This is a genomic window from Fusobacterium perfoetens, assembly GCF_021531595.1.
In the GTDB taxonomy this organism is placed as follows: domain Bacteria; phylum Fusobacteriota; class Fusobacteriia; order Fusobacteriales; family Fusobacteriaceae; genus Fusobacterium_B.
This window is the reverse complement of sequence record NZ_JADYUD010000009.1, coordinates 1-56,717: the sequence shown is the minus strand read 5'-3', so window position 1 is coordinate 56,717 and position 56,717 is coordinate 1. Positions and strand designations below refer to the sequence as shown.

59 protein-coding genes and 17 tRNA genes (1 of these 76 running past the window's edge) are annotated in these 56,717 nt (G+C 30.0%); 15 read left to right on the top strand and 61 right to left on the bottom strand.

Annotation, left to right across the window (positions count from 1 at the left end):
* Positions 1-563, bottom strand: partial view of a 30S ribosomal protein S2 gene (rpsB, locus tag I6E17_RS06735; RefSeq protein ID WP_176829369.1) — the 5' portion only. 193 nt of this gene lie to the left of the window's left edge; only the first 563 of its 756 coding nucleotides appear in the window; the start codon lies at positions 561-563; its stop codon lies beyond the left edge, outside the window.
* Between the two features lie 231 nt (positions 564-794).
* On the opposite strand from rpsB, the gene pncA reads away from it, so the two are divergent.
* From pncA to I6E17_RS06720, 3 genes are all read left to right on the top strand, one after another.
* Positions 795-1,412, top strand: coding sequence for a bifunctional nicotinamidase/pyrazinamidase (pncA, locus tag I6E17_RS06730; RefSeq protein ID WP_176829370.1), 618 nt, complete (start codon positions 795-797; stop codon positions 1,410-1,412).
* 13 nt (positions 1,413-1,425) lie between these two features.
* Positions 1,426-2,613, top strand: coding sequence for a [FeFe] hydrogenase H-cluster maturation GTPase HydF (gene hydF / locus I6E17_RS06725; RefSeq protein WP_235236303.1), 1,188 nt, complete (start codon positions 1,426-1,428; stop codon positions 2,611-2,613).
* Positions 2,614-2,709: 96 nt separating this feature from the next.
* Complete coding sequence (locus I6E17_RS06720; RefSeq protein ID WP_176829372.1) at positions 2,710-3,486, top strand: EFR1 family ferrodoxin; 777 nt, start codon at positions 2,710-2,712, stop codon at positions 3,484-3,486.
* Positions 3,487-3,584: 98 nt separating this feature from the next.
* On the opposite strand, the gene I6E17_RS06715 is transcribed toward I6E17_RS06720, so the two are convergent.
* The 16 genes from I6E17_RS06715 to I6E17_RS06640 all read right to left on the bottom strand — a co-directional run bounded on the left by I6E17_RS06715 (position 3,585) and on the right by I6E17_RS06640 (position 16,710).
* The gene (locus tag I6E17_RS06715; protein ID WP_235236301.1) at positions 3,585-4,148 is read right to left on the bottom strand and encodes an HD domain-containing protein; all 564 of its coding nucleotides are present in this window, start codon (positions 4,146-4,148) and stop codon (positions 3,585-3,587) included.
* 16 nt (positions 4,149-4,164) lie between these two features.
* The gene (locus I6E17_RS06710) at positions 4,165-5,748 is read right to left on the bottom strand and encodes an NAD(P)/FAD-dependent oxidoreductase (RefSeq protein ID WP_235236299.1); all 1,584 of its coding nucleotides are present in this window, start codon (positions 5,746-5,748) and stop codon (positions 4,165-4,167) included.
* 102 nt (positions 5,749-5,850) lie between these two features.
* Positions 5,851-6,201, bottom strand: coding sequence for a 50S ribosomal protein L17 (gene rplQ, locus I6E17_RS06705; protein WP_176829375.1), 351 nt, complete (start codon positions 6,199-6,201; stop codon positions 5,851-5,853).
* Between the two features lie 24 nt (positions 6,202-6,225).
* Positions 6,226-7,203: a DNA-directed RNA polymerase subunit alpha gene (locus I6E17_RS06700; RefSeq protein ID WP_235236297.1), complete on the bottom strand. Its 978-nt coding sequence runs from the start codon at positions 7,201-7,203 to the stop codon at positions 6,226-6,228.
* 31 nt (positions 7,204-7,234) lie between these two features.
* Positions 7,235-7,822: a 30S ribosomal protein S4 gene (gene rpsD / locus I6E17_RS06695; protein WP_176829377.1), complete on the bottom strand. Its 588-nt coding sequence runs from the start codon at positions 7,820-7,822 to the stop codon at positions 7,235-7,237.
* A 67-nt stretch (positions 7,823-7,889) separates the two neighbouring features.
* Positions 7,890-8,279 carry a 30S ribosomal protein S11 gene (gene rpsK, locus I6E17_RS06690; protein WP_176829378.1) on the bottom strand — a complete coding sequence of 130 codons (390 nt, stop codon included), beginning with the start codon at positions 8,277-8,279 and terminating at the stop codon, positions 7,890-7,892.
* 87 nt (positions 8,280-8,366) lie between these two features.
* On the bottom strand, positions 8,367-8,723 hold the full coding sequence (gene rpsM, locus I6E17_RS06685) for a 30S ribosomal protein S13 (RefSeq protein ID WP_176829379.1): 357 nt from the start codon (positions 8,721-8,723) through the stop codon (positions 8,367-8,369).
* A 168-nt stretch (positions 8,724-8,891) separates the two neighbouring features.
* Complete coding sequence (rpmJ, locus tag I6E17_RS06680) at positions 8,892-9,005, bottom strand: 50S ribosomal protein L36 (RefSeq protein ID WP_027128732.1); 114 nt, start codon at positions 9,003-9,005, stop codon at positions 8,892-8,894.
* Positions 9,006-9,038: 33 nt separating this feature from the next.
* A complete protein-coding gene (infA, locus tag I6E17_RS06675) occupies positions 9,039-9,257 on the bottom strand; it encodes a translation initiation factor IF-1 (protein WP_176829380.1) in 219 nt (72 codons plus the stop codon).
* 88 nt (positions 9,258-9,345) lie between these two features.
* Positions 9,346-10,116 carry a type I methionyl aminopeptidase gene (gene map, locus I6E17_RS06670; RefSeq protein WP_235236295.1) on the bottom strand — a complete coding sequence of 257 codons (771 nt, stop codon included), beginning with the start codon at positions 10,114-10,116 and terminating at the stop codon, positions 9,346-9,348.
* A 115-nt stretch (positions 10,117-10,231) separates the two neighbouring features.
* The gene (locus tag I6E17_RS06665) at positions 10,232-10,873 is read right to left on the bottom strand and encodes an adenylate kinase (RefSeq protein WP_235236293.1); all 642 of its coding nucleotides are present in this window, start codon (positions 10,871-10,873) and stop codon (positions 10,232-10,234) included.
* Between the two features lie 43 nt (positions 10,874-10,916).
* Positions 10,917-13,526, bottom strand: coding sequence for a leucine--tRNA ligase (gene leuS / locus I6E17_RS06660; RefSeq protein WP_235236292.1), 2,610 nt, complete (start codon positions 13,524-13,526; stop codon positions 10,917-10,919).
* Positions 13,527-13,556: 30 nt separating this feature from the next.
* Entirely contained in the window at positions 13,557-14,129 is a 573-nt protein-coding gene (locus I6E17_RS06655; protein WP_235236290.1) for a sigma-70 family RNA polymerase sigma factor, read from the bottom strand.
* A 21-nt stretch (positions 14,130-14,150) separates the two neighbouring features.
* Positions 14,151-14,861, bottom strand: a complete 711-nt coding sequence (gene rlmB, locus I6E17_RS06650; protein WP_176829385.1) for a 23S rRNA (guanosine(2251)-2'-O)-methyltransferase RlmB — start codon at positions 14,859-14,861, stop codon at positions 14,151-14,153.
* A gap of 8 nt (positions 14,862-14,869) precedes the next feature.
* Positions 14,870-16,150, bottom strand: coding sequence for a UDP-N-acetylglucosamine 1-carboxyvinyltransferase (gene murA / locus I6E17_RS06645; protein WP_235236288.1), 1,281 nt, complete (start codon positions 16,148-16,150; stop codon positions 14,870-14,872).
* Complete coding sequence (locus tag I6E17_RS06640) at positions 16,150-16,710, bottom strand: DUF1694 domain-containing protein (protein WP_176829387.1); 561 nt, start codon at positions 16,708-16,710, stop codon at positions 16,150-16,152. The genes murA and I6E17_RS06640 overlap by 1 nt, the downstream gene beginning before the upstream one ends.
* A gap of 174 nt (positions 16,711-16,884) precedes the next feature.
* Here I6E17_RS06640 and I6E17_RS06635 point away from each other — a divergent pair, with 174 nt between their 5' ends.
* Positions 16,885-17,940, top strand: coding sequence for a carboxypeptidase-like regulatory domain-containing protein (locus tag I6E17_RS06635; protein ID WP_176829388.1), 1,056 nt, complete (start codon positions 16,885-16,887; stop codon positions 17,938-17,940).
* A gap of 111 nt (positions 17,941-18,051) precedes the next feature.
* Here the strand turns inward: I6E17_RS06635 and I6E17_RS06630 are convergent.
* The 6 genes from I6E17_RS06630 to I6E17_RS06605 form a co-directional block, all read right to left on the bottom strand.
* Positions 18,052-18,135 (bottom strand) — tRNA-Leu (locus I6E17_RS06630).
* A gap of 8 nt (positions 18,136-18,143) precedes the next feature.
* A tRNA-Lys gene (locus I6E17_RS06625) sits at positions 18,144-18,219 on the bottom strand.
* Between the two features lie 9 nt (positions 18,220-18,228).
* A tRNA-His gene (locus tag I6E17_RS06620) sits at positions 18,229-18,304 on the bottom strand.
* Positions 18,305-18,317: 13 nt separating this feature from the next.
* Positions 18,318-18,394 (bottom strand) — tRNA-Arg (locus tag I6E17_RS06615).
* Between the two features lie 5 nt (positions 18,395-18,399).
* A tRNA-Gly gene (locus tag I6E17_RS06610) sits at positions 18,400-18,475 on the bottom strand.
* A 3-nt stretch (positions 18,476-18,478) separates the two neighbouring features.
* Positions 18,479-18,555 (bottom strand) — tRNA-Pro (locus tag I6E17_RS06605).
* A 238-nt stretch (positions 18,556-18,793) separates the two neighbouring features.
* Between I6E17_RS06605 and I6E17_RS06600 the strand changes: the two genes are divergently transcribed.
* The gene (locus I6E17_RS06600) at positions 18,794-19,438 is read left to right on the top strand and encodes an OmpA family protein (protein WP_176829389.1); all 645 of its coding nucleotides are present in this window, start codon (positions 18,794-18,796) and stop codon (positions 19,436-19,438) included.
* A 42-nt stretch (positions 19,439-19,480) separates the two neighbouring features.
* Here I6E17_RS06600 and I6E17_RS06595 read toward each other — a convergent pair whose 3' ends face one another.
* From I6E17_RS06595 to I6E17_RS06570, 6 genes are all read right to left on the bottom strand, one after another.
* The gene (locus I6E17_RS06595; protein ID WP_235236286.1) at positions 19,481-20,167 is read right to left on the bottom strand and encodes a YjjG family noncanonical pyrimidine nucleotidase; all 687 of its coding nucleotides are present in this window, start codon (positions 20,165-20,167) and stop codon (positions 19,481-19,483) included.
* Between the two features lie 234 nt (positions 20,168-20,401).
* Positions 20,402-21,091 carry a DNA alkylation repair protein gene (locus tag I6E17_RS06590; RefSeq protein ID WP_235236284.1) on the bottom strand — a complete coding sequence of 230 codons (690 nt, stop codon included), beginning with the start codon at positions 21,089-21,091 and terminating at the stop codon, positions 20,402-20,404.
* 77 nt (positions 21,092-21,168) lie between these two features.
* Positions 21,169-22,179, bottom strand: a complete 1,011-nt coding sequence (locus tag I6E17_RS06585; RefSeq protein WP_235236282.1) for an electron transfer flavoprotein subunit alpha/FixB family protein — start codon at positions 22,177-22,179, stop codon at positions 21,169-21,171.
* 38 nt (positions 22,180-22,217) lie between these two features.
* Positions 22,218-23,003 (bottom strand): electron transfer flavoprotein subunit beta/FixA family protein, encoded by a 786-nt coding sequence (locus I6E17_RS06580; protein WP_176829392.1) that lies wholly within the window; start codon positions 23,001-23,003, stop codon positions 22,218-22,220.
* Positions 23,004-23,053: 50 nt separating this feature from the next.
* On the bottom strand, positions 23,054-24,199 hold the full coding sequence (locus I6E17_RS06575; protein ID WP_176829393.1) for an acyl-CoA dehydrogenase: 1,146 nt from the start codon (positions 24,197-24,199) through the stop codon (positions 23,054-23,056).
* Between the two features lie 161 nt (positions 24,200-24,360).
* Positions 24,361-25,566, bottom strand: coding sequence for an acetyl-CoA C-acetyltransferase (locus I6E17_RS06570; RefSeq protein WP_176829394.1), 1,206 nt, complete (start codon positions 25,564-25,566; stop codon positions 24,361-24,363).
* 948 nt (positions 25,567-26,514) lie between these two features.
* On the opposite strand from I6E17_RS06570, the gene I6E17_RS06565 reads away from it, so the two are divergent.
* From I6E17_RS06565 to I6E17_RS06540, 6 genes are all read left to right on the top strand, one after another.
* Positions 26,515-27,864 (top strand): MATE family efflux transporter, encoded by a 1,350-nt coding sequence (locus tag I6E17_RS06565; RefSeq protein ID WP_235236280.1) that lies wholly within the window; start codon positions 26,515-26,517, stop codon positions 27,862-27,864.
* Positions 27,865-28,100: 236 nt separating this feature from the next.
* Complete coding sequence (locus I6E17_RS06560) at positions 28,101-29,342, top strand: TolC family protein (RefSeq protein ID WP_235236278.1); 1,242 nt, start codon at positions 28,101-28,103, stop codon at positions 29,340-29,342.
* 1 nt (position 29,343) lies between these two features.
* Complete coding sequence (locus tag I6E17_RS06555; RefSeq protein ID WP_235236277.1) at positions 29,344-30,435, top strand: efflux RND transporter periplasmic adaptor subunit; 1,092 nt, start codon at positions 29,344-29,346, stop codon at positions 30,433-30,435.
* A complete protein-coding gene (locus I6E17_RS06550) occupies positions 30,410-31,087 on the top strand; it encodes an ABC transporter ATP-binding protein (RefSeq protein WP_235236276.1) in 678 nt (225 codons plus the stop codon). Before I6E17_RS06555 ends, I6E17_RS06550 begins: the two co-directional genes overlap by 26 nt.
* Positions 31,084-32,307, top strand: a complete 1,224-nt coding sequence (locus tag I6E17_RS06545) for an ABC transporter permease (RefSeq protein ID WP_235236275.1) — start codon at positions 31,084-31,086, stop codon at positions 32,305-32,307. The genes I6E17_RS06550 and I6E17_RS06545 overlap by 4 nt, the downstream gene beginning before the upstream one ends.
* A gap of 308 nt (positions 32,308-32,615) precedes the next feature.
* A complete protein-coding gene (locus tag I6E17_RS06540) occupies positions 32,616-32,813 on the top strand; it encodes a cold-shock protein (protein WP_235236274.1) in 198 nt (65 codons plus the stop codon).
* Positions 32,814-32,927: 114 nt separating this feature from the next.
* On the opposite strand, the gene I6E17_RS06535 is transcribed toward I6E17_RS06540, so the two are convergent.
* The 14 genes from I6E17_RS06535 to I6E17_RS06470 form a co-directional block, all read right to left on the bottom strand.
* Positions 32,928-33,317 carry a desulfoferrodoxin family protein gene (locus I6E17_RS06535; RefSeq protein ID WP_235236273.1) on the bottom strand — a complete coding sequence of 130 codons (390 nt, stop codon included), beginning with the start codon at positions 33,315-33,317 and terminating at the stop codon, positions 32,928-32,930.
* Positions 33,318-33,359: 42 nt separating this feature from the next.
* Entirely contained in the window at positions 33,360-33,788 is a 429-nt protein-coding gene (locus I6E17_RS06530) for a Fur family transcriptional regulator (RefSeq protein ID WP_235236271.1), read from the bottom strand.
* A gap of 104 nt (positions 33,789-33,892) precedes the next feature.
* A complete protein-coding gene (locus tag I6E17_RS06525) occupies positions 33,893-34,339 on the bottom strand; it encodes a GNAT family N-acetyltransferase (RefSeq protein ID WP_235236269.1) in 447 nt (148 codons plus the stop codon).
* Between the two features lie 9 nt (positions 34,340-34,348).
* Complete coding sequence (truA, locus tag I6E17_RS06520) at positions 34,349-35,086, bottom strand: tRNA pseudouridine(38-40) synthase TruA (RefSeq protein WP_235236267.1); 738 nt, start codon at positions 35,084-35,086, stop codon at positions 34,349-34,351.
* Between the two features lie 125 nt (positions 35,087-35,211).
* Positions 35,212-35,940: a lysophospholipid acyltransferase family protein gene (locus I6E17_RS06515; protein ID WP_235236265.1), complete on the bottom strand. Its 729-nt coding sequence runs from the start codon at positions 35,938-35,940 to the stop codon at positions 35,212-35,214.
* Between the two features lie 11 nt (positions 35,941-35,951).
* Positions 35,952-36,497 (bottom strand): regulatory protein RecX, encoded by a 546-nt coding sequence (locus I6E17_RS06510; protein WP_235236264.1) that lies wholly within the window; start codon positions 36,495-36,497, stop codon positions 35,952-35,954.
* The gene (gene recA, locus I6E17_RS06505) at positions 36,469-37,545 is read right to left on the bottom strand and encodes a recombinase RecA (RefSeq protein ID WP_235236262.1); all 1,077 of its coding nucleotides are present in this window, start codon (positions 37,543-37,545) and stop codon (positions 36,469-36,471) included. Before recA ends, I6E17_RS06510 begins: the two co-directional genes overlap by 29 nt.
* Positions 37,546-37,565: 20 nt before the next feature.
* On the bottom strand, positions 37,566-38,573 hold the full coding sequence (locus tag I6E17_RS06500; RefSeq protein ID WP_235236260.1) for a glycosyltransferase family 9 protein: 1,008 nt from the start codon (positions 38,571-38,573) through the stop codon (positions 37,566-37,568).
* A gap of 10 nt (positions 38,574-38,583) precedes the next feature.
* Positions 38,584-39,276 (bottom strand): lipopolysaccharide core heptose(II) kinase RfaY, encoded by a 693-nt coding sequence (locus I6E17_RS06495; protein WP_235236259.1) that lies wholly within the window; start codon positions 39,274-39,276, stop codon positions 38,584-38,586.
* Entirely contained in the window at positions 39,269-40,288 is a 1,020-nt protein-coding gene (locus tag I6E17_RS06490) for a glycosyltransferase family 9 protein (RefSeq protein ID WP_235236258.1), read from the bottom strand. Before I6E17_RS06490 ends, I6E17_RS06495 begins: the two co-directional genes overlap by 8 nt.
* A gap of 11 nt (positions 40,289-40,299) precedes the next feature.
* Complete coding sequence (locus tag I6E17_RS06485; RefSeq protein ID WP_419180980.1) at positions 40,300-41,328, bottom strand: glycosyltransferase family 9 protein; 1,029 nt, start codon at positions 41,326-41,328, stop codon at positions 40,300-40,302.
* A complete protein-coding gene (locus I6E17_RS06480; RefSeq protein ID WP_235236256.1) occupies positions 41,300-42,082 on the bottom strand; it encodes a glycosyltransferase family 2 protein in 783 nt (260 codons plus the stop codon). Before I6E17_RS06480 ends, I6E17_RS06485 begins: the two co-directional genes overlap by 29 nt.
* 21 nt (positions 42,083-42,103) lie before the next feature.
* A complete protein-coding gene (locus I6E17_RS06475) occupies positions 42,104-43,183 on the bottom strand; it encodes a polysaccharide deacetylase family protein (RefSeq protein WP_235236255.1) in 1,080 nt (359 codons plus the stop codon).
* A gap of 153 nt (positions 43,184-43,336) precedes the next feature.
* On the bottom strand, positions 43,337-44,170 hold the full coding sequence (locus I6E17_RS06470) for a WYL domain-containing protein (RefSeq protein ID WP_235236254.1): 834 nt from the start codon (positions 44,168-44,170) through the stop codon (positions 43,337-43,339).
* A 260-nt stretch (positions 44,171-44,430) separates the two neighbouring features.
* Here I6E17_RS06470 and I6E17_RS06465 point away from each other — a divergent pair, with 260 nt between their 5' ends.
* Positions 44,431-45,672, top strand: a complete 1,242-nt coding sequence (locus I6E17_RS06465; RefSeq protein WP_235236253.1) for a dicarboxylate/amino acid:cation symporter — start codon at positions 44,431-44,433, stop codon at positions 45,670-45,672.
* A 131-nt stretch (positions 45,673-45,803) separates the two neighbouring features.
* Here the strand turns inward: I6E17_RS06465 and I6E17_RS06460 are convergent, their stop codons facing one another.
* Positions 45,804-46,169, bottom strand: a complete 366-nt coding sequence (locus I6E17_RS06460) for a hypothetical protein (protein ID WP_235236252.1) — start codon at positions 46,167-46,169, stop codon at positions 45,804-45,806.
* Positions 46,170-46,312: 143 nt separating this feature from the next.
* Between I6E17_RS06460 and I6E17_RS06455 the strand changes: the two genes are divergently transcribed.
* Positions 46,313-47,689 (top strand): SLC13 family permease, encoded by a 1,377-nt coding sequence (locus tag I6E17_RS06455; RefSeq protein ID WP_235236251.1) that lies wholly within the window; start codon positions 46,313-46,315, stop codon positions 47,687-47,689.
* A gap of 80 nt (positions 47,690-47,769) precedes the next feature.
* On the opposite strand, the gene I6E17_RS06450 is transcribed toward I6E17_RS06455, so the two are convergent.
* Entirely contained in the window at positions 47,770-49,050 is a 1,281-nt protein-coding gene (locus I6E17_RS06450) for a serine dehydratase subunit alpha family protein (protein ID WP_235236250.1), read from the bottom strand.
* Between the two features lie 319 nt (positions 49,051-49,369).
* Between I6E17_RS06450 and I6E17_RS06445 the strand changes: the two genes are divergently transcribed.
* A complete protein-coding gene (locus tag I6E17_RS06445; RefSeq protein ID WP_235236249.1) occupies positions 49,370-49,795 on the top strand; it encodes a GNAT family N-acetyltransferase in 426 nt (141 codons plus the stop codon).
* Positions 49,796-49,835: 40 nt separating this feature from the next.
* On the opposite strand, the gene I6E17_RS06440 is transcribed toward I6E17_RS06445, so the two are convergent.
* The 12 genes from I6E17_RS06440 to I6E17_RS06385 form a co-directional block, all read right to left on the bottom strand.
* Positions 49,836-49,912: transfer RNA gene (locus tag I6E17_RS06440), tRNA-Asp, on the bottom strand.
* Between the two features lie 4 nt (positions 49,913-49,916).
* Positions 49,917-49,992: transfer RNA gene (locus I6E17_RS06435), tRNA-Val, on the bottom strand.
* 17 nt (positions 49,993-50,009) lie between these two features.
* Positions 50,010-50,085: transfer RNA gene (locus I6E17_RS06430), tRNA-Phe, on the bottom strand.
* Positions 50,086-50,103: 18 nt separating this feature from the next.
* Positions 50,104-50,187: transfer RNA gene (locus I6E17_RS06425), tRNA-Ser, on the bottom strand.
* A 20-nt stretch (positions 50,188-50,207) separates the two neighbouring features.
* Positions 50,208-50,282: transfer RNA gene (locus I6E17_RS06420), tRNA-Glu, on the bottom strand.
* Positions 50,283-50,289: 7 nt separating this feature from the next.
* Positions 50,290-50,366, bottom strand: a tRNA-Ile gene (locus tag I6E17_RS06415).
* A 15-nt stretch (positions 50,367-50,381) separates the two neighbouring features.
* Positions 50,382-50,458, bottom strand: a tRNA-Arg gene (locus I6E17_RS06410).
* A 5-nt stretch (positions 50,459-50,463) separates the two neighbouring features.
* Positions 50,464-50,539: transfer RNA gene (locus I6E17_RS06405), tRNA-Lys, on the bottom strand.
* Positions 50,540-50,544: 5 nt separating this feature from the next.
* Positions 50,545-50,620: transfer RNA gene (locus I6E17_RS06400), tRNA-Gly, on the bottom strand.
* 38 nt (positions 50,621-50,658) lie between these two features.
* Positions 50,659-50,734 (bottom strand) — tRNA-Met (locus I6E17_RS06395).
* 3 nt (positions 50,735-50,737) lie between these two features.
* Positions 50,738-50,825: transfer RNA gene (locus I6E17_RS06390), tRNA-Leu, on the bottom strand.
* 198 nt (positions 50,826-51,023) lie between these two features.
* Positions 51,024-51,305 (bottom strand): GIY-YIG nuclease family protein, encoded by a 282-nt coding sequence (locus I6E17_RS06385; RefSeq protein WP_235236248.1) that lies wholly within the window; start codon positions 51,303-51,305, stop codon positions 51,024-51,026.
* Between the two features lie 131 nt (positions 51,306-51,436).
* Here I6E17_RS06385 and I6E17_RS06380 point away from each other — a divergent pair, with 131 nt between their 5' ends.
* Positions 51,437-52,765, top strand: coding sequence for a DUF1576 domain-containing protein (locus tag I6E17_RS06380; RefSeq protein WP_235236246.1), 1,329 nt, complete (start codon positions 51,437-51,439; stop codon positions 52,763-52,765).
* 24 nt (positions 52,766-52,789) lie between these two features.
* On the opposite strand, the gene tsaD is transcribed toward I6E17_RS06380, so the two are convergent.
* The 4 genes from tsaD to I6E17_RS06360 all read right to left on the bottom strand — a co-directional run bounded on the left by tsaD (position 52,790) and on the right by I6E17_RS06360 (position 56,491).
* The gene (gene tsaD, locus I6E17_RS06375; protein ID WP_235236244.1) at positions 52,790-53,803 is read right to left on the bottom strand and encodes a tRNA (adenosine(37)-N6)-threonylcarbamoyltransferase complex transferase subunit TsaD; all 1,014 of its coding nucleotides are present in this window, start codon (positions 53,801-53,803) and stop codon (positions 52,790-52,792) included.
* Between the two features lie 101 nt (positions 53,804-53,904).
* Entirely contained in the window at positions 53,905-54,720 is an 816-nt protein-coding gene (locus tag I6E17_RS06370; RefSeq protein WP_235236242.1) for a histidinol-phosphatase HisJ family protein, read from the bottom strand.
* Between the two features lie 112 nt (positions 54,721-54,832).
* Positions 54,833-56,191, bottom strand: coding sequence for a PFL family protein (locus tag I6E17_RS06365; RefSeq protein ID WP_235236240.1), 1,359 nt, complete (start codon positions 56,189-56,191; stop codon positions 54,833-54,835).
* 30 nt (positions 56,192-56,221) lie between these two features.
* A complete protein-coding gene (locus I6E17_RS06360; protein WP_235236238.1) occupies positions 56,222-56,491 on the bottom strand; it encodes an ACT domain-containing protein in 270 nt (89 codons plus the stop codon).
* Positions 56,492-56,717: the final 226 nt, after the last annotated feature.

Genomic DNA, 56,717 nt, shown 5'->3' with positions numbered 1-56,717 from the left:
ATCATAGCGATTACTGGAATTCCTAAGTGGTCAGCTTCTGCTACTGCTAAAGCTTCTTTCTTAACATCAACTACGAATAAAGCATCTGGGATTCTTGGCATATCTTGAATTCCTGATAAGTTTTTAGATAATTTTTCTAACTCTTTTCTTAAGTTAGCAGCTTCTTTTTTAGTGTAAGCTGTATCTAAAGTTCCATCTTTATCCATTCTGTCTAATTCTTTTAATCTTGCTATTCTTCCTTTGATAGTTTCAAAGTTAGTTAACATTCCTCCAAGCCATCTGTTGTTTACATAGTACATTCCAGATCTTTCAGCTTGGTCTTTCATAGCTTCTTGAGCTTGTTTTTTAGTTCCTACGAAAAGAACTGTTCCACCTTGAGCAGCGATTTCTCTTACTACTTCATAAGCTTCCTCAATTTTTTTAAGTGATTTGTGTAAATCAATTACATGGATTCCGTTTCTTTCTGTGAAGATGTATTTTGCCATCTTTGGATTCCATCTTTTTGCTTGGTGTCCGAAGTGAACTCCAGACTCAAGTAATTGTTTCATAGTTACTACTGCCATTTTTGTTCCTCCTAATATTTTTGGTTTTGCCCTCCACTGACCTCAAAACTAAACAACTTTTTCAAGCACCCAGTTTAGAAATAGTCAGTGTGCATATTTTACAGCATTTCATTTTATCATCTATATATAAAAATGTCAACAAAAAACCTTTGAATTATTAGTTTTCTAAATTTTTTTGTGATATAATTTTATAAAAAAGTAAAATATTTTATAAAGGAGATTGATGATTTTATGAAAGCTCTGCTTATTATAGATGTGCAGAATGACTTCTGTGAAGGAGGAAATCTTGCTGTAAAAAATTCTCTTGAAATTATTCCTGTTGTTAATGATATGATAAAAAAATTTGAAATAAAAAATGATTTTATAATTGCCACAAAAGACTGGCATCCTGCAAATCATAAAAGTTTTGCTTCTGTTTCAAATACTAAAATAGGTGAACTTGGAATACTTAACGGACTTCCTCAAGTATGGTGGCCTGATCATTGTATAGAAAATACTAAAGGAAGTGAACTTCACAAAGAACTTTTACCTATAAAAAATATTGTCTACAAGGGAAATGATCCTGAAGTTGATTCATACAGTGGTTTTTTTGATAATAATAAAGTTCATGAAACAAATCTTAATAAAATTTTAAAAGAAAATAATATAGATACACTTTATATTTTAGGTCTTGCCACAGATTATTGTGTAAAATTTACTGTTTTAGATGCTCTTTCTTTAGGATATAAAGTTTATCTTGTTGCTGATGGATGCAGAGGAGTAAATATTAATCCTGATGATTCTGAAAAAGCTCTTCAAGAAATGAAAAATGCAGGAGCAGTTATAATAAAAAGCTGTGAAATATTTTAACCAAGGGGGAAAAATGCAGATAACACCAAACTCAAACAGAACCCATATAATTTTTTTAGGTTCAACAAATGCAGGAAAATCTTCTCTGCTTAATGCTATTACCGAGCAAGAAATTTCTATTGTCTCTGATATAAAAGGAACTACTACTGATTCTGTAAAAAAAGCTATGGAACTTATTCCTTTTGGTCCGGTACTTTTCATAGATACTGCAGGATTTAATGATAATAGTGAACTTGGAAAATTAAGAATTGAAAAAACAATAAAAGAAATTAAAAAATCTGATTTTGCTATCTATGTCATTGATGGAAATGATTTTAATAAAAAAATCTATGATGAAAATATTTCCCTTTTAAAAAAATATAATCTTCCTTTCATAACTGTTATAAATAAAGAAGAGACTATAAGCAATGAAAAGAAAGAAGAGCTAAAGAATATTCTTAAAGACTTATATTTTGTTTCTGCTAAAAACAGAAATTCAGTTCTTGATTTTAAAAAACTTCTTATTGAAAAACTAGATGTTTTAGAAGAAGAACCAAGTCTTTTAAAAGGAATTGTTGAATATGGGGATACTGTTGTTATGGTTGTTCCTATAGATTCGGAAGCTCCAAAAGGAAGACTTATTCTTCCACAAGTACAAATATTAAGAGATGCTCTTGATAACGGAGTGAAAACTATTGTAACAAGAGATACTGAACTTGCCTCAGTTCTTGAAGAAAATAAAAATATAAAACTTATAATAACAGATTCGCAGGCATTTAAAATCGTAGATAAAATAGTTGCTGACAGATATCCTCTTACAAGTTTTTCAATTCTTTTTGCAAAACAAAAAGGAGATTTAAATAAATTTATAAAAGGAATTGAAGTTATTAAAAATCTTAAAGAAGGAGCAAAAATTTTAATTGCTGAAACATGTTCACATAATACTTCCCATGAAGATATTGGGAGAGTAAAAATACCTATGCTTCTTCAAAAGAAAACAGGAAAGCATTTTAATTTTTCTTTTTCTATGGGAAAAGATTTTCCAGAAAATCTTGGAGATTTTGACCTTATCATTCATTGTGGAGGGTGTATGATTACTAGAAAAGCTATGGAAAATAGAATTGCCGAATGTAATGGAGCAGGAGTTCAAGTTACAAACTACGGAATGATTATAGCTTATCTTACAGGTATTTTAGAAAAATCTCTGCAAGCTATTTTATAAAAAATATAAAATTATAAAAAATAAATTTTAGAAGATTAAAAATATTTTCACGAAAGAAAATTTTATTTTTTATATAATTTTTTAGGAGGAATTTTAATGAATATAAAAAAAGTACATATTTTTTACTTCAGCCCAACTCATACTACAAAAACTGTTGTAGAAAATATTGGAAAAGGAATTAATCTTGAAACTTATAATTATGATTTAACTTTTTCTTGTGATAATCTAAAAGATTATAATTTTACAGAAAATGATTTAATTATTGTAGGAGTCCCTGTTTATGGGGGAAGAACTCCTGTTATTACAAGAGAAATGCTTAACAAAATAAAAGGAAATGGCGCTCTTGCTGTGCCTGTTGTGGTTTATGGGAACAGAGCCTATGAAGATTGTCTTTTAGAATTAAAAAATATTTTAAAAGAAAATGGATTTACATGCATTGCAGGGGGAGCTTTTATCGGAGAACATTCTTATACTAAAAAAGTAGGAACAAACCGTCCTGATAATCTTGATATTCAAAAAGCACAAGAATTTGGAAAATTAATAAGAGAAAAACTTGAAAATAAAACTTATTCACATGATATAGAAGTAAAAGGAAACTTTCCTTATAAAGCTGATATGCCAAAAATGGTCTTCGCACCAACACCAAATGAAAATTGCGTAGACTGTGGAAGCTGTGCCTCTGTATGCCCAACAGGAGCAATTGATATTGACAATCACAGAAAAATAATACCTGAAAAATGTATCAGATGTTATGCTTGTGTAAGAGCTTGTCGTTTTGGAGGAAGAGAACTTGCAGGAAATCCTCTTGCAAAAATTTTAAACTTCCTTGAAACAACTTGCCTTGAAAGAAAAGAACCAGAAATTTTTATTTAAATTAATTTAATATAAAAGGGACTGTTGTAACTTTATAAAATAAAATAGAAAATGCAACAGCCCCTTTTTTTATCTTTAAAATTTAAATAAATTTAATCTTATTTATTTGAAATTTTTTGAATAGTATCTTTTCTTATTTCTTCTCTTAAAATTGATAAGTATTCTGAAAAACTTACTCTATCATTTGCATAAGTTAAATTTAAATCAAATTCATTTTTTGACCATGTTGAAATATCTGAAAAATTATGTTGTATTAATGCTTCTAAGCCATCAATTGCCTTATAAATTTTAGCTTCTAATGTTTGTCTCTCATTCATTTCTTTGTATAAATTCATCATTTCAGAACAAGTTGTCTCAGGCAATGATTTAATCCAATTATTAAGAAGTTCTTCCTCTAAATTTTCATGTTCTTTCGTTTTTAAGAAAGTAGGTATATCTCCTGTAAAGCATTCACCTAAATCATGTATAATACACATTTGAATCACTTTATTAAAATCAGCTTCAGGAAATTCATTTTTCATAAAAAATGCCATTAAAGTCATCATCCAACTATGTTCAGCAACACTTTCATGTCGTCCTTTTGAAGTATAACAATGTCTTGTTGTATCTTTTAATCTTTCTGCTACAGTTAATGCTTCTAATAATTCCCTTCCATTCATCATAGTCCTCCATTTTAATTTACTCTTCTGCTTCAGTAAATGCTAAATCAATAATTTTTAATCCATCAACAGCAGCACTTACAATTCCTCCAGCATAACCTGCACCTTCCCCTATTGGATAAAGTCCTTTTGTATTTACAGATTCTCCAATTTCATTACGAGTAATTTTTACAGGAGCTGATGTCCTTGTTTCTGGAGCAATTAAATTTGCTCTTTCGGAAACAAACCCCTCATATCTTTTTCCCCAATAATTTAATGCAGCTTTCATATTTCTTGTAATTACTTCTGGGAAAAATTTATTTAAATCATAAGGTGTTTTTTTCATTTCATAACTTGTCTCTATCTCTTTTTCTGTAATTTTTCCTGCTAAAAAATCAGGAACACTTTGGTATAATGCCCCATAATTTTTTACAAGTTCAAAAGTTTTTTTCTCAAGTTCTTCCTGAAATTTCATTCCAGAAAAAAGTTCATCTCCAAATTCATTTTCTTTTATTCCTACAACTAAAGCTGAATTTGAAAACTTTCCATTTCTATCAGAATAACTCATTCCATTTACAAGAACTCCTCCTTTTTCAGAAGCAGCATTCACAATCACTCCTCCAGGACACATACAAAACGAAAAAATTCCTCTTTCTTCCTCTTTATTATTGTATGTAAGACTATAAGTTGCAGCACCTAAATTTTTATTTCCTGCATATTTCCCATATTGCATTCTGTCTATATCTTCTCTTGGGTGCTCTATTCTTGCTCCTACTGCAAAAGGTTTATTTTCCATAAAAACTTTATTTTTATGAAGCATTCTATAAGTATCCCTTGATGAATGCCCTATAGCAAGAATTATCTTCTTTACAGAAAATTTTTCTATTTCATTTTTATTATTTCTTATTACAGCTCCTTGTATTTCTCCATTTTTTAAAATTAAATCTATCAAAAGATTATTAAAATAAAATCTTCCTCCAAGTGAGATTATTTTATTTCTTAAATTTTTCACTATAACTTTAAGGACATCTGTTCCTATATGAGGTTTATAATCCCACAATATCTCTTTCTGAGCTCCACATTCTACAAATTCTGCAAAAACTTTTTCTATATATTCACTCTTTATCCTTGTATTTAATTTTCCGTCAGAATATGTTCCTGCTCCCCCTTCTCCAAACTGAATATTTGAATTTTCATTAAGTTCACCTGTTTTTATAAAATTATCAACAGTTTTATCTCTTTCATCAACTGCTTCTCCTCTTTCTATAATAATAGGCTTATATCCATATTCAGCAAGTCTCAGTGCTGCAAAAAGTCCTGCTGGTCCTGTTCCTACAACAAGTACTTCTTCTCCTGAATTTATTGGTTTTCTTTCTATTATTTTCGTTTCTTTCACTATAGAGATATTTTTTAGTTTTGATATATCTACATCATTTTTTAAAATAACTTCAACATTATATACAAACTTAATGTCACTTTTTTTTCTACTATCTATTGATCTTTTTGTCCAGATTACTTTTTCTATATTGTTTCTTTGAATCCCTCTTTTAATAATTTCTTTTTCTATTTCTTTATCCTGATTTTTTTCTATTGAAATTATTATATTATTCACATTTATTTTCAAAAACTATCACCTCAGAAAAATTATACCATATCAGAGAACTTTAGAAAATAAAAAAGAGACCCTCACATTAGAGTCTCTTTATTTATAATCAATTATTTTTTATTATACTAAAGCGATTATTGCTAATTCAGCAGAGTCACCTTTTCTAACAGAAGTTTTGATTATTCTAGTGTATCCACCGTTTCTCTCAGCATATCTTGGTGCTAAGTCGTTGAATAATTTTGCTACTGCTTCTTCATCTCTTAAGAAAGCAAAAGCTCTTCTTCTGTCTGCTAAAGATCCACCTTTACCTAAAGTAATCATTCTTTCAGCAAATTTTCTAAGTTCTTTAGCTCTAGTAACTGTAGTTTCTATTCTTTCTTCTCTTACTAATGAGATAGTTAAGTTTTTAAGCATAGCCATTCTGTGGTCAGCTCTTCTTCCTAACTTTCTATATGATTTATTGTGATTCATTAGTTAGCTTCCTCCTTGTTAATATTATTCAGAAAATTCATTCTGATTAAGATCAAATCCTAACTCTTTCATTTTTTCAAGGATTTCATCAAGAGACTTTCTTCCAAGATTTTTTATCTTTAGAAGGTCATTCAGAGTAAGTTTTGCTAATTGCCCAACTTCTTCTATTCCAGCTTTCTTTAAACAGTTGAATGAACGAACTGTTAAGTCTAACTCTTCTATCTTAGTCTCTAACATATTGTCATCTTTAGTTGTGCTTTCTACTTCCTCTTCTTCTTCTTCAATTTCTTCTCTTAAATGTTCCATTCTGTTTCCTAAATCTAGGAATGGATTTAAGTAAAGTTTTAAAAGTTCAACAGAGTAAGAGATTGCATCTCTTATAGAAACGCTTCCGTCAGTTTCTACATCAAGAATAAGTTTATCAAAGTCTGTCATTCTACCAACCATTGTTGATTCAATAGAATAAGAAACTTTTCTAATTGGAGTGTATATAGCGTCAACAGCTATATAATCTACTGCCCAATCTTTTCTATCTATCTCTTCTGATACAATAAATCCTTCTCCAACATCTACTAAAAATTCTATATCTAATTCTCTATCAGTTGTTATTGTACAAATTACTTGATCTGGATTAACTATTTCTAGTCCGATATCAGGTATTATATCAGCAGCTGTTACTATCTTAGGTCCTTTGACAGAAAGAGTCATCTTTCTCTCTCCAGTTGATTCAGTTTTTACAACGATTTCTTTTATATTAAGAATTATGTCTGTAACAGGCTCTTTAATTCCCTCCATAACTGAGAATTCGCTTAAAACCCCATCAATTCTTACACCTTTTATAGCTGCACCGGGTATAGATGAAAGAAGAACTCTTCTTAGAGCATTACCTATTGTATTTCCATATCCTCTGTATAAAGGTTCAATAATATATTGCCCTCTAAATTCGTTTTCTTTTACTTCAGTAATGTTTATACCTCTTGCATGTTTTTCAATTTTTAACATTTGATCAACTCCTATTAAAAGGCTAAAATTATTATCTAGAATATAACTCAACGATTAATGATTCATCTAAATCGAAATCTAGATCATCTTTAGTTGGGTTTTGAAGAATTTTTCCAGAGAATGCAGCTTTATCTAATTCCATCCATCCTGGAACATTAACTGCTTCTACAGCTTCTTTTATTAAATCTAAGTTTTTAGAATTTTCTACTATAGAGATAACATCTCCAACTTTAACTCTGTAAGAAGCAATGTTTACTCTTCTTCCGTTTACTAAAATGTGTCCGTGAGAAACGATTTGTCTAGCTTGTCTTCTAGTTTTAGCAAATCCCATTCTGTAAACAACATTTTCTAATCTTCTTTCTAAGTACTCAACAAGGTTAAGACCAGTTACACCGTCTTTTCTGTTTGCTTCCTCATAAAGTTTTCTGAATTGTTTTTCCATTACATTATATATAAATCTTGCTTTTTGTTTTTCTCTTAATTGTACTGCATATTCTGTAGGTTTTCTGTTTGCGTTTGGTCTGAATCCTCTTTTTGAAGTTTTATTTACTCCTAAAACCATAGGCTCAATTCCAAGTGCTCTACATTTTTTTAATATAGGCTGTCTATTTCTTGCCATTTCTTAAATATTCCTCCTTCTTGTTAAAACTTTTTTTCGCGATAATTATGCTCCCAAAAGGGCTGAACTACACTCTTCTTCTTTTTGGTGGTCTGCATCCATTGTGTGGAACTGGAGTTACATCTGTTATTTTAGTAACTTCTAAACCTGCTGCTTGTAATGATCTTACACAAGCTTCTCTTCCTGAACCAGGTCCTTTCACTTTAACTTCCACTTTTTTCATTCCGTTTTCCATTGCAATGTTTGCTGCTTGTTCAGCTGCTATTTGAGCTGCGAATGGAGTTCCTTTTTTAGTACCTTTGAATCCAGAAGTTCCTCCTGATTTCCAGCTAACTACTTTACCTTCTGTATCTGTGATAGCGATAATAGTGTTATTGAATGTTGAATGTATATGAGCAACTCCGCTAGGAATATTTTTTAATTTCTTTTTAACCTTAGCTACTTTCTTTTTAGCCAACTTAGCTACCTCCTCACTTCTTTGTCTATTACTCTACAATAAGCATTAATAATTAATTTCTTCCTCTATATATAGTAGAATTAATTATTATTTTTTAACCATTTTTTTAGGACCTTTTCTAGTTCTAGCGTTAGTCTTAGATTTTTGTCCTCTTACAGGAAGGTTCATTTTATGTCTTAACCCTCTGTAACATCTGATATCTAAAAGTCTTTTTATTGCAAGTCTAACTTCTTTTCTTAAGTCTCCTTCTACTTTTAGACCATCAATGATTCCTCTGATTTTGTTTAATTCCTCTTCTGTTAAATCTTTTACTCTAGTATCAAAGTTAACTCCTGCTTGAGTTAAAATGTCTTGAGCAGTCTTTTTTCCGATTCCGTAGATATAAGTTAAAGAGATTTCTACTCTCTTATTTCTAGGTACATCTACACCAGCAATTCTAGCCAAATTGTTTCCTCCTCTTCACAAAAATTTTTATATATTCGCTGACATCTGTGGTCAGCCAACACTTTCTTCGACATGCCTTACTTTATGTAAGAACAGGCTCTACAGCTCTGCATGTCTTTACAGTACTTCCAATGTCAGTACTAAATTTGTTCCAGTAAAATAATCAAACTATCCTTGTACTTGTTTATGCTTAGGATTTTCACAGATTACTCTGATTTTCCCATGTCTTCTGATTACTTTACATTTGTCACAAATAGGTTTAATTGATGTTCTTACTTTCATCTCTACCTCCTTTTTCGTGATGTAACATAAAAACTACTTCTTTCTATACACTATTCTTCCTCTTGATAAGTCATAAGGCGAAATTTGAACAGTTACTTTATCTCCTGGAAGGATTTTAATGTAATTCATTCTCATTTTTCCTGAAATATGACCTAAAATAGTGTGCCCATTCTCTAAACTTACTTTAAACATCGCATTTGGAAGGGCCTCAAGAATAGTACCTTCTAATTCGATAACATCTTTTTTTGACATAACTCCTCCTACCGAACAGAAATTCATATCATATTACCATATATAACAAAAAAAGTCTATATTTTTTTGAAAAATTTTTAAGATTTTTTTAATCTTTTTTGCTTAGTATCACAGGCTTTCCATCAATGATTGCAATGGAGTGCTCAAAATGTGCGGATTTCTTGCCATCTTTTGTCACCACTGTCCAACCATCAGGAAGCATATTTATTTTATATGTTCCAACATTGACCATAGGCTCAATTGCAAGAACCATTCCATTTTCAATTTTAAGCCCTCTTCCTCTTCTTCCATAGTTTGCAATTATAGGATCTTCATGCATATCAAGTCCAACTCCATGTCCTGCATAGTCTCTTACAACTGAAAATCCATTTTTCTCAACATAACTTTGAATAGCATGTCCTATATCACCAAGTCTGTTTCCTACAACAGCTGCTTCTATTCCTATTTCTCTTGCTTTTTCTGTTACTTCTAAAAGTCTTCTGCTTTCTTCGTCAATTTCTCCAACTGGATATGTTATCGCAGCATCTCCATAGTATCCATCAAGAATAGTTACTGTGTCAACACTTACTATATCTCCTTCTTTAAGAATTACATCTTTGCTTGGCACACCATGAACAACAGCTTCATTTACAGAAATACATGTTCCTGCAGGAAAAGCTCCGTAAGGTCCAGGAACACCAATACACCCAGGAATTGCCCCCTGAGATCTTATGTAATCTTCTACTATTTTATTAAGCTCATAAGTTGAAACTCCAGGCTTAATATGTGGAGGAAGAATATCTTCATACAATCTAGCTATAATCTGATTTGCCTTTTTTATTCCCTCTATGTCCTTCATAGTTTTTATTACTACTGGCATTATTTTTCCTTTCTTTCTTATAAAAATAAATTTCTTAAATTTACCCTGCACAAAAATATGCAGGGCAGATTTTTATTTATTCATTGACTTTTAGTATAAACAAAGAAAATGAATACTATCCTAAAATATTAAATATTTCTTTTGTTATTTCTTCTATATCTTTAGTTCCATCAAGATCTGCAAGGATTCCTCTTTCCATATAGAAGTCAAATAATGGAGCTGTCTGAGCATGATATTCAGAAAGTCTTTTTGTTACAGTTTCTGCTGTATCATCTTTTCTTTGAATTAATTCTCCACCACATAAATCACATACTCCATCTTCTTTAGCTGGGTTAAATTCAACATGGAAAGATGCTCCGCAATCTTTACATACTCTTCTTCCTGTTACTCTTCCAACTATTAATTCATCTGGAACATTTAATGATATTACTTTATCTAATTTTATTCCCATTTCTTTCATTAAAACTTCAAGAGCTTCTGCCTGAGCAAGAGTTCTTGGGAATCCATCAAGGATAAATCCTTTTTTACAATCATCCATTGAAAGTCTTTCTTTTATAATTCCGATTATTGTAGAATCAGGAACTAATTTTCCAGCTTCCATAAATTGTTTAGCTTCAAGTCCCATAGGTGTTCCTTCTTTAACAGCAGCTCTTAATATATCTCCTGTAGAAATTTGAGGAATTCCATATTTCTCAATTATAAATTTTGCTTGTGTTCCTTTTCCTGCTCCTGGAGCTCCAAATAACATAATGTTCATAAAATTCATCTCCTTAAAATATTTATATTTATATTTTTATTTTTTATTTCACAACTATATTAACTATTTTTCCTGGAACAACTATAACTTTTGCTACAGTTTTTCCTTCTGTATGTTTTTGTACATTTTCAACAGCAAGAGCCATCTTTTCAATATCTTCTTTAGAAGCTGTTCTTTCAACTGAAATTGAACCTCTTACTTTTCCATTAACTTGAATTGCCATTGTAATTTCATCTGCAACAGTTAATTTTTCATCATATTCAGGCCAAGGAGCATTGAATAAGAATCCTTCCTCTCCCATAGCTTCCCATAGTTCATCACAGAAATGAGGTACAAATGGAGAAAGCATTATTACTATATTTCTTAAAACTTCTCCAAATATTTTCTGAGATTCTGTACTTTCTTTATCTGTTCCAAGAACATTATTTCTAAATTCATATACATCATTAATAAGTTCCATATTTCCTGCTATTGATGTATTGAAGTGATAGTTATCTTCTATTGCTTCTGTTACTCTTTTTATAGTTTGATGAAGTTTTCTTACAAGAGCTTTATCTTCTTTAGAAAGTTTAGAGTAATCTATTTTTTCATCTTTTATCATATCTATATTTTCAAGAACTACTCTCCATACTCTGTTTAAAAATCTTGAAGCTCCAGCAAGTCCATTTTCGTTCCATTCAAGTTCTTTTTCAGGAGGTGCAGTAAACATGATAAATAATCTTGTTGTATCTGCTCCATATTTCTGAATCATAACTTCAGGATCCACTCCATTATTTTTAGATTTTGACATTTTTTCAACTTTAACTACAAGTTCTTCACCTGTTTCAAGAGAATATGCTTTATCTCCTGCTGTTCTTACTTCATGTGCAAATAAGAATCTGTTTTCTTTTTCAGAATAATATGAAGGTCCTAATACCATTCCTTGTGTTAGAAGTCTCTTAAATGGTTCGTTTGCTTTTAAAAGTCCTAAATCTCTTAAAACTTTTGTAAAGAATCTTGCATAAAGAAGGTGCATTACAGCATGTTCTACTCCACCAATATACTGATCAACTGGTGTCCAGCTGTCAACTGCCTCTCTTCCAAAAGGAAGTTCTACATTTTTAGGATCACAATATCTTAAGAAATACCAAGATGAATCTACGAAAGTATCCATAGTATCAGTTTCTCTTCTTGCAGGACCACCACATATAGGACATACTGCATGTTTGTATTTTTCAGAAGTTTCTATAGGATTTCCATTTCCTGTAAATTCTACATCTTCAGGAAGCATTACTGGAAGATTTTCATCTTTTTCCATAACCATTCCACATTTTTCACAATATAAAGCTGGAATAGGAGTTCCCCAATATCTCTGTCTTGAAATTCCCCAGTCTTTTAATCTGTATTTAACTGTTTTTTCTCCTACACCTTTTGCAGTGACATAATCAGCTATTTTTTCAAGTGCTTCCTTTGAATTCATTCCATTAAATTCTCCAGAATTTGTCATAATTCCTTCTTCAGTCATAGCTGCTGTCATTTCATCTGCATTCAGAATTATTTCTTCTTTAGTCTCTTTGTTATATCCGTTAATAACAACTTTTCTTGGAAGATTATATTTTTTAGCAAAAGCAAAGTCTCTGTCATCATGAGCAGGAACTGCCATTACTGCCCCTGTTCCATAGTTCATAAGAACATAATCTGCTGCCCATAACTGAACTTTATCTCCTGTCACAGGATTTATTACATGCCATCCTGTAAATACCCCATTTTTCTCTTTTCCTTCTGCTGTTCTTTCAATCATATCCATATTTCTCATATTATGAATTGCTTCTTTTATAGAAGGATTTACTTTTATTATTTCTTCAATAATAGGATGTTCTGGTGCTACGACACAATAAGTTACACCATGGATTGTATCTATTCTTGTTGTAAACATAGGAAGTTTTTCTCCTGTCTCTGCAACAGTAAATACTATCTCAGTTCCAAAAGATTTTCCTATCCAGTTCTTTTGCATAGCAAGAACTTTTTCAGGCCATCCTTCTCTAAGTTCTTCATGTCCTGTTAAAAGTTCATCTGCATAATTTGTTATTCTAAAGAACCATTGTTCTAAATCTTTTTGAATTACTTTAGTTTTTGAATGTCTCCAGCAGTAACCATCTTCAACTTGTTCATTTGCAAGAACTGTTTGACAGTCAGGGCACCAGTTTACAGTTGATTTCTTTTTATAAACAAGTCCTTTATCATACATTCTTTTGAATATCCATTGGTTCCATCTGTAATATTCAGGTGTGTATGTTGCCACCTCTCTGTCCCAGTCATAAGAAAGCCCCATTAATTTTAACTGTCTTCTCATATTTTCAATATTTGATTTTGTCCATTTAGCTGGGTGTGCTCCGTGCTGAATAGCTGCATTTTCTGCTGGAAGTCCAAAAGAATCCCATCCCATTGGATGAAGAACATTATATCCTTTCATTTTTTTATATCTAGCTATAACATCACCTATAGTATAGTTTCTAGCATGTCCTACATGCAAATTTCCTGACGGATATGGAAGCATCTCTAAAACATAATAATTTTCTTTTCCTTCTTCTTTATCATTAGTTTTAAAGAGAGAGTTAGAGCTCCACTTTTCCTGCCATTTCTTTTCAACTTCTTTGAAGTTATATTCTCTCATCTTACACCTCTCTTGCTTTATTTTTATTTTCTAGTCTTTAAGCCAATTTTTTACTTTAGCTTTTATTCTTTGATATGTGTTATCTACTACCTTATTTGATTTTCCTATTTTATCTGCTATTTCTCCATAATTATAGCCTTTTATCAAGTAATCTAAAACCTCTTTTTCAAGAGCACTAAAATGCTCTTTTGAATATTTCCCAAACTCTTCAAGAAGTTCTTTATAAAGATATTCTTCTTCTGCATTTGATCCTGTTTCTACATAAATTTTATCATCTGTTATCTCATCAGATGAAAAATATGTAGTATTAAGAACTTGATTTTTCTTAGCATTTGAATTTTTTATAGCTGTTATTATCTGTCTTCTCATACACATTATTACAAAAGTTTTAAATGATGTATCCTTATCAAAATCAAAACTTTTTATTCCTTTAAGGAGACCTATCATCCCTTCTTGTATAAGATCATCTCTGTCCCCATCTGCCAGATAATAATTTTTTGTACTTATATATAAATATTTTTCATATTTTTTTAAAAGCATTTCAAAGCTTTCATCATCACCAGCTTTTGCTTTTTTTAGTGCATCAATTTCTGCAGCATCCACAAAAATAACCCCCTTATATACTTAGTATATTGATTTTGCTACTTCAGAAAGTAATATTCCCCCTGCTACAGATACATTTAATGAATTTATTTTTCCATGCATTGGAATTTTTATTAAAATATCGCAGTTATCCTTAACTTTTTTTCTGATTCCAAATCCTTCGCTTCCAAGTACTATTACTGTTTTCTCTGGATATTTTTCTTCATAGTATACTTTTGCTCCATCTCCCTCTGCTCCGTATATCCAATATCCTAATTTTTTCAGATTATTTAATGTATCACTTATATTTGTAACTTTTACTATATCCACATATTCTATTGCTCCTGTTGAAGTTTTTACAACAGTTTCATTTATATGGACAGAATTTCTTTCAGGAATTATTATTCCTAAAACTCCAAATATCTCTGCACTTCTTATAAGAGCACCAAAATTTCTTGGATCTTGAACTCCATCAAGAACAAGAATTATTCCCTTATCTTTAAGAGCTGCTTTTTCAAGAAATTCTCCTATTTCAACATAATAGTCATAAGAATTTATATATGCTACAACTCCCTGAGAGTTATCTACTTTTTTCTTTATAAACTGAACTTTTATATTTCTCTCAGATGCTTTTCTTTTTATTATATTAATCTTATCTTCTCTAAGTCCCTGAAAAATTTCTATTTTTTCTATATTTTTATCTTTATTTTCCAAAACTTCCATAACTGGATTTATTCCGATTATTTTTTCCATAGTTCTCCTTATACTTCTTCTTTTATTCTCTCTATATCAGCACCAAGAGCTTTCAGTCTAAGTTCAAGTTTCTCGTATCCTCTGTCAACATGATATATTCTGTTTACAACACTTTCTCCCTCTGCTTTAAGTGCAGCTAAAATAAGAGAAGCTCCTGCTCTTAAATCACTTGCCATTACTTTAGCAGAAGAAAAATTTTCTATTCCATTTATTACTGCCATATTTCCTTCTGTTGAAATATCACATCCCATTCTGTTTAGTTCAGGTACATGCATAAATCTGTTTTCAAAAATTGTTTCTTTTATTTCACTGCTTCCTTTTATAAGGCACATAAGAGTCATCATAGGAGACTGTAAATCTGTAGGGAATCCTGGATATGGCATTGTTGTAACTTTCACTGGTTTAAGATCTTTAAGTTTAGAGGTTACTTTAAATATTCCGTCTTTTATCTCGTAAGTCACTCCCATTTCATTGAGCTTCATAAGAAAACTTTCAAGACATTTAGGATCTACTCCCTTAACTTCTATATCTCCATCAAACATTACAGCTGCAATAACAAAAGTTCCTGCAACAATTCTGTCTGCCATAACACTGTATTCACATGGTGTAAGTTTTTCAACTCCAGTTATTTCTAATCTTCCTCCACCTATTCCTTCTATTTTTGCTCCCATTTTATTAAGGAAATGGCATAAATCATCTATTTCAGGTTCTCTTGCAGCATTTTCTATAATTGTAACTCCCTCAGCTCTTACTGCTGCCATTATAATATTTTCTGTTGCTCCTACACTTGGAAAATCTAAAACTATTTTATTCCCTTTAAGCTTTGTCCCTTCCAAAACTTTTCCTTCAACATAACCATGATCTATTGTAATTTCAACTCCCAAGGCTTCAAATCCTTTTAAGTGAAGATCAACTGGTCTTGCTCCAATTGCACAGCCTCCAGGAAGAGAAACTCTTCCCCTTCCACAATGGGCAAGCATAGGTCCCATAACAAGAAAAGAGGCTCTCATTTTTTTTACAAGCTCATAAGAAGCTTCCAAACTTCTCAGCCCACTGTTTATAATCTTATAATTATTTTTATCAAGTTTTTCTATAGAAAGTCCAAGGCTTTCTAAAAGTTTTATAAGTGTCCTTATATCCATAAGATCAGGAACATTATTAAGAATATATGTTCCTCTCTCTATAAGTGTTGCAATAAAAATAGGCAGAGCTGCATTTTTAGCTCCCTCTACCTCCAAAATTCCTTTAAGTTTTTTCCCACCTTTTACTTTAAAAGCTTCTACCGCCATTATTCCTTATTACCTTTCCTTTCCTCTTCACATATTGGGCATTTTTTCCCAATCATCCTGTCCAAAATATCTAATTTATCAAAACGCTCTGCATAAAGAGGTATCTTATCCAAAAGCATTGTAAAATGCTTTCTGCATATTCTTTGCCCCTCATATTTTGAAAAACAAGCAGGAAGTCCTAAATCTTCATAAGGCTGGCTTCTTTTCTCAAGAATTACATCTTTATCTGCATTATCAAAAGAAAGTTTGGAAACAACTACAAGCCCCACTTCTCCCACAAAAGAAAGACCGTCAACAAGCCTGTACTTTATTCCAATTTTCTCAGCTTCATCTATATATACCTTAACCTTTTTAAGAGGAATGTTTCTGCTTATTTTCAAAAGAACAGCATCTTCTCTTTTCATTGCAGCAGCAACCTCTCTAAGCATTTTCCCATCCAGTTCCTGTTTTTTCACTGCAAGAATTACATTTTCTTTAAATTCTCCAAGGAAATAGTTTTTCTCTACTTGAACCTGCTGAAATTTTATTCTTGCCTTTTCTTTTTCATCAAATAGTTCCATTCTGTACTATATTCCTTTCTGATTTAAGCATCAAGTTTTTATAATAATTATAACACAAAACAGTAAACTTTAAAATAAAATTGGTCACAAGATGGAAAAATGATATAATTTTATTGAAACATCAATAAAATTATATTTAAGATATAAAGCAAAAATAATTCACGGAGCTATTTTATGAAAAAATTTTTAATTTGTATATGCTTTCTAATTTCTATTTTTTCTTATTCTAAAGAAGTTGAAATAGAATTTCATTTTGATATTGACTCTGGTATTATTTATTATAGTAATGCTGATATAGATTCAATAGGAAACCTTACCACCATTGACTTTAACAAAAAAGATGTAAAAGTAATATTAAAAGATGGAATTTATCTTTTTGGATTTTACGATGGAAAAGATAGATATCTCTTTAAAAAATTCTATATAACTGATGACAGAAGCTTTGATATATCATTTGTTCCTAAAAAATCTATTTTCATTGAAGGTGTTATTACAGAAAATAAAAAACCTTTAAAAAATATTAAAATAACATTCGCTGATTCTATGGGAAGAGAATACTCTGCTGTAAGTTCAGATGAAGGAAGATATTCTATTAATCTTCCTCCTGAAAACTATCTTATTATCAGTTCACAATTTGGGTATGAAGTTTTAGAAGAAAAAAATACTTTTAATTTTTCTCAACCAAATAAGTCATATAATATACCTATACCTGTAGAAAAATCTCCTGGAAAAATAAAAGGAAAGGTTCTGAATAATAGTGGGCAATCTGTTCCTTATGTAGAAATTCTTGTTTCAAACAATAAAGAAAATAAAACAGTTTATTCTGATAAAAATGGAAATTTTACTATTTTTCTTAAAGAAGGAATTACTTCTATGAAAATTTCAAAGGAAGGATATGATTCAAGAGGATTTATTGGAAAATTTTCTAGAAAAGATACAATTTCTTTAAAAACTTTTACTCTAAACAAAAAAACATATTTTATTTCAGGAACTGTTGCAAATGAAATCCTTCCTGTTAGAGAACTTGAAATTTATCTCTTTTCTCAAAAAGGAGCTCTTTTAGATAAATCTACTACAAATGAAAATGGAAATTTTAAATTTTTAAATATTAAAAATGAAAAGGTATATATTTATATACCTGAAAATGATTTTTATGAAGAGTATAAATCAGATTTTTTCTCTCTTGATAAAAGTATTTCAAATATGATTATTTCTATTAAAAAGAAATAAATTTTACTGGGGTTGCTATATTTTTTTAATTTAAAACATCCCCAGTTTTTATTTTTTCTTTAATACAAAAAATAAAAAAACTGTTGATTTCTCAACAGCTTAGTTTTTAAATGGTGCGAAGAGAGGGACTTGAACCCTCACGTCGGAGACACTAGATCCTAAGTCTAGCGCGTCTGCCAATTCCGCCATCCTCGCATATTTATTGGTGCGTCATACTGGATTTGAACCAGTGACAACACGATTAAAAGTCGTGTGCTCTACCTACTGAGCTAATGACGCATATTAAGTTGGGGTGGCTAACGAGACTTGAACTCGCGACAACCAGTGCCACAAACTGGCGCTCTACCAACTGAACTATAGCCACCACTTTTAAATAATGGCGTGTCTGAAGGGATTCGAACCCCTGACCCACGCCTTAGAAGGGCGTTGCTCTATCCAGCTGAGCTACAGACACAAAAATGGAGCGGGAAACGAGGGTCGAACTCGCGACATTCAGCTTGGAAGGCTGACGCTCTACCAACTGAGCTATTCCCGCATCTGGTCGGAATAGCAAGATTCGAACTTGCGGCCCCCTGCTCCCAAGGCAGGTGCGCTACCGGACTGCGCTATATTCCGACGTCCCTTAAGACAAGAGTAATGATACCATAGATATAAAATTCTGTCAACAAATTTTTTTAATTTTTTTTAAAAAATTTTTTATTATTTTATCCATCCTTTTATTTTCAATACTTTTCTAAATAACTTGAATATTGCTTTCTTAGTATGATAAAATAAAAATATATAAAAATTTTGTAAATTTTTTTAAATTTTTTATATAGACTCACAAAAATTTTGTTGCAGGAGGTATTAAATTATGAAAAATAAAAAAATAGTTGTAAGTTTTCTTCTGGCTTCTACACTTTTAGCAGGATGTTCAAGTGGATTTGTAAGACCTGAAGGTTCTACTTCATATACAGCTGGAGGAGCTCTTGGAGGAGCTGCTGCAGGAGCTCTTGCTGGTCAAGCTATAGGAGGAAATACTAAAGGAACTCTTATTGGAGCTGCTGCAGGAGCATTATTAGGAACTGCTGTTGGTTCTTCAATGCAAAGACAAGAAAATGAATTCAGAAATGTTTTAGCTAATTCTGGTGTTGGAATTGTTAACACAGGAAGCTCTATTCTTCTTACTCTTCCTGGAGGATTAACTTTTAAAACAAATCAAGCTCAAATCAAGCCTGAATTTGCAAGACCTTTAAATTCTATCGCATATGTTTTAAATAATTATCCTAGTTCAAGAATAAGAATTGTAGGTTATACTGACAATACAGGTTCTTATAATTATAACCTTAACCTTTCTCAACAAAGAGCATACAGCGTAAGAAACTACTTAATCTCTCAAGGTGTTTCTCCTGAAAGAATGAATGCTCTTGGAATGGGACCTGATATGCCCGTAGCTTCTAATGAAACAGCTGCTGGAAGAGAAATGAACAGAAGAGTTACTATTGAAGTTTTACAATAATACTAATTCTACAAAAGGCACAGATACATCTGTGCCTTTCCTTTATATTTTTTCTATTATTTTTTCTATTTCTTTTAAATCAGTAATTTCATAATCAGGTTTTAGCTGAGAACTATTTTCAGATTTTTTAGGATTAAACCATATAGTTCTAACATTTACATTTATTCCACCTTGAATATCTGAAGAAAGGCTGTCCCCTATAATGACAGCTTTTTCTCTACAAAATTCAGGAATATTTCTAAAACAGTTCTCAAAATATTCTGCACTCGGCTTATCATATCCTATTTCCTCTGATATAAAAATATCTTTAAAAAATCTTTCTAGCCGTGCACTTTTAATTCTTCCTTTTTGAACCCTTGCTATCCCATTTGTTATTATATAAAGCTTGTATTTTTTACATAAATCATTTAAAACTTCCTCTGCTCCCTCTATAAAATAATGCCCCTGAGATAAAAAGAACTCATAAATTTCTGCAGCTTTTTCTGCTGAACAATCTACCCCTATTTCATCAAAAAGAAGTTGATATCTTCTCGTTTTTAGCTGAGATCTTGTTATCTTTTTCTCCTCAAGAAGTTTCCATTGCATAAGATTTATCTTACTGTAAAGTTCTAAAGTTCTTTTTTCTGGCTTTATCCCAAGTTCCTCAAGGGTTTTTGTAAGAGCTATCCCTTCCGCTTTTGTAAAATCAAATATAGTATTATCTAAATCAAACAAAATTGTATCAATCATAAAATTCTCTCCTCAAAAGTATATTTTATAAAAATATTATCAAAAAAATTATTTTTTACAATATTTCCCTTTTATTTTTTCTATAAGCTCTCTAATCCTCTTTTAAAAGCTTTTTGTGTATTCTTACGAGATTTATATTAAACTTCTTTTAAAGATTGCAAAATGGCTTTTAGAGCCTCTTAAAATGCATCCTCTAAAAACATTCAACTTTAATATTTTAATGTAATTTTTATTTTATATTCTTAAATTTTTAAATTTTTTTAAATACAGTTTAATTTCTTTATCCACTCTTTCTGATTCGCATATTTTTTGAATTGTTTTATTAAAAGTAAAATCATCAAGTTTATTATTCTTCAAATATTCCAAAGTTTTATCTCTATATTTAATAAAACACTCTGCAACAGTCCATGCCACTCCCATTTGAACATAATATTCAGAATTTTTTAAGTTATCAATTTTTTCAAAAATTTTATCAAGATATTCCTCTTCAATAAAATACTTCAAAGACATAACCACAGCAAATCTAATTTCATATTCTTTCCTGCTCAAGAAATATTTCTCTAAAAATTTCCATATCTTCTCTTTATTTTTCTTTACTATTTTTAAATTAGCACAAAAATTATCACATACAGCCCAATTATTTATTCTAGGAATAAACAACTCTGTATACTTCACCATTTCTTCACAATCTTTTATAAATCCTATCAACATTCCTTGAAGCATCACTTCTTCGTAATACACTATATTTTCATCAAGAATATATTCTTTCCAATTTTCATTCTCTTTTATTTTTTTACTTATTTTTCTCAAATCAGAAGTTCGTACTCCCAGAATATTTTCCACTCCTGGAGTTAAATTTTCTATAAATTTTTTATAATCTATATCAGACATCTTTTCTAGTTCTTCTCTAATATCAGAAAACATAATCTCAATCACCTTTTTAATAAAAATTTATAAAAAAAGAGAGCAGTTACCTGCTCTCTTGAAAAGTTATTTTAAGACTATTTAGCTTCTATTGCTTTTTTTAATTCTTCAGCTAATAATGGAGCTATTTTGTTAGCGTCTCCTACAATTCCTAAATCTGCTATTCCAAATATTGGAGCATCTTTATCTTTGTTGATAGCTACTATATATTCAGATTCTTCCATACCTGCAACGTGTTGGATTGCTCCTGAAATTCCGCATGCAAAATAGATATCAGGTCTAACTGTTTTACCAGTTTGTCCTACTTGTCTGTCATGTTCAATATATCCAGCATCAACAGCTGCTCTTGATGCAGATACTGTTGCTCCTATTTGTTTTGCTACTGCTTCTAATGCTGCAAAGTTTTCTGCTGATCCGATTCCTCTTCCTCCAGATACAAGGATTTTAGCTTCAGATATATCTACTTTGTTAGAAGTTTCTTTTACTACTTGAAGTACTTTTACTTTCATTTTTGAAGTATCTAAAGATACATGGAAGTTTTCAACTTCTCCTTCTCTTCCTTCAACTCTTTCTAATTTTTGCATAACTCCAGGTCTTACAGTTGACATTTGAGGTCTGTGATCTGGACAAATGATTGTTGCCATTAGGTTTCCACCGAAAGCAGGTCTTGTCATTTCAAGTCCTTTAGTTTCATCAGAAATTTCAAGTTTTGTACAGTCTGCTGTAAGTCCTGTATTCATTCTTGAAGATACTCTTGGTGCTAAGTCTCTTCCTAATGTTGTTGCCCCGAATAATACTATTTCAGGTTTTTTAGCATCTATTATTGCTTTGAATACTTGTGCATAAGCTTCAGTATCATATATAGCAAGTCTTGCATCATTTACTACTAAAACTCTATCTGCTCCATATTCTATTAATGTTTTTGCTAATCCTTCTACATTATCTCCTATTAAAGCTGCAGTTACTGGAACTTCTAATTTCTCAGCAAGTTCTTTAGCTTTTCCGATTAATTCTAAACCAACATTTTGAATTACCCCGTCTCTTTGTTCTGCGAATACTAATATTCCTTTATAATCATTTAAATTCATTATCCTATCTCCTTTTTCCTAAGGTTCTCGTTATTAAACTAAATAACAAACTTTTCTTTTAATTTTTCTATAATTAAGTTAACAGCTTCTTTTGTATCTAATTCAAATACTTTACCAGCTTGTTTAGCTCCCTTAGTAAATGATTTTTTAACTTTAGTTGGAGAACCAGCTAGTCCTATTACAGCTGGGTCAACAGTTATGTTATCTGCTGTCCATACTTCTACTTCTCTGTCAAAAGCTTCTACTATTCCTTTTACTCTCATATATCTTGGAGAGTTAGCTTCTGATAAAACTGTTACTAGTGCTGGTAATTGAACGTTTACTAAGTAGTATCCGTCTTCTACAACTCTTTTAATTGTTAATGAATTGTCTTCTTTATTGTATTCCATTTCTTTTACATAAGATACTTGAGGTAATCCTAAGTGTTCAGCAATTTGTGGACCAACTTGTGCAGTATCTCCGTCAATAGCTTGTCTTCCAGCTATTATTAAATCTGCTTCTACATTTCTTAATGCTGCAGCTAGAGTATTTGAAGTTGCAAGTGTATCTGCTCCTCCAAATTTTCTGTCTGTTACTAAGATTGCTCTGTCAGCACCCATTGCAAATGCTTCTCTTAAGATTGCTTCTGCTTGAGGAGGTCCCATTGTTATTACTGTTACATGAGCTCCGTATTTATCTTTTAATTTTAATGCTTCTTCTAATCCACCTTTATCATCTGGGTTCATTATACTAGGAACTCCATCTCTGATAAGTGTTCCTTTTACTGGATCTAATTTTATCTCAGTTGTATCTGGAACCTGTTTTATACAAACTACTATTTTCATCTTCCATTCCTCCATATATTAATTCATATATTTTTATTTCTCATATTGGCTTATTTTAAAAGATTTCCTGCAATTACCATTCTTTGAACTTCTGATGTTCCTTCATAGATTTCAGTGATCTTAGCATCTCTCATCATTCTTTCAACTGGATATTCTCTTGTATATCCATATCCACCGTGTAATTGAACAGCTTTAGTAGTTACTTCCATAGCTGTTTCAGCTGCAAATAATTTAGCTCTTGCTGCATCTATTGTATATGGTAAGTGGTTGCTTTCTCTCCAAGCAGCTTTGTAAACAAGAAGTCTTGCTGCTTCTACTTTTACTTCAAGATCTGCTAATTGGAATTGAGTGTTTTGGAATTTAGCTATAGCTTTTCCAAATTGTTTTCTTTCTTTTACATATGCAACTGTTTCATCTAATGCACCTTGTGCAAGTCCTAATGCTTGAGATGCAATTCCTATTCTTCCTCCGTCAAGAGTCATCATAGCAATTTTAAATCCTTTTCCGATTTCTCCTAATAAGTTATCTTTTGGAATTCTTGCATTTTCAAATATTAATTCACAAGTAGATGAACCTCTGATTCCTAATTTCTTTTCTTTTTTACCAATAGAGAATCCTGGAGTTCCAGCTTCAATTATGAAAGATGAAATTCCTTTTAATCCTTTACTTCTGTCAGTCATTGCAAATATTACATAAACATGTGCATATCCTGCATTTGTTATGAATATTTTTGAACCGTTGATTACCCATTCTTGAGTAGCTTCATCAAATACAGCTGTTGTTTGTTGTCCTGCAGCATCTGTACCAGCATTTGGTTCAGTAAGTCCGAATGCTCCAATCCATTCTCCGCTTGCTAGTTTTGGAACATATTTTTGTTTTTGAGCTTCAGTACCAAATCTTAATATAGGCCAAGTTCCAAGAGATGTATGAGCAGATACAACAACTCCTGTAGTTCCGCATACTCTTGATAATTCTTCAACAGCCATTGCGTACATTACATTGTCTCCTCCAGCTCCTCCATATTCTTTAGGAACAGGAATTCCCATAAGTCCTATTTCAGCCATTTTTTTAACTGTTTCCACTGGGAATCTTTCTTCTTCATCAAGCTCTGTAGCTAAAGGTTTTACCTCTTTTTCAGCAAATTCTCTTATCATTTGTCTGAAAAGTTCATGTGTCTTAGGTATATTAAATTCCATTCTACTAATCCTCCTACTAGTCTTTATTAACTTTTCTATTTTTTCATTTTGTTGCTTGATTAATACTACTGCCTATACATAAACTTAAACTTATTGGAAAAAGACAGACTTTCCCCAATAAGTATTAAGTTATTTTATACAGTTTTTATTTTAGGATTTTACTATATTCTTTTTAAGATTATAGAAGCTCCCATTCCTCCACCGATACATAGAGTTGCTAATCCATAAGTTACTTGTCTTCTTCTCATTTCGTGAACAAGTGTTGTAACTATTCTGTTTCCAGATGCTCCGATAGGGTGTCCTAATGCAATAGCTCCTCCGTTTACATTAGCTCTTTCAAGTATCCATTCTTTAGTTACTCCGTGATCTTCACAAAGTTGTTTGATAACTCCTAAAGATTGAGAAGCGAATGCTTCGTTTAATTCAAATAATTCAATGTCAGTTAATTTTAATCCTGCTCTTTTTAAAACATCAGCAATAGCAGGAACTGGTCCCATACCCATGATAGAAGGATCTACTCCACCTTGTCCAACTGCTACGATTTCTGCCATTGGTTTTAAGTTATATTTAGCCACTGCTTCTTCAGATGCTAATAATGCAACTGATGCTCCGTCGTTTAATCCAGATGCGTTTCCAGCTGTTACTGTTCCATCTTTTTTGAATGCTGGTTTTAATTTAGCAAGAATTTCTGGAGTTGATTTTCTGTTAGGATGTTCGTCTCTTGAGAATAATACTGTTTCTTTTTTCATTTTAACTTCCACTGGTATTATTTCTTCATCAAATACTCCACCATCTACAGCTGCGATAGCTTTTCTTTGAGAGTTCATTGCGAACTCATCTTGTTCTTCTCTTGTAATTCCATATTTTTCAGCAATATTTTCAGCTGTTATTCCCATATGGTAATCATTGAAAGCATCTGTAAGACCGTCTGTTACCATGTGGTCTTTCATTTTGATGTCTCCCATTTTGAATCCAGATCTTACTGATGCTGGTAATACGAATCCTGCACATGACATAGATTCTACTCCTCCAGCAAGAATTAAGTTAGCTTCACCAGATTTGATTTCGTTGTAAGCAACATTTATAGATTTAAGTCCGCTTCCACAAATCATGTTAATAGAGTATGCAGGTACTTCTACTGGTACTCCACCTTTAACTGCTGCTTGTCTTCCTACACCTTGTTTGTGTCCTGCGTGTAATACATTTCCCATTACAACTTCATCTAAGTCAGCTGGGTTTATTCCTGTTTGTGCTATAACATTTTTTATTACTAGTGCACCTAAATCTCCTGGTTCTACTCCTTTAAGGCTTCCTAAAAAACTTCCGATAGGTGTTCTTTTTGCTGTTACTAAATAAACTTTTGACATTAAATTTTCCTCCTATTCCTGATTTGGTTTTTAAAATCTATTTTTTAAAATTAAAAATCTTTTTTATAACAGAGAATGTTTTCTTTATAGTTAGAAAATATTATTTCTGTATACTTTAGTTATCTTTGTTATACTTTGTTAGCAAGAATAAGTCAAGCATTTCATTTCTAATATTTTTTTATGATAACTTTTTTATCATTTTTTGATTAATTTTTGTTACCATATACTTGCATTTTTAAAAAAAACAATTTTACCCCATTATTATACTCCAATTATAGTCCAAAATCTCTTATTTTAAAAATATATTATATATATATTCTTAAAATAATTTTTATTTTTTTATATTTTTGATTAATTAATAATCATTTTATTTAAAATATTATTTTTCATTTTTTTATATAATATTATTATTTTTTTTATGATTATATTTTTATCTTTTTTGAAAATTAATACATATTTTTTACAGTTTTTTTATATTTTTTTATAATATTTTATCTATTTTTTTATATAATTTTTTTTTATTTTTTATCTTTGTTTTTCTTTCAATTCTTACATTATCAGAAAAAAAATACACTTTTATTACATTTTTATTTATTTTTTATATATTTTTATAAAAAACTATTGATTACCAACGACTTCAAACATTTAAGTTATTATTTTTTCTCAATATTTTTTAATTTTTAACTTCAATATAATAATAAAATCTTTGTTTAAAAAGTTGTATGCTCATAAAAAAACCATAAAATCTATCCTGTTGCATTTCTTATTAATAAATTCTTTCTTTTTATATATTGTATGAAAACTTGTATAATTTTATACTAAATTTGTTGATTATTTTTATTTTCTGTGATATATTTGAATAGAAATAAAAAATCACAAAACGCTTTTTATTGTTTTCAGTTTTTATATTAAAACAGTAAAAAGCGTTTTTTCTTTTGGAGGTATAAAATGGAATATCAAGAAAATAAAATGGGAACTCATAAAATTCTGCCACTCCTTATAAGTATGTCTGTTCCACCTACAATATCAATGATGATTAACTCTATGTACAATATTGTTGATTCAGTATTTGTAGCAAGTCTTGGAACAGATGCTCTTACTGCTGTCTCTTTAGCTTTTCCTATTCAAAATCTTATCCTTGCTATAGCGGTAGGTTCTGGAGTAGGAGTAAATTCTTATGTTGCAAGAAAACTCGGAGAAAGAAATCAACTTGAAGCTGATAGCACTGCAGCACATGGAATTATTCTTGCCATATTACATTATATATTGTTATGTACTTTAGGTTTTATTTTTATCAGACCTTTTTTCCAAATGTTTACAAATAACAACGAAATTTTAAAAATGGGATACAATTATACATATATAGTTACATTTTTAAGTTTTGGAACAATCATTCAAATAGCCATAGAAAAAATTCTTCAGGCTACAGGAGATACAGTTTCTCCTATGGTACTTCAAATTATAGGAGCTGTGGCAAATATCATTCTTGATCCTATTATGATTTATGGATATTTTGGTTTTCCAGCTATGGGTGTTTCAGGAGCTGCTCTTGCAACAATTTGTGGTCAGCTAATTTCTCTTATATGTTCTTTATATGTTTTGTATTTCAGGAATAAAGATATAAAAGCTGATCTTTTTAATTTTAGATGGAATAAAAATACTGTAAAAGAAATTTATAATGTTGGAATACCTTCTTTTTTTATAATGTCTATAGGTTCATTTTTAGTTATGGGAATAAATTTTATTTTAGCAGGCATTTCTGACATTGCTGTTTCTGTATTTGGAATATATTTTAAACTTCAAACTTTTGTATATATGCCTACAACTGGAGTTACTCAGGGAGCTATGCCTATTATGGCTTATAACTATGGAGCAAAAAGTAAAAAAAGGCTTTCTGAATCTCTAAAGTATTCTATTATCATCTGTGTTATTGTAAACTTTTTAGGAAGTATTCTTTTCTGGATTTTTCCTGAAAAAATTCTTTCTCTTTTTGATGCTTCTGATGAAATGATAAATTTAGGAGTTCAAGTTTTAAAAATTATAAGCCTTGGATATTCTTTTGGAAGTGTATGCTATATAGTCTCTTCTTTCCTTCAAGCTATAGGAAAAGGAATTCCTTCTCTTGCAATAACTCTTTTAAGACAAATTATTTTACTTCTTCCTGCAGCATATTTTATGGGAAAATATTTCGGACTTGCAGGAGTATGGGCTGCATTCCCAATAGTTGAAGTTATAACTTGTATTTTATGTTTCTTTATGTATAAAAATTTTGCCAAAAAAGATGCTCTTCTTGCTTAAGAAAGTTTTTAAATTTTAAATAACTATTAAAAAATATCAGCAAATTTAATTTTGCTGATATTTTTATTTTCTGTTAATTTTTAAAATTTTATTCTTCTGAAAATTTTTCTGAAAAAATTTTTTAAATATATTAAAATGTTACTATATCAGCTTTTGTATATTTTTATAAAGTCTGACATTTAAAAGTCATTTTCAAAGTATAAAATTAAAATATACTATGTAGAAAAGGAGTTTTTATGAAAAAAATACTTTTTATTTTTCTGACTCTGAGTCTTATTTCTTATGGAGACGAAGTTACACTTGATGACCTGCTTGATAAACTTACAGAAACTTCATACAGAAAAGAGATATATGAACTTGAACAGAAAAAAACAGATACACTTGAAAAATTCTACAAGATGGATAATTACAATGGAGTTAAAAGTTCTGTAACCACTTCATATGATGATACAGAACAAATATATAAGACAACAGGACGAGCAGAATTTGGTGATTTATACATAGAAGGAAAAAGAAATCATAATCCTGAAAATGACCTTATTTTTGGAATAAATAAAAATATTAAAAATATGATTTTTTCTGAAAATGATAGCAATCTCCTAAAAAATGATTTAAAAAAGGAAGCTGATAAATATACTTTTTTAAAAAATATGGAAAGCCAAAAAATAGCTCTTATTGCTCTTTATAGAGACTATAAGAATATGGAATTTGAAATCAAAATAAAAAAGAATGGGTTAAAAACTCTTAAATCCGAAGAAAAAACTCTTGAAAAATCTTTTGAATTGGGAGCTATTCCAAAAATAGAACTTGAATCTCTTCAATATAGCAGAAAAAATCTTGAAATTGAAATTCATACCCTTGAAGAAAATCTAAAAAAAATAAAAACTAGATTTCTATATGATTTTAAAATTGATATTTCTGATAAAACTCTTTCAAATATAGAACCAAACTACAAAGAAATAAATGAATATATCTCTACTATAGGGTATAAAGACATTGAAAAATTAAGAATTGAAAAAGATATTATAAAAGAAAATATAAGATATATGAATTATAATGACAAAGTTCCTGATTTTTCTCTTGGGCTTGAAAGAGATACTAGACTTGATGAAAATAGAATTGTTTTCAAAATATCAAAGCCCCTTTTCTATTATAATGCAGATCTTGAAAACGAAAGAACTTCATTTAAGCAACAGGAAATTCTTTTAAATCAAAAAATAGAAGAAAATGCAGCTGAAAAATTAAATATTGAAACTACCTATGCAAATTATATAAAAGAATATAAAGTTCTTAGAAATAAAGCTGACCTTGAAAAAAATAAATATGAAATAAAAAAGCTTGAATATTCACTTGGAAAAATTGATTATCTTGAAGTAATGGAATCCTTTGATGACTATATGGAATATGAAGTGTCACAGGAAAAAGCCAAAAATATACTTAACAGTTATGTATACGAAATTATGGTAAGAGGAGAATAAAATGAATAAAAAAATTATTGCTACAGGAATAATTATCTTTATAGTTGTTGTAGGAGGTTTTTTTTATAAATCTTCACATGCAGAAAAAAATCCTATTAATGAATATCGTCTGATGAGAGTTTCAAAAGGAGCTGGAAAAGGATATATTGATGTAGATGGAAATGTTGAAGCAAATGATACAAAAAAGGTTTTTGTTGATAAAAAACTTAAAGTTGATGAAGTATTTGTCCAAGAAGGAGATTATGTTGAAAAAGGACAACTACTTATGACTTTTGATGAAACTGAAAGAAATAATATAATGAGAAAACTTGAAAGAGAACAGCTTTCATTGGCAAAACTTAAAAGAAATCTTTTAGTTGAACAAGAGCTTAATAAAATTGGAGGAAGTTCTACAAACTATGTAAAAGATCTAGAAGAAGAAGTTAGAAAATCTGAAATTAATATAGAAGAATATATGGAAGATCTTTCAAAAACAGCAGAAAAAATAGAAAGTCCTGTAAGTGGAACTATAACTTCTCTTACAGCACAAGAAAATTATCTTGTTGATACAGATTCTCCTCTTCTTGAAATAGCTGATTTATCTGATATAAAAATTGTACTTGAGGTAGCTGAATATGATGTTAAAGATATAAAGCTAGGGCAAAATCTTATAATAAAACCTGAGGTTTTTGAAAAAAAAGAATCTTTTACTGGAGTCATTACTAAAATTTCAAGAATCTCAAAAGTTTCTACTACAACTTCTGAGAATGTACTTGAGGTTGAAGTAAAACCTAACGAAACAATACCTTATATCGTTCCAGGCTTTAAAGTTTCAGCTGTTATATATCTTGATAAAGATGATGAAAATATTATGATTCCAAAAACAGCTCTTCTTGAAGATAAAAAAAGATACTATGTATTTGTATGTGATGATTTTGGAACTATAACTCAAAGATTCGTAGAAGTTGAAAACGCTAAAGGAGACAAAATTGTTATAAAAAAAGGACTTGAGGTAGGAGAAGAAATTCTTGTTACTCCTAATCAAAATCTTAAATCTGGTGACAGAATAAAAAAGGGAGCACCAAAAAATGATAAGAGTGGAAAACTTAAATAAATATTATATAAATGGAGATATGAAACTCCATGCCCTTAAAGACATTAATTTTCATATAAAGTCTGGTGAATTTATAGCTATAATGGGAAGCAGTGGAAGTGGAAAATCAACTATGATGAATATTCTTGGTTGTCTTGACAGAAATTCAGAAGGAACATATATTCTTGACGGAACATATATTTCTAAAACTAAAGAAAAAGATTTATGTAAAATAAGAAATTCTAAAATAGGATTTGTTTTTCAGGCATTTAATCTTCTTCCTAAACTTTCTGCTCTTGAAAATGTAGAACTTCCTCTTATATATGCCGGAGTTCCAAAACATGAAAGAGAAAAAAAAGCTAAAGAAGTTCTTAAAAAAGTAGGGCTTGAAAATAGAATGAACCACAAACCAAACGAGCTTTCAGGAGGACAAAAACAAAGAGTAGCTATCGCTAGAGCTCTTGTAAATAATCCTGCTGTTATTCTTGCTGATGAACCTACAGGAAATCTAGACAGTGCTTCTGAAGAAGAGATTATGAATATTTTTACTGAACTTAACAAGCAGGGAAAAACAATTGTTGTTGTCAGCCACGAACCTGAAATTGCCAAATATTGTAAAAGAATTCTTCTTTTTAAAGATGGAAGGATTATAAAAGATGGTGATGTTTTATGAATATAGAAGAAAGTCTTAAAAGTGCTGTTAAAAGCCTTAAAGGAAATAAAGCAAGATCTTTTCTTACAATGCTTGGAATAATTATAGGGATTGCCTCTGTTATTACTATGTCTGCTATTGGACGGGGAGGTCAGGAAAATATAACAGGAAATTTAAAAAAGACAGGATATGGAAAATTCACTGTTTATGTAGATAAAGAAGATCAAACTTTCAGATGGAAATACCTTCTTGATGATGATACTATAGAAAAATTAAAAAAAACAAATGAATTTAAAGCTGTAAGTCCTATGATAAAAAAAAGGCTTTATGCGAAAATAGGTGGCCGTGATGAAATTATGTGGCTTACTGTCACAACTCCTGAATACGAAGAAATTGATAAAATAGATTTGATTTCCGGAAGAAGTTTTCTTTCATTTGAATATAAGACTGGAGAGCGTTCTATTCTTATTGATCACATTACTGCAAAAGATTTATTTGGAAATGTAAGAAATGCTCTTGGAAAAACTATTGAAATGTCTCAGAGCAGGAAAAGTGTAAAAATAAGATATACTATTGTAGGAGTTTTTCAAAATCAATTTGAACAATATGTAAAAGCTATGGGAGGACGGCGTATTCCTAGATTTGTCAGAATGCCTTTAAAGTCATATGATAAAGTTTATGATTTAAAAACAAATGGATATACTGATATTATAATTGAATCCAAAAATCCAGATTTAATGTCTCAAGATATGGCAAAAGCAAAACATATATTAGAAAACATAACTGGAGTAAAAGATTTGTATGAAGTAGGAACTCTTTCTGATGGAGCTTCATCTTTTGATAATATTCTTACAACTTTAAATCTCTTTGTAACATTTGTTGCTGGCATCTCTCTTTTTGTAGGAGGAATAGGTGTCATGAACATCATGCTGGTAAGTGTTATTGAAAGAACAAAAGAAATAGGAATAAGAAAAGCTATTGGAGCTTCTGATAAAGATATTCTTATACAATTCCTTATGGAATCAGTTATACTTACAGGGTGTGGAGGTATTCTTGGAATTGTTATAGGAATTATTTTAGCCATTGGTATTGGTAATATTATAAGTATTCCTCCTGTTTTTTCTATATCTTCATCTCTCATTTCTCTTGGAGTTTCTATGGGAATAGGAATTATTTTCGGAGTTATTCCTGCTAAAAAAGCTGCAGAACTTAATCCTGTTGATGCTTTAAGAAGTGAATAAAATATATTTTTTTATTTTTATAAAAAATTTTTTTATTTCTTAACATCTATAAATTAAATTCTTTAAAATATATTTTTTTGTTTTTTATTTATTTTACAAAAATAAAACTATCTTATTTTAAGATTATATGGTATACTTATTGAGTAGTGATGAAACAGCAGTTTAATAATTTAAAGTTTTAATATTTAAAGCTTCTTTAAAAAAACATTTTTCTAAAAATAATTTTTACAAGTATCCTTCAAGTATTATTGAGTTAAAAAAATTAAGTCAGGTTATCATTATTAACAAAATTAATATGGAGGTATCACATGAAAGGTACAGTAAAATGGTTTAACGCAGAAAAAGGTTTTGGATTTATAACAGGAGAAAATGGTAAAGATGTTTTTGCTCATTTCTCTCAAATAAAAAAAGAAGGTTTTAAATCTCTTGAAGAAGATGAAAAAGTAAGCTATGACCTAGTTCAAGGAGAAAAAGGTCCACAAGCTTCTAATATAAAATCTTTATAATACATAAGCTTTTAAAGGAACTGAAAAACAGTTCCTTTTTTATTTACAAATACTTAATAAAAAAAGAAGACAGATTTATTCCGTCCTCTTTTAATGCTATATAACAATCAGTTGTTATTTAGAACTTACCCATAATCCATGAAGATTACAGTATTCTCTTGCTTTTACAGATTTTCCTTTAGGAACTTCAAAGAAAGCTTCTGGAGCATCCCCTGCTTTTAAATATTTTCTGTAAAGTTTATCTTCATCTACAATAATTTCTATCATAGTGATATAATGATTTTCAAGCATTGGGTGTGCTGTTTCTTTCCCAACTTTTATAAGATATCCATTTTCTTTTTCTTCAATATAAGGAACATGTTTTTCTTTTGCTGCGTCTTCTGTGTGTTCTTCCAGCTTTTCAACTTTAATTCCGTCAGCTTTTCCTGTACACTCTTTGCTTTCCTTGTAAATAACTTCTGCTACCATTCCGCATTCAGACTTAAAAAGATCTAATTTTTCCATTTCATTCCTCCTTATTCTTTAATTTCTCTTTATTAAGAGAATTTAATTTTTTATCATTTGTTCATGACAGTGTTTGCATATACCTTTGAAATATATATGTTTTTCTTTTATTTCAAAGCCTTCCAAACCTGCAAGATCAAGTGTATCACTGTTCATTTCTATATCATAAATATTTCCACATTTCTCACATTTAAAATGACCGTGAAGTTCTAAATAAGCATCATACCTCGTTTCATTTTCTTCTATAACAAGAATATTTACAATTTTCTTTTCTATAAAAAGATTAAGAGTATTATATACAGTTGTTTTTGAAAGAGTTGGTATTTCTTTATTCAAGGCTCTATATATAGTATCAACAGTAGGATGTATTCTATTTTGTAAAAGGAACTCATATATTTTCATTCTCTGATAAGACGGCTTTATTCCGTTTTCTTTTAAATATTCCCCAACATTTTCCACATTATGTGTCATTTACATTCCTCCTTTCAGATAATCTCAACAATTTTGTAATGATTATAATTCATTATATAAAAAAATATGAAAAAAGTAAAGTATTAGTTGAGGAATTTCAAAGGCTACAGCTGTTTTTTCATCACATAACGATCTATTCCAGGTTCATATTCATCAAGTTCTAAGGATTCTATATAATAATCAAGATTCTTGTAAAGTGTTATTGCTTTTTCATTTTTAGGATCTACAGTGAGAGATATTACTTCTATTCCATAATTTTTAAAATAATTTTCACAATGAACAAGAAGATTAGTTCCTATTCCCTGTTCACGATATTTTTCCATTACAGAAAAGCCATAAAGAAAAGCTTCTGGTCTATCAAAGGCAACCATAAATTCTGCTGCTCCTATAACGATTCCATTTTCAACAACAGCAAAAACTCTTCCAAATTTTACTATCGGCTTTAATATCCATAAATCTACTCCACCAAATCTTCCAAAAGTAGATTTTTCCATTTCCACAATTCCGTCCATCAAATCTTTATCTTTTATGGATACTTCCACTATTTTCATAATCTCTCCCTAATATTCAATCTTTGTAAGATAAAGTCCTCCTGGCTCAGCAACTTCTATCTTTCTTTGGATATGAGGCTCATTTAAAAGAAGTTCTAAATAATTTTCTGGTTTTCTTTTAAAATATACATCAAGTGCTGTTCCTACGATTATTCTAACCTGAGTTTTTAAAAAAGCACTTCCCTCTATATATATCCCTATCTCATTTTCCTTTTTATAATATACATCTATTTTATATATCTCTCTTACAGTTGTTCTGTTATTTTCATCTTTTATTCTGAAATTATTAAAATCATGTTTTCCTTCTAAGACAGAAAGTATGCTTTTTAATTTTTCAGGATTAACTTCTTTTGATATATATGTCTTATATCTTCTTGAAAAAACATCTTTTTCCCATGTTATTATATATTCATAAGCTCTTGCTTTAGGCATATAACGAGCATTAAAACTCATATCTTCTTCATCTATATCAAAAATAGAAATATCTGAAGGAAGAAGTTTATTAACTGCTCTCTGTAAATTTTCAAGAGGTATGGTAAGAGTGGAATCTATTATAAAATTTGAAACCTGCATTCTAGCATGAACTCCTCTGTCTGTTCGCCCTGCTGTGATTAGGTTTACTTCCTTTTTTAAAATTATATTTAATACTCTTTCAATTTCTCCTTGTACAGTTCTTTTATCTGGTTGCCTCTGAAAACCATAAAAATCACTGCCATCATAAGAATATGAAATTTTTATATTTCTCATACACTCTCCTGAAAATAATTAATAATTCAATACATATAGCATATAGCTAAAGCAAAGAATTGTCAAATTTATTCATCTTTCCTTTTATTTTATTCGTACCGACTAAAACTTAATAAATAAAATTTTTAATTATTATAATTTTCTATAATCTTATCTCTTACAATATTGTTTAAATTTTTCTTTTCTTCATCAGAAAGAATAGAAATGTCAATAGGTTTTTCTACTATAAGCTTTACTTTCCTGTTTCTGCTTACTGCTATGCTTCCTCTTTTCTGAATATTTATTGCCCCGCATATTGTCATTGGAACAATAATTCCATTTGTATCAAGAGCCAGTTTAAAACTTCCTTTTTTAAAATTTCCAATTTCTCCTGTAAGACTTCTTTCTCCTTCTGGAAAAATAACTGTTGGATAACCTTCTTTTACTATTTTAACTGCTTTTTTTATACTTTTTATACCTTCTCTGGGATTGCTTCTGTCTAAAAATATATACTTCCCTCTTCTCATCCATCTATGAAAAAAAGGCCATGATTCCATCTCTTTTTTTGCAACAAAACCAAGATCAAATTTTATTCCTGAAAGAATAACAGGAATATCAAAATTGCTTTGGTGATTTGCTATTAAGACTATTCCTTTTTCTCTATTCAAATGTTCAAATGCTTCCTTATCTTTATATACTACTTCAACTTTAGTTCCAAGAACCTTTAAAAAGCAACAACTTATATCACGCAAATTTTTTCTAGCTGTAAAAGTTTTTTTCTTTTTATTTTTATAAAAATGTGCAGGTATAAAAGTTATCTCTTTATATATAAAAAGACAAACAGCAGAAACAGTAGCAAGTATTATTCCAAACATGAAACCTCCTATCAAAGATTTTCAACAGCTTTTTTTATAGTACTGTATTCAAAACCTTTTCTCATTAAACTTTCAACTTTTTTTCGGTATTCTTTATCCCCCATTCTCTCCCATAATTTTTGAATCTCTGTAATTTCATTATCTATATTTTCACTTAAAAGTTCTCTGACTAATGAGCCTTTTATCCCTTTTAAAGCAAGCTGATATTCAAGCTTTTTCTTACCCCAATTTTTATGAGATTCTATGAATGATTTTGCAAAGTCACCGTCATTTAAATAACACATGTTATTTAATTTCGTAATCACTTTAGATATTATAATTTTTTCTTTGTATTTTGTCAAAAGTTTTGTTTCAAGTTCCTTGGTACTGTAATCTCTTTTTCCTAAAAGCCAATAAGAAAAAGAAAGAGCCGAAGATTCGGCTAAAAGCATATAGCTTTCCCTATCAATCTCCATGCTCTCTTTCATATTGTATTCTTTTATTATATTTTTTTGCAAATAAAATTCAGCACCGTTTTCAAAAAGAATTTTATTCTTCTGAATCCTCAAAATTTTCATTTTCTTCCACATCCTCTTCTTCAGTGCCTGTATGAGCTGTTCCTATTGCATTTTTAGCTTTTAGCTCGTCATAAATTGCATTGAACAAGTCTGCTTCTTCTTCAAGTCTTGCTTTTACATTTTCTTTACCTTGTCCAAGTCTTATATCTCCATAACTGAACCATGCTCCTGATTTAGAAACTATATTTGCTTCAATAGCAGCATCAAGAACTTCTCCTACTCTTGATATTCCCTTTCCGTACATAATCTGGAATGAAGCTTCTTTAAAAGGAGGAGCAATTTTATTCTTTGTTACTTTAACAAGAACTTCATTTCCTATTATATCGTCTCCCTGTTTTACAGATCCTACTCTTTTTATTTCCATTCTTACAGAAGCATAGAATTTAAGAGCTTTACCTCCTGTTGTTGTTGTCTGAGGTCCAAATCCAAATCCTCCTATTTTATCTCTTATTTGGTTAATAAAAATAAGAGTTGTTTTTGATTTATTAAGAGTTCCTGTTAACTTTCTAAGAGCTTTTGACATAAGTCTTGCCTGAAGTCCCATTTGTTGATCGCTCATTTCTCCATCTATTTCTGCTTTAGGAACAAGTGCTGCAACTGAGTCAACTACTATTACATCAACAGCTCCTGAACGAACTAGCATGTCTGCTATTTCAAGAGCCTGTTCTCCAAAATCAGGCTGAGATATAAGCATTTCATCAATATCAACTCCAAGAGCTTTTGCATACACAGGATCAAGAGCATGTTCAGCATCTATAAATGCAACTACTCCTCCCATTTTTTGTGCTTCTGCTATAATATGAAGAGCTATAGTTGTTTTTCCTGAGCTTTCAGCTCCATATATTTCTACTATTCTTCCTCTTGGAACTCCTCCAAGCCCAAGGGCAGCATCAAGATTTATACTTCCTGTAGGAATTACATCTATATTCATTGAAGCATTTTCTCCAAGCTTCATTATAGACCCTTCACCAAAATCTTTTGTAATCTGCTTTATTGCATTTTCAAGTGCTTTGTTTTTATCAACTGCTTCATTTTTTTTAACTGCCATATGAGTAGAACCCCCTTAAATTAATTAGTTACTTTATCCATATATTTTTCTATCTCTTTTAAAATTATATCTTCACTCAATTTATTCATACAATTAAGATGTCCTTTAGGACATTCTCTGTTTCCATGAAGGCTGCACGGAGAACAAATTTCATCTTTATAAATTAAAGTGCTGTTTTCATCATACTCAAACATTCCAGGATCAGTAGGGCCAAATATTACATAAGTACGACATCCTACACCTCTTCCTATATGAAACGGACCAGAATCATTTGTTACCATAAGCTTTGCTTTTGAAAGAAGTGCTCCACTTTCTTTAAGAGAAAGTTTTCCAGCAAGATTTATACATACATCTCCACTTATTTTATTTATGTGGTTACATCTTTCTATATCTTCCCGTCCTCCTATGAGAACTGTTTTTATTTTATATTTTTCATAAAGTTTTTTAGCAAGATTTCCAAAACCTTTTTTAGTCCATTTTTTAGTCTCTTTTGAAGCTCCAGGAGCCATTACAAAAAATCCTTCATACCCTTTTACTTTTTCTAAATCTTTTTCAGAAAAGGAAAATAAAAGTTCTTCTCCTCTATATTTAAGTCCCAATTTTTTAAAAGGCTTAAAGTAATTTTTTACAATAGTATCATCAACATGATATTTTATAAGTTTCATTTTTACCAAAAGAGATTTCCACCATTTTCTCTTTGGATATACAAGAACTTTTGCTCCAGAAGAAGCTATTTGCTTAGATATAATTTTTGATCTTATTTTACTATGAAGATCAAAAACATAGTCGTACCCATTCCCTGCTAATTTTTTTCCAAAAGCTACCATATTTTGATATCCATCATTTTCTTTTTTATCAAAAAGAATAAGATTATCAATATAAGGCACTCCTTCTATGGAATCTTTAAAATTTTTCATAACAAGAAAATCAACCGTCATATCTGGATATTTTTCTTTCAGCTGTTTTAAAACAGGAGTTGTAAGAATAACATCTCCTATTGAACTAAGCCTTATAATAAGTATTCTCACAATTACATCACTAACCTTTATTTCTTAATTTTTTTCTGAAATCTCCCCACCAATGAAGATAACTGTTTAAAAGCTTTGCACCTTTAAAATAAAAAGCTTTTGTATCTATATATTCATCTAAATCAAAAAAACAACTTTCTCTTAAATATATATATTCATACATTTCTCCAAATTTTCCATATATATTTTTAAGAAGTTTACAATCTATAAGATATATTCTGCTGTCTGTAACAAGAAAATTTTCTATTTGAGAATCTCCATGAAGAAATCCTTTTTTATGAATTTCTCTAAGAGAACTGCATACAATATCAATATCTTTTTCTGTACTTGCTCTGCTTTCTATGTATTCACTTACAGAAAGGGAATCAACAGTCATTCCAAATCTTCTTTTTTCAAGTGCAAGAAAAGGTCTTGGAGCATTAAAGCCATTAAGCATAAGTTTTTCCAACTGCTTACATTCCCTCATGCTTTCGCCACCTCTAAATATAGAAAGGAATCTCTGCCATTTTCTTCTATTTTTCTCTTTTGGAACTTTCAAAACATATCTTTTCCCATTTATCCTAATGACTTCAACAAGACTTCTGCTATCATCTTTTAAAGTTCTTAAGACTGTATAATCTCTGCCCTTTATCCTCGTATAAAAATCCACAGTATCTTTCTGGTTATAATATATATAATCTCTGCCTTCTTTTCTTCTATCCATTTTTATCTTTTCCCAAATATTTTTTTATAGCTTCTGTCACTGCTTCAGGAGTAATATCTCTCATACATTTAAAATGTCCTTCAGGACATTTTTTTCCTCCGTGCATTCCACAAGGTCTGCAAGAAAGATTATTTATTTCCATTACTTCACTGTTTCTGCTCCAAGGGAAAAAACCAAACTCTTTCACTGTTGGACCAAATAATGCTATTATTCTTGTATTTTCAGAAGCTGATCCTATATGAACAGGAGATGAGTCATTTGTTAGTAATACATTTCCTTTTTTTAAAACTGCTGCTAAATCTAGGAGAGAAGTTGCTCCTCTTAAATCTATAATCTTTTCTTTATGAAGAGAAAGAGACATTTCTTCCTTTCCTCCAATTGCAATAATTCCTATATTTTCATCTTCTGAAAGATTATCAATAACCTTGTTAAAATATTCCACAGGCCATTGTTTTGTAAACCATTTACTTCCCGGAGCTATAATTACAGTTTTTTTATTTTCAAGATTATTCGCTTTCCAAATATTTGCAGCCTTTTCAAGAGAATCTTTATCAGGAAAAAGTTCTATTTCGTATCTTTTTCCATTTGTTTCAGGACAATTTATAAATGATAAAAGTTTTTCAACTTCGTGCTTAGATTTATCATAATGAATTTTTTCTGTAAAGAAAAATCCTCCTGCTGCATTGTCATATCCCTTTCTTACAGGAGATCTTGAAAGCCACGAAAGAAAAGAACTTCTAAGATATCTGTGAGGAGTTATCACAAGATTAAAATTTTCATATCTAAGTCTTTTTCCAAGTTCATAAATACCTCTTATTCCTTTATGAGCTCCTCTTTTGTCATACTCTATTATCTCATTTATATATGGATTATTTTTTAAAACTGCCGCTCCTGCAGGTGTTGTTACATAAGCTAAATATGAATCAGGATATGATTCTTTTATTTTCCTTACAAGAGGTGTAGAAAGAACTATATCCCCTATAAAGGCTGTATGTATTATTAATATTCTCAATTTTTCACCTCTTACTTCTGATTTTTCAAAAGCTTTTCTTCTAAAAGAGTTAAAATTTCTTCTTCAACAGATTCGTCATAAGAATCAAAATATTTATGTGAATAATCTTCTTTCATTTTTCTCTCAGGTCTATCTGGAATTACATACTCTGCATTAGGATTATTATAAACTCCCCATCTTACAGGGCTTTGTGTTTTCTTATTTGGGTATATAGCAACTATTTCTTTTTGAAGAGAACCTGCTATATGAGTAGGACCTGTTGATCCTCCAAAATAAACTTTTCCTTTTTCAATAATTGCAGCAAGATTTAAAAGAGAACCACCATTTGCAAAAAGATATACTCTCTCTCTTCCTATTTTTTCTATTATTTTTTGTCCTCTTTCTTCCTCTGAAATATGACATGTAATAATTATATCCATACCTTTTATCCTGTCATATATTTTTTGAAGAAGAGAAACATACTGATCATCTGTAATATTTTTTGCAGATCCCCCCATAAAAGGATTTACAACAAGAGAAATATTTCCTATATTTTTTTCTTTAAAAAATATCTCTGCTACTTCTCTATGAGAATCTTCAAGATAAATTTTAGTTTCTATCTCAAAAACTTTTTCAAATCTCTCAGAATCTATTTTTTTTATAAGATCAAGATTATAGTCAGCTTCATTTTTTACAGACTTTGATCTTTTCTGATAGACTCCCTGATTAAAAGCAAAGAAAGAAGATATTTTTGAAATAGGCCCTATTCTTCTTTTTGCTCCACTGGCTTTTGCAAGTTTTGCTATATAACTGTCATTATAAAGTGCCACAAATATATCAGCATTAAAATATTTTATTTTTTCAAGAAGTTCTTCCTGTCTGAAATCATCTATTTTATAAACTCTATCCACAAAAGGAAGATTTTTTACTATTTCATAATTATAATTTCTTACTAGAAGAATTATTTCTGCCTCAGGATACATTTTTTTCGCCATAAAAAAGCTAGGAATAGATAGTATCAAATCCCCTATTTTATCCGTTCTTGATATTATTATCTTCATAATATACTCCATTTTTATATATTTCTCTTAATTTAAAATACTTAACCATGGAATACATAGCACTTGCTGAAGCTATCATAAGTCCTTCTATTCCATCTAAAAATCCTAATCTTATTATATACATTTTAATAAATTTATATATTGGATTAAATATTATCTGAAGTGCTGAAGGTTTTTTACCTTTTCTGTAATAATCAAGAGCTCCTTCAGTTGTATATCTGTTAAATTTTACAAAATAATCTTGAATTGTAAGATAACTATGATGAAGTATATCTTCTTTTAAAGTATAAACTTTTTTATCAGTCTTAAATTCTTCATGAACCATGTTATCATTAAATCTTCCTGCTGATTTTTTAAAAAGTCTTATATGATAGGAATTACTCCATCCTCCATGTTTTAATTTTTTCCCAAAACACACAGAAGTAAAGTTTACTGTAAATACTTCACCTTCAATTTCTCCATTTTTTATTCTTATTATTTTTTCTTTTAAAGCAGGAGAAATTTCTTCATCAGCATCTATGTTTAAAATCCATTCGTTTGAGGAACTATCTATAGCTTTATTTCTCTGCATTCCATATCCAAGCCACTTTTGATATATAAATTTTGCCCCAAACTTTTCTGCTATTTCTTTTGTTCTGTCTGTAGAACCACTATCCACTATAACTATTTCATCTGCAAATTCAGCTACTGAATTAAGAGTTCTCTCAAGTATTTTTTCTTCGTTAAGTGTTATCATTGCAACTGATAATCCCATAATCATATCCCCTTTAAAATTTTATGATACCCAACCATATATTTTTCCAAGTAAAAGATTTCTTCCTATCATAAGATTAATTTTAAATTTTTCAGGTGTAAATTTTCTAAGTTCTATTCTTCTTATCATATCCCAATTTGGTGAATATGAATTTGTTCCTTTCTTAGTAGTAATAAATCCTTTTACTCCAAGAGTTTTTAAAAGCTCAATTGTCTTTTTATTTCTGTGTCCCCATGGCCAGCAGAAATACTCAACTTTATTATTTAATTTTTCCTCTATTATAGATTTATTAATTAAAAATTCCTTTTTGATACGATTTTCTGCATCTTCTTCTGTTTCAATCATAACATATGGTTCTATATGTTCATTTATATATTTTTGACCTAAAGATAAAATTTCCTTTTCATCTTTTCCTTTTAAATCTGAAATATAAAAATCTCTAAACTTTTTAAAAAATTCTTTATTTATTACTATTCCAGGGCCTGAATATTCTCCACGCTTAGGAAATTTTGGAAATCCTTCTTCAATATCTCCATAAAGAAAAATATCTGTACAATCCATACTATCTTCTTGAAACACACCTTGAAATTCCAAAGTTTTAAATTCAGCCATATGTTTATGAGAATGAGACTGAAAGTCAACAAGTCCACTTTCATACATTTCTTTTATTTCTGACCAAGTCATATACTGCTCTGTTGTCCCATCATTAAGAGCATTATATTTTTTTATTGCATTATAATTTGCAATTCCATTTTTTTCTATTTTTGTTTCTCCCCATCTTTTTTCGCCTATATATAAAGTATTCAGAAAAATTGTTGCTTTCATGTTATATTTTTTTAAAAGTGGAAAAACAATTTTGTAGTTATCATAATATCCATCATCAAAAGTTATAAGAACACTGTTTTTAGGTGTCTCTTTTTTTCCATATTCAGAAACTGTAATAGTCTTCATATTTTTTTCTTTAAGAATTTTTAAATGTTCTTCAAAAAGTTCAGGTGTTACATTTGAAAGAGAATTTACTTGATGGTAAAGAAAAACTGGAATTCCCTTTCCGGTAAAAATAATAACTGCCACTGCAATAATTATTAATATATATATCATAAAATTCCTCCAAATTTATCCAAATAGACATATTATTATATAAATATAAACATATAAAAAAATATATTTAACTTTATTTTTATTTATCTATAAATAATTATATCAGATTAATTTTTTTTAATCTATATTTATATTTTTTATTTATCAAATATTTCATTTATAAAGATTAGAAGTTTTTTCCCCTTTTTCTTTAAACCATCTACGAAGTTCTTCAGGCTCTAATATTTCAGCTTCATTCCAAAAACATGAAAAATATCTTTTTCCCTGAAGCTCTGAACATTGGAATTTACAAATATTTCCTTTTTGTTCTAAAAGTTTAGGTCTATATGTTTTTATCACTTTTAAAATTCTAAGCCCTTCATCTGTAAATCTTACTGTTACATTTTTATTATAAGAAAGAAATGGATCAAAATTTTCTATAACTTTATTGACAAACTCCATTTCTTTATCATAAGTCTTTTTCTCAGTAACATAAACTGATTTTATGTTTCTAAGTGTAAAATTTTTAAATTTACTTTCATCTTCATCATATGAAAAGATATAATTTTTAAGCTCCAGTTCAGAAGATCCCATATAATAAGGAGATATAATTTTTTTAATTTCATCTGCAAAAGTAACTATAATTTTTTTCCTATTTTCTATTGCATACATTATTTTTTCAGCAGTATTCTTAAAAATAAAAAGTTCCCTGCTTTTTTTTGACTGCTGTGCATAATAAAGAAATATATTTCTAAAATATTCAGCTTCTACTTCTATATTTTTTTCAGCTAAAAAAGAATAATAGTTTTCAAGATTTCTTTTATTTAAATTAAACTGAATAATTTTTTTAGAGCCATTATATTTATAGTTATACACTTGCTTAAATCCATCTGATTTTTCAAAAATATAATTGCACAAGAAATTTTTCGTGATTCCAAAGTCTTCCAAATCACTTTCTATTATTTTATATATTTCATTAGGAATTGTTATTCTAAGTTTTTTTTCCATAAAATACCCCTTAAATAGTTTCTCTATTATTTAGAATAACATTTTTTTCACAATATTACAAATTCATATTTTATGAACAAAAAAAATATTTTTTTCATTGAAATATATAGTTTTTTAATTGTATATAAGAACAAAATATTTAACTTATTGAAGTATGGATATATTTTTATATAAATTATAAAATACTGATAATGACAAAAGATTTAGATAAAAGGATACTGTAATGTATCTTTAATACATAAATCGGGGAGGAAATATTTATGACAAAAAATAAAAAAACTTTTTGGGAAAATTATCGTTTTTCTATAATACTTCTTGGTTCAATTATCTTAGGAAGTATTCTTGGAGGAATTTTAAAAGAAAAAGCCTCTATACTTAAACCTTTTGGAGATCTGTTTATAAATGCTATGTTTACAATCGTTGTTCCTCTTGTTTTTGTAACAATAAGTAGTTCTGTTGCAAGCATGAGTAATATGAAAAGACTTGGAAATATCTTAAAAAGTCTTCTTCTTGTTTTCTTTTCAACAGGTTTTATAGCATCAATTATTATCATATTCATTGTTTTGGTTTATCCTCCTGCACAGGGAATAAATCTTAATCTTCCTCCTGCTGAAGCATTAAAACCGTTTCAGACTGGAGATCAAATAGTAGCTGCACTTACTGTTACAGATTTTCCGCAGCTTATTTCAAGAAGTAACATGCTTCCTCTTATAATTTTTTCTATCGTATTTGGGTTTTGTGTAAATATGGTAGGAGAAAAAGGGAAAGTTATAGCAAATGGACTTGAAGTTCTTGCTGCTGTATTTTTAAAAATGATTAATCTTTTAATGTATTATGCACCAATTGGTCTTGGAGCTTACTTTGGAGCATTAGTTGGGCAATATGGACAAGAACTTTTAGGTTCTTATGCAAGAGCAATGCTTATATATTATCCCCTATGCCTTGCTTACTTGTTTATTGCTTTCCCTGCTTATGCTTATATCTCAGCTGGGACAGAAGGACTTAAAGCATTAAAATATGTCATTTCCCCTGCAATTACAGCAGTAGCTACTCAAAGTTCTATTGCAACACTTCCTGTAAATTTGGAAGCATGTGAAAATATAGGTGTTCCTAAGGACATCAGAGAAATTGTTCTTCCTATAGGAGCTACTGCACATATGGATGGAACATGTTTTAGTACTATTTTAAAAATCTCTTTCCTTTTTGGAATCTTTGATATTCCATTTACTGGAATAGGAACTTATGTAAGTGCTGTTCTTATTGCTTTAGTAGGAGGAGTTGTTATGTCAGGAGTTCCTGGAGGAGGACTTATAGGAGAAATGTTCATAGTTTCTATATATGGATTCCCTCCTGAAGCATTTCCTATAATAGCTACAATAGGATACCTTGTAGATCCTCCTGCAACAATGATTAATGCCAGTGGTGATACTATTGCCTCTATGCTTGTAGCAAGACTTGTAGAAGGAAAAGATTGGATTTTAAAAGGAAAACAGGAAGCATAGTTACAAAACTTAATAATTTTTGACATTTCTTTCTCCCTAAAGTATAATATCAATGTAATTCTGGGGAGAATTAAATAAAAGGTCTTAAGAAAGCTGCTTGGGCATATCTTAAGACCTTTTTGTTTATAAATCTAATATCTAAATACTTCTTTGTCGTCGTGTATTCCTGAAGTATCAATTTCTATTTTTCTTAGAGTAAAGTTTTGATCTTTCATTTCTTTTAAAATTTCATTTAAAGAATCTGCTATTTTATCTGCATAAAGTTTATAGTTTTTTGTATCAACATTAGAACCTCTTGCAAGTTCAATATCAACTTCAACTCCTCCATCTCTTTCTATATCAACTTCTATTTCTTCAACATTTATATTTTTTCCAGCCTCAAGAACAGGGAAATTTTGATAAAGTTTGCTCTCAATCATATGTTCTTCCCTATCGTAATGCTCTGCAAAAGCTGCTGCTGTCATAAGAAAAAATAAAGCTGCTGCTATTTTTTTCATTTTTTATCCCTCCTTGATATTGATATTTATTTTTTAGATATTCTTTAGACGATTAAAAATACAAAAAAGGTATAATTTTTTATTTTTATTTTTTAAAAGGAAATCAGACACTTTATCAGTAATAAAAGAATAGGAGGGATATTATGAGTTTTAATGAAATTATATTAAAAAAAATTATTTTTAAACCTAAAATTACTTTTCTTTCTCTTGCTGTTGGTATGTTGATATTTATAGTATCTCCATATGAATTTAAACTTAATGCTGCTATCTTTCTTTCTATTGAAGCACTTATTTTATGGGGAGCTTCTGCTATGGATAATGCTATAATTTCAGTTCTTTTTTTAGCTGGAGCTACTTCTCTTTCTCTTGCGCCTTATAAAATTCTGTTTCAATTTCCTGCAACAGAAAATTTTTATCTTATAATTCTATCCTATTTAATCACTAAAGGTGTTACAGATACAGGAACTGCTTCTGTAATTTCAAAAAGTATTATGGAAAAGATAGCAAAAACTCCTATAAAGCTTATATTTTTCTCTTATATAGCAGGTTTTTTGCTAATTTTTTTCATACCTCAGCCTTTTCCAAGGGTAATTCTTCTTGCTGCTTTTTATAGAGAGTTCTTTAAAAGCCAGAATCTTACAGCAGACAGTAAAGAAATACTTTATTTCAGTATATTCACAGCTTCAACATTTACATCTATGTTTTTTATGAGTGGAGATATGCTTCTTAACTATGTAGTTGTAGCTATTTCTGGAGCTCAAATAAACTGGGCTCAATGGGCTTTATATATGTCTTTGCCTGCAAGTGTTACTTGTATTCTGACATTTATTCTCTTCATAGCTGTTTTTAAAAAAGAAATAAAGAATTCTCATTTTATTATTTCTGAGAAAAAAAATAAAAAAGTTTTATTAACTGCTGAACAGAAAAAAATGTTTTTTATATGTCTTATAATATTTATCGGATTTGCTTCTCAAAGTTTCCATCATATGAAATCTGTATATATTATGCTTATAGGAGTAATTCTTGGATTTACTTTAAAAATTATAAAACCTGATGCAATAAAAAATATTAATTGGAAACTTCTTATATTTTTTACAGGAGCATTTTCAGTAGGTGGTGTTTTAAATTATTCAGGGGCAGCAGATATTATAACAAAAAAACTTCTTGTTCTTGTCCCAGTAGGAAATTTTAATGAAAAAATAATTTTCCTTATAATAATTACTCTTATTCTTAATTTTTTTCTTGGCAGTGCTGTAACTACTTCATCAGTTGTAATTCCTACAATAGCACAACTTGGAATACTTCCTCCTCATTCTGCTGTTCTCACTCTTTTTGTTTATACAGTAGTGAGCATTCAGTACATACTTCCTTTTCACCATGCTACAGTAATGGTAGGATTTGGAGAAGGACTTTACGGCAATAAAGTAATAATAAAATATGGTATTCTTCTTACTGTTCTTACATTCTTTATTGTCCTTTATATATGTATTCCATGGTGGAAATTTATAGATATCTTATAATAAAAGAGAGCTGGTACAAATTACTACCAGCTCTCTTCATATGAGTTAAAATTTATCTAAAATTGGGTTTTTGCCTAAAACTATTTATTATTTATCATAATATCTAGAATTACTTCGTCTGTAACTTTCATTCCATCTTGTCCTAAAATTCCTGCATTTTTAATAGTAGATTCTACATCTCTTCCTACTATTCCTTCTCCAAATAAGAATCTTCTATTTTTCTTAGCTGCAAAGTAAGAATCAAATGCACAAGTAATTCCACTTGCTATTTTTGTAGCACATGAACTTTTTGCTCCGTCACATATAACTCCAGAAAGAGTTCCTAAAGTTGTTTCTATTGCCCATGTAATTTGTTCTAAGCTTAATCCATCTAAGAATGATATTGCTCCTGCTGCTCCTGCACTTGCACAAATTGCTCCACAATATGCTGAAAGTCTTCCTATATTACTTTTAATATGAATTGTAGTCATGTGAGAGAAGAAAAGTCCTCTTATTAATTCTTCGTGAGAAATTCCTTTCATTTCACAGAACTTAATAACACCTAAAGATGCTGTCATTCCTTGGTTTCCACTTCCACTTGTTGTCATAACTGGCAAAGAACATCCGTTCATTCTTGCATCGCTTCCTGCACTTGCAAAACTTGCCATATTATTTCTGATATCGTTTCCGTAAACTCCCTCTTCAATTCCTTCTTTTATTGTTTTTCCTATAGCAATTCCCCAGTCATTAGTAAGTCCTTCTTTTGCTATTGCTGTATTATAGTCTATAACTTTTTGGAATATTGGTTCTATAAGAGAAAGATCTATAGTTTTTGCAAGTTCATAAATTAATTTTACAGAAAGGAAACTTCTGTCAGTCATTACATCTCCACCACATTTATCATCACAAGAACATCCTTTTACTTCTTGTCCATTTTTCATAATTTTTGTGATATTTGTATGGTAATTTTGAATTTCTACCATTGCAGTATCATTTCCACAAGTTCCTTCTATTCTTATGTATAATTTTACATCTCCTTTATTTAAATATACATTTATTTTTCCTGAATTTACATATTCTCTTACTTCTGGAAGACGAGCTGTGTCAACATGAGATATAACCATTAATTCTCTTTCACAGTTTCCTAAGATAGCTCCCATTGCAACAGAGGCTTCAATCCCTACCATTCCTTCAGAATTAGGTATTTTAACACTCTTAACATTTTTTATCATATTTCCTGAAAGATAAATATCTATTTTTTCAGGAACATTTTCTAATACACTTGTAAGTTTACTTGCTGCATAAGCAATAGCTATAGGTTCTGTACATCCTTCTGCAGGTATTATTTCTTCATTTAATATACTTAAAATTTTATCAATCATCTTTTCCTCCTAAATTTTTCATTTTATAATTCACTTATATAATAAGCAATTTTTATGCCATAATAAAAAAATATTTTTTTACCATAACTTCTGTTTTAATATATCATTTACATTTTTTTATTTTTTATTTTAATTTTCATTTTGAAAATAATTTTCATTTTGAAAATTATAAATTATATATTTTTTCAAATTGAAAATTTAATTATATATTTTATTATTTTTTTTATTTTTGTTCTAAAAAAGTTTTTTTAAACTTATTTTATACATTTTTTAAATATGATAAAATAAAAATATCTTAAAATTTACGAAAGGATACAATATGATTAGAAAATTAAACAATGCCGACTTAGATGAAGTTATTAAAATATGGCTGAATGAAAATATTAAAACTCATTTTTTCATTTCACCAGAATATTGGAAAAGCAATGAAACTACTGTAAAAAATCTTCTTCCTCTTGCTGAAGTATATATTTATGAAAAGAATGAAAAGATTGTTGGATTTATAGGATTGGATAATGATTATATAGCAGGAATATTTATAAAATCTGATGAACAATCTAAAGGAATAGGAAAAAAACTCCTTAATTTTGTAAAAACTTTTAAAACGGAACTTAATTTAAATGTCTATATTAAAAATATAAAAGCTGTTAATTTTTATAAGAGAGAAAACTTTAAAATAAAAAAAGAAACTGTTGATCCTAATACTGGTGAAAAAGAGTTTTTTATGATTTGGAAAAAGGAATAAATAAAAAAAGACACAGTTTTGTGTCCTGATATTTTTATAATGGCGGGAGTGACGAGATTCGAACTCGCGACCTCCTACGTGACAGGCAGGCGCTCTAACCAACTGAGCTACACCCCCATTATGGTGGTCACAATAGGACTTGAACCTATGACCCCCTGCTTGTAAGGCAGGTGCTCTCCCAACTGAGCTATGCGACCATATATATTTAATTAAGTGGTGCTCAGAGGCGGAATCGAACCACCGACACGGGGATTTTCAGTCCCCTGCTCTACCGACTGAGCTATCTGAGCAGTTTTTATTTAAAAAAATGGCGGAGAACTAGAGACTCGAACTCTAAAGCCTTACGGCGTCGGTTTTCAAGACCGATTCCTTACCAATTAGGATAGCTCTCCGTGCATTATTCATAAAGTAATGGTACCCCGTAGGGGAATCGAACCCCTGTTTCCAGAGTGAAAATCTGATGTCCTAACCGTTGAACGAACGGGGCAATTGAGTGGTGGATCTAATTGGAATCGAACCAATGACCACTCGGTTATGAGCCGAGTGCTCTAACCAGCTGAGCTATAGATCCATATGTTTTTTATAATGGCGTGTCTGAAGAGATTCGAACTCCTGACCCACGCCTTAGAAGGGCGTTGCTCTATCCAGCTGAGCTACAGACACATAAATGGTGCGTCATACTGGATTTGAACCAGTGACAACACGATTAAAAGTCGTGTGCTCTACCTACTGAGCTAATGACGCATATATGGAGCGGGAAACGAGGGTCGAACTCGCGACATTCAGCTTGGAAGGCTGACGCTCTACCAACTGAGCTATTCCCGCATATGTGTTATTGAACCACTACTTTACTATTAAATTTTTGGTGGCGGGGATAGGATTTGAACCTATGACCTTCGGGTTATGAGCCCGACGAGCTGCCAGCTGCTCTACCCCGCGAAATGGTGCCTAGAGCCGGAATCGAACCGGCACGGTACTAAGTACCACGGGATTTTAAGTCCCGTGCGTCTACCTGTTCCGCCATCCAGGCTTCTCAAGTTCAGTGTTTTTTCAAACCTGTTTTCTTAAGACAAGAGTAATAATACCATATATATTATTTTCTGTCAACAAAAAAAATAAAAATTTATAAAAAAATTTTTTACAATCTTTTTTTTCTAATAATTTCAATGGTTTTCATATGTAAAAATTTATAAAATTATTTTAAATTTTAAATGTTCTTCTGCATATTTTAGAAAAATTTTTTTATTTTTTCTCCTGAAATTAAATTTTCTTTTTCTTTTTTTGTTAAATTTTTTATAAAATATTCTAATTTTCCAGCTTCACTTCTATTTTTTACTTTAAAACAAGCACAAATTTCTTTAGGTTTTCTCACTTTTGTATACTTTGCCCCTTTTCCTTCACAATGTTCTTTATACCTTCTTTCAACATCAGTTGTTATTCCAGTATATATAGAGTTATCAAAGCATCTTATCATATATACAAACCATATTTTATCACAACTTCCATTCATAATTTATATACCTCTTTTTTATTTTTTTTAAATTTTTCTACCATTTTTATACAGATATAAGATATAATTTATAAGGAAATAGTTTTTACCAATACAGTTTAACATAGTTTTTAATCTTAAGGAGGAATTTTTTGGATAATTTTAAGGGAGAAAGAGAAGTAAGAATTTATGAACTTGCAGTGACTCTTTTTGCAATTACTGTTTTTGCATTCAGCTGTTATGTTTTTCGTCTAAAAGAAAATGTTTTTGAAGGACTGATTAAAATTATAAGTTCCCCTGCAGCTCTTATTACAGATTTTCTTGTTATAGGAGGAATAGGGGCTGGTTTTTTAAACTCAACACTTATTTTTTTCTTTAATCTTTTCCTTATAAGAATTTTAAATATAAAAATAAATGGTCTTATTCTTGCATCAATGTTTACTACATTTGGATTTTCTTTTTTTGGAAAAAATATTTTAAATATTCTCCCTATATATATAGGTGGAATTCTTTACAGTAAATATGAAGGAATAATGTTCAGAGATGTTTTTGTTCCTGTATCCTTTGCCAGTGCCCTTGCACCTTTTATCAGTGAGATAGCTTTCAGAACAAATACATTTGAGTTTTCTTATTTAAATGCTGTTTCTCTTGGGATAATTATAGGATTTATCATAACCCCTCTTGCAGCAAAAATGAAAACTTTCCATGAAGGATATAACCTTTATAACCTTGGATTTACTGCAGGTATCTTAGGAGCTGTTTTTAACAGTATCCTTAAAACATATGGGTTTGAAGTTGCTTCACGAAGACTATTGTCTACAGAATTTGATCCAGCTTTAAAAATTATATGCAGCAGTATCTTTATTCTTCTTATAATAAATGGATTTTTCATTAACAACTGCTCTTTCAAAGGTTATAAGAAACTTTGCTGTGACAGTGGACTTGAAGCAGATTTTGTTGAAAAATATGGATTTGGACTGACTTTTATAAATATGGGAGTCATGGGATTTATTGCTATAGCTTTTCCTCTTCTTTTAGGACAGACACTTAACGGTCCTATGCTTGCAGGAGTATTTACTGTTGTTGGCTTTTCTGCACATGGAAAAACTTATCTCAATACACTTCCTATACTTCTTGGAGTTCTGTTTGCAGGAGTTACAAGTGGCAGCTATGATTATTTCACACTTGCTCTTTCAGGGCTTTTTGGAACCTCTCTAGCCCCTATAACAGGCGTTTTTGGAATGTTCTGGGGATTTGTAGCAGGATGGCTTCACCTTGCTGTTGTAAACAGTATAGGAGTCCTTCATGGAGGAATGAATCTTTATAATAATGGTTTCTCTGCTGGTATTGTAGCAGGATTTATGCTTCCTATTGTAAGAACTGTAAACTCACAGGCTGCAAAAAGAGAAATGCAGTTTTTGAAAAAAAGAAAAGAAATTATGTCTATTATTGAAAAAAGAAAAGTAAAAGATGATGAATAAAAAAAGAGGCATATGCCTCTTTTTTTATTCTTTTTCATCAGCAATATTTAAAGTTGCTATCCCATTAAGAGAAAGATTTTCCTCTGGTTTATAACCATTCATAAGTTTATGATATGCAGCTATTGCTATCATAGCTCCATTGTCTGTGCAAAGCTTCATTGAAGGATAACTTACATCTATTCCAAGTTTTCCTCCTTTTTCTTTAAGTTCACTTCTTAAAAGTGAGTTTGCTGCTACTCCACCAGCTATAATTATTTGCTTTACATTTTTATCTTCACAAGCTTTTAAAACTTTTTTACATAAAATATCTACTACAGTTTTTTGAAGAGAAGCTGCAAGATCTTCTTTTTTAAATTCTTCTCCCTTCATTCTCATCTTATTTACATAATTGATAACATTTGTTTTCACTCCAGAAAAACTAAACTCATATTCTCCAACTTTAGGTTCAGGAATTTTTAAGAAATCAGGATTTCCTTCATAATACATTCTATCTATTACAGGCCCTCCTGGATAACCAATTCCTATTACTCTTGCCACTTTATCCATAGTCTCTCCTACAGCATCATCAAGAGTTCCTCCTAAGTTAGTAAACTTATGATTTTCATCTATATAAATAATATTAGTATGTCCTCCTGATACTACTAAAGCTATACATGGAAGTTTTACATCATGTTCTGCAAAATTTGCATATATATGTCCTTTTATATGATGAACTGGAACAAGAGGAATATTATGTCCATAAGAAAGACCTTTTGCAAAAGAAACGCCTACAAGAAGAGCTCCTATAAGTCCTGGTGCATAAGTAACTGCTATATAATCTATATCATCAAGAGTAACTCCAGCCTGAGCTAAACTTTCATCAAGAATAGCTGCAATATTTTTTATATGCTGTCTTGAAGCTATTTCTGGAACAACTCCTCCATATTCTTTATGAATCTCTATCTGAGAAGATATATTATTTGAAAGTATTTCTTTTCCATCTCTTACAACTGCAATAGAAGTCTCATCACATGATGATTCTATTCCTAAAATTAACATCTTTTCACCCCGCTTTTATAAGACAGAAGATTTTTCTATCTAGCAATTATTTCATTTTTTTATTATATCATATTTATAATATTTCTATAATAAAATAAATTTTAAAGTTCTTTAAACTCTAGTTTTCTATTTGTAAAAGTACAAAAATATTTATATCCTAAAGATTTTAAAAGTTCTTTTGCCTCTCCAAAATCTTTTGCAATATCTTCTGCCCTATGTGCATCTGATCCTATTGTTATAATTTTTCCCCCAAGTTCTTTATATCTTGCAAGAATTTCTCTGCACGGATGAAAATCTCCTACTCCATATCTTATTCCTGAAGTATTTATTTCTATTCCTATATTTTTTGAAATTAATTTTTTTAAAATTTTATCTATAAGTTCTTTATGAAGCTCTAAATCTATAATTTTATGATCTGAATGTACTCCTCCCCCATATCTTCTTATAAAATCAAGATGTCCATATACACTTATATCATGATATATATCAAGATTTTCTAAGATTGTTTCAAAATATCTTCTATGAACTTCATTTTTCGTTTTATATTTTAAATAAATATCATTATATCCTACATCCATATGATCAACAGAATGAGATGAACCTATTATAAAATCCCAGCAATTTGCTTTTAAAACTGGTTCATATCTTTTATATAAATGAGGTTGTATCCCTACTTCAACACCAATTTTTATAATTAATTTATCTTTATATTTTTGTTTATAAGTATTTAATGTTTTAACATACTCATCAATATCAAAAACAAAAAGATCATCTTCTTCCCTATCTGCAAAATCCATATGATCTGTTATTGTTATTTCATCAAGCCCAAGTTCAACAGCTTTTTCAAATATATTTTCTAATTTCTCCTTTGAATCTGCAGAAAATCTGCTGTGAACATGTGAATCTCCTTTGTACATACTCTCTCCTTCTATAATTTGAAACTTTTTATTACTATAATTTATAAAATTTTATAATATTAATATAAAAAAGGCTGAAAGAAATTTCTTCCAGCCAAAAACATTATATTCTTTAGTTTTTAAAACTGTGAATTGGAGCAGGAACTCTTCCCCCTCTTTTTATAAAGTTTTCACAGCTGAATTTATTTACAGGCATAATAGGTGCATATCCAAGAAGACCACCAAATTCTACTGTTTCTCCCACACCTTTACCTATTACAGGAATAAGTCTTGCTGCTGTTGTTTTATTGTTAATCATTCCTATTGCAGATTCATCAGCAATAATTCCTGAAATTGTAGCTGCTGATGTATCTCCAGGAATAGCTATCATATCAAGTCCTACTGAACATACACAAGTCATCGCTTCAAGTTTTTCAAGAGTAAGAGCACCAACTGTTGCTGCTTCTATCATAGCGTGATCTTCACTTACAGGAATAAACGCTCCACTAAGTCCTCCTACATAAGATGACGCCATTACTCCACCTTTTTTAACATTATCGTTAAGAATTGCAAGAGCTGCTGTTGTTCCTGGTGCTCCTGCTTGTTCTAACCCCATTTCTTGGAATATTTCTCCTATACTATCTCCAACAGCTGGAGTAGGAGCAAGAGATAAATCTATTATTCCAAAAGGTACATTTAATCTTCTAGCAGCTTCCTGAGCAACTATCTGACCAACTCTTGTTATTTTAAATGCTGTTTTCTTAACTGTCTCACAAAGCATTTCAAAATCCCCATCTCTTACTTCCATAAGAGCTCTTTTTACAACTCCCGGTCCACTTACACCTACATTTATTACACAGTCTGCTTCTCCAACTCCGTGGAATGCTCCTGCCATAAATGGGTTGTCTTCAACTGCATTACAGAATACAACAAGTTTTGCACATCCTAGGCAATCTCTGTCTTTTGTAAGTTCAGCTGTCTCTTTTATTATTTCTCCCATTCTTTTTATAGCATCCATATTAAGACCATTTCTTGAAGTTCCAACATTTACAGATGAACATACTCTTTCTGTTACAGCCATAGCCTCTGGAATAGAATCTATAAGAATTTTATCAGAAGGTGTACATCCTTTTTGAACAAGAGCTGAAAATCCACCTATAAAGTTTACTCCACACACTTCAGCAGCTTTATCAAGAGTTTTAGCAATACTTACATAAGAATCTGTTTTGCATCCTGCTGCTGCTATTGCTATAGGAGTAACGGATATTCTTTTGTTTACAACTGGTATTCCAAATTGTTTTGCTATTTCATCTCCAACTTTTACTAAATCTTTTGCATAAGTTGTTATTTTTTTATATATATTTTCATTAAATTTTTCTACATCAGGATCTGCACAGTCTATAAGACTTATCCCCATTGTTATTGTACGCACATCAAGCTTAGCTTCAGCTATCATACGGTTAGTTTCCTGAATCTCTACTCTGGAAATCATAGAAGTCCTCCTCTGGTTTTAGATTATTTTTTAGATACGGTGCATGCAGTTAAAAATATCTTCATGTTGCATTGTTATGATAACACCTAAGTCTGTTCCTATTTTAGATAATTCTTCACTTACCATTTCCATAGGTTTTGAAGGTTCAGATATATCAACTATCATCATCATATTAAAGTATCCATCTACAATAGTTTGTGAAATATCAAGAATGTTTATATTCACTTCTGATAAATAAGTACAAACTTTTGCAATAATCCCAACCTTATCTGTTCCTAAAACAGTAATTATACACTTCATTGCTTACCTCCTGAGTTCTCTTTTATTTTAGAATTTTTTCCTGTTTAAAAACAATCACATATATATTTATTTTATTATATCATTTATTTTTCATATTATGAAAATAAAAATAAAAAAAGTAAAATTCTTTAGAATATTTTTATTATATATACAAAAAAAGAGAAGGATTTCTCCTTCTCTTCTTACTATACCCATTAGGGTTTTACTATTTAGTTATTTCTGATAC

Excerpts from the sequence above, each read along its gene's own strand:
- pncA (WP_176829370.1), top strand. The coding sequence starts at position 795 with ATGAAAGCTCTGCTTATTATAGATGTGCAGAATGACTTCTGTGAAGGA.
- hydF (WP_235236303.1), top strand. The coding sequence starts at position 1,426 with ATGCAGATAACACCAAACTCAAACAGAACCCATATAATTTTTTTAGGT.
- I6E17_RS06720 (WP_176829372.1), top strand. The coding sequence starts at position 2,710 with ATGAATATAAAAAAAGTACATATTTTTTACTTCAGCCCAACTCATACT.
- I6E17_RS06715 (WP_235236301.1), bottom strand. The coding sequence starts at position 4,148 with ATGATGAATGGAAGGGAATTATTAGAAGCATTAACTGTAGCAGAAAGA.
- rplQ (WP_176829375.1), bottom strand. The coding sequence starts at position 6,201 with ATGAATCACAATAAATCATATAGAAAGTTAGGAAGAAGAGCTGACCAC.
- I6E17_RS06700 (WP_235236297.1), bottom strand. The coding sequence starts at position 7,203 with ATGTTAAAAATTGAAAAACATGCAAGAGGTATAAACATTACTGAAGTA.
- rpsD (WP_176829377.1), bottom strand. The coding sequence starts at position 7,822 with ATGGCAAGAAATAGACAGCCTATATTAAAAAAATGTAGAGCACTTGGA.
- rpmJ (WP_027128732.1), bottom strand. The coding sequence starts at position 9,005 with ATGAAAGTAAGAACATCAATTAAACCTATTTGTGACAAATGTAAAGTA.
- infA (WP_176829380.1), bottom strand. The coding sequence starts at position 9,257 with ATGTCAAAAAAAGATGTTATCGAATTAGAAGGTACTATTCTTGAGGCC.
- map (WP_235236295.1), bottom strand. The coding sequence starts at position 10,116 with ATGCCAGTAGTAATAAAAACTATGAAGGACATAGAGGGAATAAAAAAG.
- I6E17_RS06665 (WP_235236293.1), bottom strand. The coding sequence starts at position 10,873 with ATGAACATTATGTTATTTGGAGCTCCAGGAGCAGGAAAAGGAACACAA.
- leuS (WP_235236292.1), bottom strand. The coding sequence starts at position 13,526 with ATGAGAGAATATAACTTCAAAGAAGTTGAAAAGAAATGGCAGGAAAAG.
- rlmB (WP_176829385.1), bottom strand. The coding sequence starts at position 14,861 with ATGGAAAAAATAATCGGAATAAATCCAGTTATGGAAGTTTTGGAAAAT.
- murA (WP_235236288.1), bottom strand. The coding sequence starts at position 16,150 with ATGGCGGTAGAAGCTTTTAAAGTAAAAGGTGGGAAAAAACTTAAAGGA.
- I6E17_RS06640 (WP_176829387.1), bottom strand. The coding sequence starts at position 16,710 with ATGGAACTATTTGATGAAAAAGAAAAGGCAAGAATAAAATTTCAGCAG.
- I6E17_RS06635 (WP_176829388.1), top strand. The coding sequence starts at position 16,885 with ATGAAAAAATTTTTAATTTGTATATGCTTTCTAATTTCTATTTTTTCT.
- I6E17_RS06600 (WP_176829389.1), top strand. The coding sequence starts at position 18,794 with ATGAAAAATAAAAAAATAGTTGTAAGTTTTCTTCTGGCTTCTACACTT.
- I6E17_RS06595 (WP_235236286.1), bottom strand. The coding sequence starts at position 20,167 with ATGATTGATACAATTTTGTTTGATTTAGATAATACTATATTTGATTTT.
- I6E17_RS06590 (WP_235236284.1), bottom strand. The coding sequence starts at position 21,091 with ATGTTTTCTGATATTAGAGAAGAACTAGAAAAGATGTCTGATATAGAT.
- I6E17_RS06585 (WP_235236282.1), bottom strand. The coding sequence starts at position 22,179 with ATGAATTTAAATGATTATAAAGGAATATTAGTATTCGCAGAACAAAGA.
- I6E17_RS06580 (WP_176829392.1), bottom strand. The coding sequence starts at position 23,003 with ATGAAAATAGTAGTTTGTATAAAACAGGTTCCAGATACAACTGAGATA.
- I6E17_RS06575 (WP_176829393.1), bottom strand. The coding sequence starts at position 24,199 with ATGGAATTTAATATACCTAAGACACATGAACTTTTCAGACAAATGATA.
- I6E17_RS06570 (WP_176829394.1), bottom strand. The coding sequence starts at position 25,566 with ATGTCAAAAGTTTATTTAGTAACAGCAAAAAGAACACCTATCGGAAGT.
- I6E17_RS06565 (WP_235236280.1), top strand. The coding sequence starts at position 26,515 with ATGGAATATCAAGAAAATAAAATGGGAACTCATAAAATTCTGCCACTC.
- I6E17_RS06560 (WP_235236278.1), top strand. The coding sequence starts at position 28,101 with ATGAAAAAAATACTTTTTATTTTTCTGACTCTGAGTCTTATTTCTTAT.
- I6E17_RS06555 (WP_235236277.1), top strand. The coding sequence starts at position 29,344 with ATGAATAAAAAAATTATTGCTACAGGAATAATTATCTTTATAGTTGTT.
- I6E17_RS06550 (WP_235236276.1), top strand. The coding sequence starts at position 30,410 with ATGATAAGAGTGGAAAACTTAAATAAATATTATATAAATGGAGATATG.
- I6E17_RS06545 (WP_235236275.1), top strand. The coding sequence starts at position 31,084 with ATGAATATAGAAGAAAGTCTTAAAAGTGCTGTTAAAAGCCTTAAAGGA.
- I6E17_RS06540 (WP_235236274.1), top strand. The coding sequence starts at position 32,616 with ATGAAAGGTACAGTAAAATGGTTTAACGCAGAAAAAGGTTTTGGATTT.
- I6E17_RS06535 (WP_235236273.1), bottom strand. The coding sequence starts at position 33,317 with ATGGAAAAATTAGATCTTTTTAAGTCTGAATGCGGAATGGTAGCAGAA.
- I6E17_RS06530 (WP_235236271.1), bottom strand. The coding sequence starts at position 33,788 with ATGACACATAATGTGGAAAATGTTGGGGAATATTTAAAAGAAAACGGA.
- I6E17_RS06525 (WP_235236269.1), bottom strand. The coding sequence starts at position 34,339 with ATGAAAATAGTGGAAGTATCCATAAAAGATAAAGATTTGATGGACGGA.
- truA (WP_235236267.1), bottom strand. The coding sequence starts at position 35,086 with ATGAGAAATATAAAAATTTCATATTCTTATGATGGCAGTGATTTTTAT.
- I6E17_RS06515 (WP_235236265.1), bottom strand. The coding sequence starts at position 35,940 with ATGTTTGGAATAATACTTGCTACTGTTTCTGCTGTTTGTCTTTTTATA.
- I6E17_RS06510 (WP_235236264.1), bottom strand. The coding sequence starts at position 36,497 with ATGAAAATTTTGAGGATTCAGAAGAATAAAATTCTTTTTGAAAACGGT.
- recA (WP_235236262.1), bottom strand. The coding sequence starts at position 37,545 with ATGGCAGTTAAAAAAAATGAAGCAGTTGATAAAAACAAAGCACTTGAA.
- I6E17_RS06495 (WP_235236259.1), bottom strand. The coding sequence starts at position 39,276 with ATGGATAGAAGAAAAGAAGGCAGAGATTATATATATTATAACCAGAAA.
- I6E17_RS06485 (WP_419180980.1), bottom strand. The coding sequence starts at position 41,328 with ATGAAGATAATAATATCAAGAACGGATAAAATAGGGGATTTGATACTA.
- I6E17_RS06480 (WP_235236256.1), bottom strand. The coding sequence starts at position 42,082 with ATGGGATTATCAGTTGCAATGATAACACTTAACGAAGAAAAAATACTT.
- I6E17_RS06475 (WP_235236255.1), bottom strand. The coding sequence starts at position 43,183 with ATGATATATATATTAATAATTATTGCAGTGGCAGTTATTATTTTTACC.
- I6E17_RS06470 (WP_235236254.1), bottom strand. The coding sequence starts at position 44,170 with ATGGAAAAAAAACTTAGAATAACAATTCCTAATGAAATATATAAAATA.
- I6E17_RS06465 (WP_235236253.1), top strand. The coding sequence starts at position 44,431 with ATGACAAAAAATAAAAAAACTTTTTGGGAAAATTATCGTTTTTCTATA.
- I6E17_RS06460 (WP_235236252.1), bottom strand. The coding sequence starts at position 46,169 with ATGAAAAAAATAGCAGCAGCTTTATTTTTTCTTATGACAGCAGCAGCT.
- I6E17_RS06455 (WP_235236251.1), top strand. The coding sequence starts at position 46,313 with ATGAGTTTTAATGAAATTATATTAAAAAAAATTATTTTTAAACCTAAA.
- I6E17_RS06450 (WP_235236250.1), bottom strand. The coding sequence starts at position 49,050 with ATGATTGATAAAATTTTAAGTATATTAAATGAAGAAATAATACCTGCA.
- I6E17_RS06445 (WP_235236249.1), top strand. The coding sequence starts at position 49,370 with ATGATTAGAAAATTAAACAATGCCGACTTAGATGAAGTTATTAAAATA.
- I6E17_RS06385 (WP_235236248.1), bottom strand. The coding sequence starts at position 51,305 with ATGAATGGAAGTTGTGATAAAATATGGTTTGTATATATGATAAGATGC.
- tsaD (WP_235236244.1), bottom strand. The coding sequence starts at position 53,803 with ATGTTAATTTTAGGAATAGAATCATCATGTGATGAGACTTCTATTGCA.
- I6E17_RS06370 (WP_235236242.1), bottom strand. The coding sequence starts at position 54,720 with ATGTACAAAGGAGATTCACATGTTCACAGCAGATTTTCTGCAGATTCA.
- I6E17_RS06365 (WP_235236240.1), bottom strand. The coding sequence starts at position 56,191 with ATGATTTCCAGAGTAGAGATTCAGGAAACTAACCGTATGATAGCTGAA.
- I6E17_RS06360 (WP_235236238.1), bottom strand. The coding sequence starts at position 56,491 with ATGAAGTGTATAATTACTGTTTTAGGAACAGATAAGGTTGGGATTATT.